The sequence below is a fragment of the Asticcacaulis tiandongensis genome (assembly GCF_006475605.1).
In the GTDB taxonomy this organism is placed as follows: domain Bacteria; phylum Pseudomonadota; class Alphaproteobacteria; order Caulobacterales; family Caulobacteraceae; genus Asticcacaulis; species Asticcacaulis tiandongensis.
Genome location: NZ_SSBC01000010.1, coordinates 1,085,655 through 1,141,842, shown reverse-complemented (window position 1 = coordinate 1,141,842; position 56,188 = coordinate 1,085,655). Strand labels below are relative to the sequence as shown.

Annotated in this window: 56 protein-coding genes and 3 tRNA genes (2 of these 59 only partly in view); 33 read left to right on the top strand and 26 right to left on the bottom strand. The window is 56.8% G+C overall.

All coding sequences use genetic code 11. From position 1 onward, the window contains the following. From E5201_RS09615 to hemC, 9 genes are all read right to left on the bottom strand, one after another. Positions 1 to 1,099, bottom strand: partial view of a glycosyltransferase family 4 protein gene (locus E5201_RS09615; RefSeq protein ID WP_140985808.1) — the 5' portion only. Its footprint begins 143 nt before the window's first position; 1,099 of the gene's 1,242 nt are visible here — the first part of the coding sequence; the start codon lies at positions 1,097 to 1,099; the stop codon falls past the left edge of the window. 24 nt (positions 1,100 to 1,123) lie between these two features. Beyond that, positions 1,124 to 1,351, bottom strand: coding sequence for a hypothetical protein (locus E5201_RS09610; RefSeq protein WP_140985807.1), 228 nt, complete (start codon positions 1,349 to 1,351; stop codon positions 1,124 to 1,126). A gap of 241 nt (positions 1,352 to 1,592) precedes the next feature. Continuing rightward, positions 1,593 to 2,801, bottom strand: a complete 1,209-nt coding sequence (locus tag E5201_RS09605) for an LL-diaminopimelate aminotransferase (RefSeq protein ID WP_140985806.1) — start codon at positions 2,799 to 2,801, stop codon at positions 1,593 to 1,595. Between the two features lie 144 nt (positions 2,802 to 2,945). Continuing rightward, on the bottom strand, positions 2,946 to 4,151 hold the full coding sequence (locus E5201_RS09600) for an MFS transporter (protein WP_140985805.1): 1,206 nt from the start codon (positions 4,149 to 4,151) through the stop codon (positions 2,946 to 2,948). Between the two features lie 277 nt (positions 4,152 to 4,428). Further along, positions 4,429 to 4,504 (bottom strand) — tRNA-Thr (locus E5201_RS09595). A 204-nt stretch (positions 4,505 to 4,708) separates the two neighbouring features. Then, positions 4,709 to 6,283 (bottom strand): heme biosynthesis protein HemY, encoded by a 1,575-nt coding sequence (locus tag E5201_RS09590; RefSeq protein WP_140985804.1) that lies wholly within the window; start codon positions 6,281 to 6,283, stop codon positions 4,709 to 4,711. Further along, positions 6,280 to 7,266 carry a COG4223 family protein gene (locus E5201_RS09585; protein WP_140985803.1) on the bottom strand — a complete coding sequence of 329 codons (987 nt, stop codon included), beginning with the start codon at positions 7,264 to 7,266 and terminating at the stop codon, positions 6,280 to 6,282. Before E5201_RS09585 ends, E5201_RS09590 begins: the two co-directional genes overlap by 4 nt. 36 nt (positions 7,267 to 7,302) lie before the next feature. Further along, positions 7,303 to 8,025 (bottom strand): uroporphyrinogen-III synthase, encoded by a 723-nt coding sequence (locus E5201_RS09580; RefSeq protein ID WP_140985802.1) that lies wholly within the window; start codon positions 8,023 to 8,025, stop codon positions 7,303 to 7,305. Next, on the bottom strand, positions 8,022 to 8,960 hold the full coding sequence (gene hemC / locus E5201_RS09575; protein ID WP_140985801.1) for a hydroxymethylbilane synthase: 939 nt from the start codon (positions 8,958 to 8,960) through the stop codon (positions 8,022 to 8,024). The genes E5201_RS09580 and hemC overlap by 4 nt, the downstream gene beginning before the upstream one ends. A 101-nt stretch (positions 8,961 to 9,061) precedes the next feature. Between hemC and tsaD the strand changes: the two genes are divergently transcribed. The 5 genes from tsaD to E5201_RS09550 all read left to right on the top strand — a co-directional run bounded on the left by tsaD (position 9,062) and on the right by E5201_RS09550 (position 14,388). Continuing rightward, a complete protein-coding gene (gene tsaD / locus E5201_RS09570) occupies positions 9,062 to 10,195 on the top strand; it encodes a tRNA (adenosine(37)-N6)-threonylcarbamoyltransferase complex transferase subunit TsaD (protein ID WP_140985800.1) in 1,134 nt (377 codons plus the stop codon). Positions 10,196 to 10,212: 17 nt separating this feature from the next. Further along, complete coding sequence (locus E5201_RS09565; RefSeq protein ID WP_140986116.1) at positions 10,213 to 11,208, top strand: NAD(P)H-dependent glycerol-3-phosphate dehydrogenase; 996 nt, start codon at positions 10,213 to 10,215, stop codon at positions 11,206 to 11,208. Between the two features lie 141 nt (positions 11,209 to 11,349). Beyond that, positions 11,350 to 13,296 carry an acetate--CoA ligase gene (gene acs, locus E5201_RS09560; protein WP_140985799.1) on the top strand — a complete coding sequence of 649 codons (1,947 nt, stop codon included), beginning with the start codon at positions 11,350 to 11,352 and terminating at the stop codon, positions 13,294 to 13,296. 40 nt (positions 13,297 to 13,336) lie between these two features. Continuing rightward, positions 13,337 to 14,026: an epoxyqueuosine reductase QueH gene (locus tag E5201_RS09555; RefSeq protein ID WP_140985798.1), complete on the top strand. Its 690-nt coding sequence runs from the start codon at positions 13,337 to 13,339 to the stop codon at positions 14,024 to 14,026. 113 nt (positions 14,027 to 14,139) lie between these two features. Beyond that, on the top strand, positions 14,140 to 14,388 hold the full coding sequence (locus tag E5201_RS09550; RefSeq protein WP_140985797.1) for a hypothetical protein: 249 nt from the start codon (positions 14,140 to 14,142) through the stop codon (positions 14,386 to 14,388). A 2-nt stretch (positions 14,389 to 14,390) separates the two neighbouring features. Here the strand turns inward: E5201_RS09550 and E5201_RS09545 are convergent, their stop codons facing one another. From E5201_RS09545 to purB, 4 genes are all read right to left on the bottom strand, one after another. Then, positions 14,391 to 15,215, bottom strand: coding sequence for a peptidase (locus E5201_RS09545; RefSeq protein WP_140985796.1), 825 nt, complete (start codon positions 15,213 to 15,215; stop codon positions 14,391 to 14,393). A 27-nt stretch (positions 15,216 to 15,242) separates the two neighbouring features. Beyond that, a complete protein-coding gene (locus E5201_RS09540) occupies positions 15,243 to 15,704 on the bottom strand; it encodes a DUF350 domain-containing protein (RefSeq protein WP_246050540.1) in 462 nt (153 codons plus the stop codon). A 98-nt stretch (positions 15,705 to 15,802) separates the two neighbouring features. Beyond that, positions 15,803 to 16,507, bottom strand: coding sequence for a 2OG-Fe(II) oxygenase family protein (locus E5201_RS09535; protein ID WP_140985795.1), 705 nt, complete (start codon positions 16,505 to 16,507; stop codon positions 15,803 to 15,805). A gap of 91 nt (positions 16,508 to 16,598) precedes the next feature. Next, positions 16,599 to 17,903, bottom strand: a complete 1,305-nt coding sequence (purB, locus tag E5201_RS09530; protein WP_140985794.1) for an adenylosuccinate lyase — start codon at positions 17,901 to 17,903, stop codon at positions 16,599 to 16,601. Between the two features lie 211 nt (positions 17,904 to 18,114). Here purB and E5201_RS09525 point away from each other — a divergent pair, with 211 nt between their 5' ends. The 3 genes from E5201_RS09525 (at position 18,115) to E5201_RS09515 (ending at position 22,815) form a co-directional block, all read left to right on the top strand. Continuing rightward, positions 18,115 to 19,884 carry a glycoside hydrolase family 9 protein gene (locus tag E5201_RS09525; RefSeq protein WP_246050538.1) on the top strand — a complete coding sequence of 590 codons (1,770 nt, stop codon included), beginning with the start codon at positions 18,115 to 18,117 and terminating at the stop codon, positions 19,882 to 19,884. A gap of 167 nt (positions 19,885 to 20,051) precedes the next feature. Beyond that, complete coding sequence (locus tag E5201_RS09520; protein ID WP_140985792.1) at positions 20,052 to 21,122, top strand: peptidoglycan-binding domain-containing protein; 1,071 nt, start codon at positions 20,052 to 20,054, stop codon at positions 21,120 to 21,122. 112 nt (positions 21,123 to 21,234) lie between these two features. Further along, on the top strand, positions 21,235 to 22,815 hold the full coding sequence (locus E5201_RS09515; protein WP_140985791.1) for a sodium:solute symporter family transporter: 1,581 nt from the start codon (positions 21,235 to 21,237) through the stop codon (positions 22,813 to 22,815). Here the strand turns inward: E5201_RS09515 and E5201_RS09510 are convergent. Both E5201_RS09510 and E5201_RS09505 read right to left on the bottom strand, forming a co-directional pair. Next, entirely contained in the window at positions 22,799 to 24,067 is a 1,269-nt protein-coding gene (locus E5201_RS09510; protein ID WP_140985790.1) for a 3-phosphoshikimate 1-carboxyvinyltransferase, read from the bottom strand. The genes E5201_RS09515 and E5201_RS09510 overlap by 17 nt on opposite strands. Before the next feature lie 82 nt (positions 24,068 to 24,149). Beyond that, positions 24,150 to 26,315 (bottom strand): putative bifunctional diguanylate cyclase/phosphodiesterase, encoded by a 2,166-nt coding sequence (locus E5201_RS09505; RefSeq protein WP_140985789.1) that lies wholly within the window; start codon positions 26,313 to 26,315, stop codon positions 24,150 to 24,152. Positions 26,316 to 26,668: 353 nt separating this feature from the next. On the opposite strand from E5201_RS09505, the gene prfA reads away from it, so the two are divergent. The 5 genes from prfA (at position 26,669) to E5201_RS09480 (ending at position 33,157) form a co-directional block, all read left to right on the top strand. After that, positions 26,669 to 27,742, top strand: a complete 1,074-nt coding sequence (prfA, locus tag E5201_RS09500) for a peptide chain release factor 1 (RefSeq protein WP_140986114.1) — start codon at positions 26,669 to 26,671, stop codon at positions 27,740 to 27,742. A gap of 275 nt (positions 27,743 to 28,017) precedes the next feature. Continuing rightward, positions 28,018 to 29,640 carry a family 43 glycosylhydrolase gene (locus tag E5201_RS09495; protein ID WP_140985788.1) on the top strand — a complete coding sequence of 541 codons (1,623 nt, stop codon included), beginning with the start codon at positions 28,018 to 28,020 and terminating at the stop codon, positions 29,638 to 29,640. Positions 29,641 to 29,705: 65 nt separating this feature from the next. After that, positions 29,706 to 30,167: a preQ(1) synthase gene (queF, locus tag E5201_RS09490; RefSeq protein WP_140985787.1), complete on the top strand. Its 462-nt coding sequence runs from the start codon at positions 29,706 to 29,708 to the stop codon at positions 30,165 to 30,167. Between the two features lie 48 nt (positions 30,168 to 30,215). Further along, positions 30,216 to 32,432: a DNA topoisomerase IV subunit A gene (parC, locus tag E5201_RS09485; RefSeq protein WP_140985786.1), complete on the top strand. Its 2,217-nt coding sequence runs from the start codon at positions 30,216 to 30,218 to the stop codon at positions 32,430 to 32,432. Positions 32,433 to 32,464: 32 nt separating this feature from the next. Continuing rightward, positions 32,465 to 33,157: an exopolysaccharide biosynthesis protein gene (locus E5201_RS09480; protein WP_140985785.1), complete on the top strand. Its 693-nt coding sequence runs from the start codon at positions 32,465 to 32,467 to the stop codon at positions 33,155 to 33,157. Here the strand turns inward: E5201_RS09480 and E5201_RS09475 are convergent. After that, positions 33,154 to 34,071 (bottom strand): DUF4349 domain-containing protein, encoded by a 918-nt coding sequence (locus E5201_RS09475; protein ID WP_140985784.1) that lies wholly within the window; start codon positions 34,069 to 34,071, stop codon positions 33,154 to 33,156. The two genes, E5201_RS09480 and E5201_RS09475, sit on opposite strands and share 4 nt — an antisense overlap. Positions 34,072 to 34,098: 27 nt before the next feature. Beyond that, positions 34,099 to 35,163: an aldo/keto reductase gene (locus E5201_RS09470; protein ID WP_140985783.1), complete on the bottom strand. Its 1,065-nt coding sequence runs from the start codon at positions 35,161 to 35,163 to the stop codon at positions 34,099 to 34,101. A gap of 193 nt (positions 35,164 to 35,356) precedes the next feature. On the opposite strand from E5201_RS09470, the gene E5201_RS09465 reads away from it, so the two are divergent. Beyond that, a complete protein-coding gene (locus E5201_RS09465) occupies positions 35,357 to 35,869 on the top strand; it encodes a hypothetical protein (protein WP_140985782.1) in 513 nt (170 codons plus the stop codon). 24 nt (positions 35,870 to 35,893) lie between these two features. Here E5201_RS09465 and E5201_RS09460 read toward each other — a convergent pair whose 3' ends face one another. Together E5201_RS09460 and E5201_RS09455 are read right to left on the bottom strand one after the other, a co-directional pair. Then, complete coding sequence (locus E5201_RS09460) at positions 35,894 to 36,766, bottom strand: endonuclease/exonuclease/phosphatase family protein (protein WP_140985781.1); 873 nt, start codon at positions 36,764 to 36,766, stop codon at positions 35,894 to 35,896. Between the two features lie 51 nt (positions 36,767 to 36,817). After that, complete coding sequence (locus E5201_RS09455; RefSeq protein ID WP_140985780.1) at positions 36,818 to 37,135, bottom strand: heavy metal-binding domain-containing protein; 318 nt, start codon at positions 37,133 to 37,135, stop codon at positions 36,818 to 36,820. Between the two features lie 83 nt (positions 37,136 to 37,218). Here E5201_RS09455 and E5201_RS09450 point away from each other — a divergent pair, with 83 nt between their 5' ends. From E5201_RS09450 to E5201_RS14790, 6 genes are all read left to right on the top strand, one after another. Then, positions 37,219 to 37,701, top strand: coding sequence for a DUF4112 domain-containing protein (locus E5201_RS09450; protein WP_140985779.1), 483 nt, complete (start codon positions 37,219 to 37,221; stop codon positions 37,699 to 37,701). Positions 37,702 to 37,770: 69 nt separating this feature from the next. Further along, entirely contained in the window at positions 37,771 to 39,411 is a 1,641-nt protein-coding gene (locus tag E5201_RS09445; protein WP_140985778.1) for a DUF2793 domain-containing protein, read from the top strand. Positions 39,412 to 39,415: 4 nt separating this feature from the next. Beyond that, positions 39,416 to 39,634 carry a DUF7940 domain-containing protein gene (locus E5201_RS09440; RefSeq protein WP_140985777.1) on the top strand — a complete coding sequence of 73 codons (219 nt, stop codon included), beginning with the start codon at positions 39,416 to 39,418 and terminating at the stop codon, positions 39,632 to 39,634. Then, complete coding sequence (locus E5201_RS09435; protein WP_140985776.1) at positions 39,621 to 40,073, top strand: D-Ala-D-Ala carboxypeptidase family metallohydrolase; 453 nt, start codon at positions 39,621 to 39,623, stop codon at positions 40,071 to 40,073. Before E5201_RS09440 ends, E5201_RS09435 begins: the two co-directional genes overlap by 14 nt. Beyond that, positions 40,070 to 40,408 (top strand): hypothetical protein, encoded by a 339-nt coding sequence (locus E5201_RS09430; protein WP_140985775.1) that lies wholly within the window; start codon positions 40,070 to 40,072, stop codon positions 40,406 to 40,408. The genes E5201_RS09435 and E5201_RS09430 overlap by 4 nt, the downstream gene beginning before the upstream one ends. Further along, a complete protein-coding gene (locus tag E5201_RS14790) occupies positions 40,395 to 40,544 on the top strand; it encodes a hypothetical protein (RefSeq protein WP_181404583.1) in 150 nt (49 codons plus the stop codon). The genes E5201_RS09430 and E5201_RS14790 overlap by 14 nt, the downstream gene beginning before the upstream one ends. Here the strand turns inward: E5201_RS14790 and E5201_RS09425 are convergent. After that, the gene (locus tag E5201_RS09425) at positions 40,528 to 41,013 is read right to left on the bottom strand and encodes a pyridoxamine 5'-phosphate oxidase family protein (protein WP_140985774.1); all 486 of its coding nucleotides are present in this window, start codon (positions 41,011 to 41,013) and stop codon (positions 40,528 to 40,530) included. The two genes, E5201_RS14790 and E5201_RS09425, sit on opposite strands and share 17 nt — an antisense overlap. 288 nt (positions 41,014 to 41,301) lie before the next feature. On the opposite strand from E5201_RS09425, the gene E5201_RS09420 reads away from it, so the two are divergent. After that, a complete protein-coding gene (locus E5201_RS09420) occupies positions 41,302 to 42,144 on the top strand; it encodes an MCP four helix bundle domain-containing protein (protein WP_140985773.1) in 843 nt (280 codons plus the stop codon). A gap of 26 nt (positions 42,145 to 42,170) precedes the next feature. Here the strand turns inward: E5201_RS09420 and E5201_RS09415 are convergent, their stop codons facing one another. Next, complete coding sequence (locus E5201_RS09415; RefSeq protein WP_140985772.1) at positions 42,171 to 43,154, bottom strand: glycoside hydrolase family 43 protein; 984 nt, start codon at positions 43,152 to 43,154, stop codon at positions 42,171 to 42,173. A gap of 170 nt (positions 43,155 to 43,324) precedes the next feature. Next, positions 43,325 to 43,399 (bottom strand) — tRNA-Thr (locus E5201_RS09410). A gap of 138 nt (positions 43,400 to 43,537) precedes the next feature. Between E5201_RS09410 and E5201_RS14785 the strand changes: the two genes are divergently transcribed. The 4 genes from E5201_RS14785 to E5201_RS09395 all read left to right on the top strand — a co-directional run bounded on the left by E5201_RS14785 (position 43,538) and on the right by E5201_RS09395 (position 45,995). Further along, a complete protein-coding gene (locus E5201_RS14785; protein ID WP_181404582.1) occupies positions 43,538 to 43,696 on the top strand; it encodes a hypothetical protein in 159 nt (52 codons plus the stop codon). An 86-nt stretch (positions 43,697 to 43,782) separates the two neighbouring features. Further along, positions 43,783 to 45,084: a UDP-N-acetylglucosamine 1-carboxyvinyltransferase gene (murA, locus tag E5201_RS09405; RefSeq protein ID WP_140985771.1), complete on the top strand. Its 1,302-nt coding sequence runs from the start codon at positions 43,783 to 43,785 to the stop codon at positions 45,082 to 45,084. Positions 45,085 to 45,086: 2 nt separating this feature from the next. Beyond that, the gene (locus tag E5201_RS09400; RefSeq protein WP_246050536.1) at positions 45,087 to 45,539 is read left to right on the top strand and encodes a DUF2948 family protein; all 453 of its coding nucleotides are present in this window, start codon (positions 45,087 to 45,089) and stop codon (positions 45,537 to 45,539) included. Further along, positions 45,540 to 45,995 carry a UPF0262 family protein gene (locus tag E5201_RS09395; RefSeq protein WP_140985769.1) on the top strand — a complete coding sequence of 152 codons (456 nt, stop codon included), beginning with the start codon at positions 45,540 to 45,542 and terminating at the stop codon, positions 45,993 to 45,995. 275 nt (positions 45,996 to 46,270) lie between these two features. On the opposite strand, the gene E5201_RS09390 is transcribed toward E5201_RS09395, so the two are convergent. Then, entirely contained in the window at positions 46,271 to 47,008 is a 738-nt protein-coding gene (locus E5201_RS09390) for a hypothetical protein (RefSeq protein WP_140985768.1), read from the bottom strand. Positions 47,009 to 47,561: 553 nt separating this feature from the next. Between E5201_RS09390 and E5201_RS09385 the strand changes: the two genes are divergently transcribed. The 7 genes from E5201_RS09385 (at position 47,562) to E5201_RS09355 (ending at position 52,658) form a co-directional block, all read left to right on the top strand. Further along, entirely contained in the window at positions 47,562 to 48,089 is a 528-nt protein-coding gene (locus E5201_RS09385) for a porin family protein (RefSeq protein WP_140985767.1), read from the top strand. A gap of 181 nt (positions 48,090 to 48,270) precedes the next feature. Continuing rightward, positions 48,271 to 48,489 (top strand): translation initiation factor IF-1, encoded by a 219-nt coding sequence (gene infA, locus E5201_RS09380; RefSeq protein ID WP_140985766.1) that lies wholly within the window; start codon positions 48,271 to 48,273, stop codon positions 48,487 to 48,489. Positions 48,490 to 48,504: 15 nt separating this feature from the next. Then, the gene (locus E5201_RS09375; protein ID WP_140985765.1) at positions 48,505 to 49,083 is read left to right on the top strand and encodes a Maf family nucleotide pyrophosphatase; all 579 of its coding nucleotides are present in this window, start codon (positions 48,505 to 48,507) and stop codon (positions 49,081 to 49,083) included. After that, positions 49,080 to 50,105, top strand: a complete 1,026-nt coding sequence (locus tag E5201_RS09370) for a ribonuclease E/G (RefSeq protein ID WP_140985764.1) — start codon at positions 49,080 to 49,082, stop codon at positions 50,103 to 50,105. Before E5201_RS09375 ends, E5201_RS09370 begins: the two co-directional genes overlap by 4 nt. A 14-nt stretch (positions 50,106 to 50,119) precedes the next feature. Then, on the top strand, positions 50,120 to 50,362 hold the full coding sequence (locus E5201_RS09365) for a DNA gyrase inhibitor YacG (RefSeq protein WP_140985763.1): 243 nt from the start codon (positions 50,120 to 50,122) through the stop codon (positions 50,360 to 50,362). A 117-nt stretch (positions 50,363 to 50,479) separates the two neighbouring features. Beyond that, a tRNA-Phe gene (locus E5201_RS09360) sits at positions 50,480 to 50,555 on the top strand. 213 nt (positions 50,556 to 50,768) lie between these two features. Continuing rightward, on the top strand, positions 50,769 to 52,658 hold the full coding sequence (locus E5201_RS09355; RefSeq protein ID WP_140985762.1) for an ATP-dependent nuclease: 1,890 nt from the start codon (positions 50,769 to 50,771) through the stop codon (positions 52,656 to 52,658). 368 nt (positions 52,659 to 53,026) lie between these two features. On the opposite strand, the gene E5201_RS09350 is transcribed toward E5201_RS09355, so the two are convergent. Beyond that, entirely contained in the window at positions 53,027 to 53,254 is a 228-nt protein-coding gene (locus tag E5201_RS09350; protein WP_140985761.1) for a hypothetical protein, read from the bottom strand. Positions 53,255 to 53,476: 222 nt separating this feature from the next. Between E5201_RS09350 and E5201_RS09345 the strand changes: the two genes are divergently transcribed. Further along, positions 53,477 to 54,868 (top strand): hypothetical protein, encoded by a 1,392-nt coding sequence (locus E5201_RS09345; protein WP_219993582.1) that lies wholly within the window; start codon positions 53,477 to 53,479, stop codon positions 54,866 to 54,868. Here E5201_RS09345 and hisIE read toward each other — a convergent pair whose 3' ends face one another. Both hisIE and hisF read right to left on the bottom strand, forming a co-directional pair. After that, entirely contained in the window at positions 54,869 to 55,516 is a 648-nt protein-coding gene (gene hisIE, locus E5201_RS09340; protein WP_140985759.1) for a bifunctional phosphoribosyl-AMP cyclohydrolase/phosphoribosyl-ATP diphosphatase HisIE, read from the bottom strand. Positions 55,517 to 55,519: 3 nt separating this feature from the next. Continuing rightward, positions 55,520 to 56,188, bottom strand: partial view of an imidazole glycerol phosphate synthase subunit HisF gene (gene hisF / locus E5201_RS09335; RefSeq protein ID WP_140985758.1) — the 3' portion only. 99 nt of this gene lie beyond the right edge of the window; 669 of the gene's 768 nt are visible here — the last part of the coding sequence; its start codon lies off the right edge, out of view; it ends in the stop codon at positions 55,520 to 55,522.

Sequence of the window (56,188 nt, the reverse complement as noted above, 5' to 3'; positions counted from 1 at the left end):
CCTCGTCAGTATCGGCCTCGGCCCAGACCTGATCGGCATCCGGTTTGACCGCGCTATAGGCCCCGTCGGCATCGTCAAGCGGGATCAACTTATAGCGGATCAGCCGCGCATTTTCCGGCGTCATGAAATCTGTATTACCTGACCAGTTTGTGGCCATCACCGGCACGCCTGCCTGCATGGCCTCAGACAGGCTAAGGCCAAAGCCTTCCGAGCGATGCAGGGACACAAGCACGTCAAACGAGGCGGCAAAGCGTCCCATATCGACATCCGACAGGCGCTCGGTAAACAGGCGGATGTCCGGACGCTGACTGGTCAGGGCCTCAAGACGGGTGCGGGTCGCAAGATCGTCGCTGAGGTCCTGCACCTTTAAGGTCAGGCGGCGTTGCGTGCCAGGAACAGGAAAGGCTTTGGTCCATGCCGCAATGACGGCCCAGGGGTTTTTGCGGGCGGCTGAAGATTTGGCGTCAAACAGGCTAAGGATTTCGCAAGTCTCAGGCGACAGGCCAAAGGCTGCGCGATCGGCTTTGACGGGTGGTTGTGGTGCGGGATGCGGCATGACCCGCAGCCGCTCAACACACTGGTCGGCCCCATACGCCACAAAGGCACGCGCCAGCGCATCGCGCACAAAGCGGCTGGGCACCCAGATTTCATGAAAATAGGCGGCCAGCCACACCCAGTATTCCGGAGCCTTGGGGGTTTCCCACGCCCAAAACCCGATGCGATAGCGCTCTGACCATTGATCCGGTGTATGGCTGAGCAGGGCGACCAGCGCTTCTGGGGCATTGGCGTGGATCAGCCACACGCCGCCGTTTTTGCCGGGTAATTGCGCCTTCTGATCCCTGATGTGGCCAAAGCAGGGGCGTATGTCATGCCGGTGAACGGGGTAGCCTGCGGCCTCAAGTGCCTGTGCCGTAAGTTGACCCGCGCGGCCTACACCAATGCTTTCGTTAAAAAAGCCCGAGACGGTAAAAGGGCCGCATTTAGGTTGAGCGGATGTGGCCTTAGTCCAGTGCCTTGCCCGCCATCTGCCGATCAGGCCCAGTGTGCCGTGAATAAGCGGCAGGCGATAACGAAGCGGCAGGGCCTTGATGAGCGACATAAGATCCCTTGTGTCGGGTTGGGCCTAAAGCCCCAGCCAGCGACGACGTTGTGACCAGTAGGACTGAAACTGCTCCGCCAGACCCTGATCCTCAAAGGTCACGACCTTGATGTGCGGGTCGCCCTGAGTGTCAGAATGCATAGAAATGGCGTCGGCATCGTCAACAGCGGCGGCTTCGACAAACTTGAAGAAGGCACCAAAAAAGGCGTCCTGTTCAGAGTCGCTGGTTAGGTCGAACTGCAGACTGACCACGGTTAATCCTTTTTCATCACCAAACTTATGTACAACAGGTCTGGAATGCCTGTTTCAATCGAAACTATTGCGCTGCACAATAAGGCGAGTGAAGCGCATATGAACCTTCGAGTCAAACCATCCTGCAAAAAATCTGCCAGATGGGTGTGTCACATCTTAGTGTGTGGCAAGAAAATGACGGCAAGTCCGTAAACTTGCCGTCATGGTATTAGATATGTAAAATCAATTAATTATAAGCGGTTTAGTCTGCGTCGTCAGCCAGCTTCGCCCCTGCGGTAACCGGTTGCAACAATTTTTTGATATTGCGGGCCGCCTGACGGATGCGATGTTCGTTTTCCACAAGGCCGATACGCACATAGCCTTCGCCGTATTCGCCGAATCCCAGACCGGGTGCAACCGCGACATGGGCTTCTTCGATCAGTAGCTTGGCAAATTCAATAGACCCCAGATGCTGGAACTTGTCCGGGATTTTGGCCCAGGCGAACATTGAGGCCGGGGGCGGCGGAATATCCCAACCGGCACGCTTCATCGAACTGATGAGTACGTCGCGGCGTGACTTATACATGTTGCGGATTTCCTCAACATTATCCTGAGGGCCGTTAAGCGCCGCCGCTGCCGCAACCTGAATCGGAGCAAACCCGCCGTAATCAAGGTAGGATTTGACGCGCGCCAAAGCGGCACAAATTTCCGAATTACCGACGACCATACCCACGCGCCAGCCAGCCATGGCATAGGTTTTTGACAGGGAGTTGATCTCGACCGAACGCTTGATCGCCCCCTCGACCTGAAGGATCGACGGCGGCGGGTTGTTGTCGAAATAGATTTCCGAATAGGCGATGTCCGAAAGCACGATCAGGTCGTGCTTTTCGGCGATGCGGATGACTTCCTTGTAGAAATCAAGATCGACCCATTGCGCCGTTGGGTTGGACGGATAGGAAACGATCAGCACCGAAGGGGTTGGCACCGAATGCTTTACGGCCTTTTCAATACCCGACAGATATTCCTCAGGCGAGAGGGCCGGAACGTGACGGATCACGCCGCCTGCCATCAGGAAACCGAAAGCATGGATCGGATAGGCCGGATTGGGACAGATGACCGTATCGCCCGGCGCGGTAATAGCCATGGCGAGGTTGGCAAAGCCTTCCTTGGACCCAAGGGTTGCGACCACTTCGGTGTCGGGATTGAGCTTCACGCCATAGCGGCGGTCATAATAACCGGCCATGGCCTTACGCAGACCCTGAACGCCCTTGGATACAGAATAGCCGTGGGTCTTGGGCTTTTTGACGGTTTCGACCAACTTATCGACAATGTGCGGTGCGGTCGGCATGTCGGGATTGCCCATACCAAAGTCGATAACGTCGGTGCCCGCCGCTCGCAGTCGTGCCTTTACCTTGTTGACTTCTTCGAAGACATAGGGGGGCAGACGACGAATTCTGTAAAAATCACGCATGGCGAAACCGGTTTATCGGCCTTTCTGATGGGGTCACACAGAGGTCACCATGACCGCTGCGGAATGGCTCATATGGCGCATTGTGAGTCGTTTGTCATCCCACGAACGCAGCCTTATTCGGAAATTTTTGCGTCTTATGGAAAATTATTTCCCTGCGCGGCGGTGGCGAGCTTCAAGCATGGCCATGACCCAGATGGCGAACCCGCCAAGCGTGAGGATAACACCCACCGTGCCTGAGCTTTCATAGCCATAGCCTCTGGTGATGACCAGACCGGCGACAAACGGGCCAAGCGCATTGGCGAAGTTAAAGGCCGAGTGATTAAGTGCCGCCGCAAGGGTCTGAGCCTCACCTGCGACATCCATCAGCCGCGTTTGCAGGATAATCCCAAGCCCGCCCCCACCGCCGATCAGAAACACGACAATGCTGATGAGCCAGACATTGTGGGCGGTAAACGGATAGAGCGCCAGAGTGGCAGCGCTCCACAGCAGGACAAAACCGGCGGCCTTAAGCTGGAATTTGTCCCCAAGCCAGCCGCAGGCCAGCGTGCCCGCCGTCATACCTGCACCGAATATGGCCAGTACAACCGGTACAAAGGCGTCCCTGACCTCAGTGACATAAAGCAGGGTAGAGGCGACATAGGTATAGACGGCGAACATGCCGCCGAAGCCGATCGCGCCGATGCCGAGGATCAGCCACACACGCCCGTTCCTCAGGGCGTCCAGTTCCCGCAAGGGCGTGGCGTCTTTTTGGGCGGCATCATGCGGGGCGTAGCGCCAGATGAGTATCATGGTCAGTACCGACAGGGCCGTGACAAGGCCGAAGCCAGAGCGCCAGCCGACGGCCTGACCGATCCAGTTGGCGGCCGGGACGCCGATAATGGTGGCAATGGTCAGCCCGAGCATGATGCGGGCCACGGCCTGACCGCGTTTGTCCTGAGGCACGACAGCGGCGCCAGCCAGAGCGGCGACCCCGAAATAGGCACCGTGCGGCAGACCGCTCAGGAAACGAAACGCCATCAGCGACACATAATCATGCGCCAGAGCGCTCAGGAGGTGGGCGATGGCAAAGAACAGCATCAGGCCGATCAGCAGATATTTGCGTGAATAGCGTGCGCCCATCACGGCAATTGCCGGTGCCCCCAGCACAACCCCCAGCGCATAGGCGCTGATGACGTGTGAAGCCTTGGACGGATCGATACTCAGATCGTCCGAAAAATAGGGCAGCAGGCTCATGGTGGCGAATTCGGTCGTGCCAATGGCAAAACTGCCCATGGCCAGTGCAAAAAGAACAACGCCGGGACGGACTGTGCCTGAGCGTATCGGTTTCGGTGCGGAACCGGTGACGGTCATAGGGGGAGGGCTTTCTTATTTTTGCAGCCACAGACGTGCCGCACACACAAAATAGATAGCCGGTCTTATAGCCGAGGATTCGTAAGAAAGTGAGGGTGATTGCGCTCACATATTGTTGCGGGGGTGGAGGATGCAGGCTGTCGCGAGCGGAAACTTCCGGGCAGAGCGAGGCAAGCACGACCGTGCGCCGTGCCTTATGGCGCGCCCTCGCTGAGCGGTGAGCCAATAACGCAGGAGACCAGCCTGTGCGGCGAACATAAGCGTGAGCGGAAAATAATGGTGCCGCTTAGGTGACTCGAACACCTGACCCCCTCATTACGAATGAGGTGCTCTACCGGCTGAGCTAAAGCGGCACTTCTAATGGGCATATAAGAAAACGCCCGTCCGGTTCGGAGGGCGTTTCTTTACAGTCTGATTATCGGCTTGCCAAGCGGTTTTTGACTTTATTTCAGACGCGCATCTTGGTCCCAAAAGCGCTCCCCACTTTTTGGGATGCCTGATTTTTTCAGACGCGCATCTTAATCCAAAAAGTGCTTCCCACTTTTTGGGATGCGCTTTTATTTTGCAGGCTTGCGGCGGGCGCGGGGTTTTGGTGCGGGCAAGGTGGAGGCAGCGGCTTCGTCAAGCTCCTGACCGGTGATGGCGGCATCAAAGCCGTCGGCATCTTCGAAGCTCACCGGCGGGTCGTCGGTGGGCACGGCAGCAACGGAGGCATCACGCACAGGCATCTTACGCGGCGCGGATTTGACAAACGGCATGGACGGCACATAGCGTGTCGGCAGATCAGGCACGTCCGCAAGTGTCGCCTCGCCACGCTCAAGGCGCGGATGGGCCAATGTACCGGTTTCGGCATAGGTGGTCACCACCGTCGTCCAGTCCGCAGGGCTGTAGGCAAAGGCCTTACCTTCGGCATCAAGATCAGACCAGTCGGCTTCGGGACGGGCTGCGGCGGCACGCACCACCCAGTCACGCGCCGCATCGGGTTCCCCGCTGGCCAGTGCGGCCTTGGCCATCAGACCGGCCAGACGGCGGGTCAGCTTGTCGTCAGACAGTTCCGGCTCAAGGCGGGCGACGGCCTGTTCGATTTCGGCCTTGTCGTGGCCCAGAACAGCGCGCTCAACCTGCAAAAGCTGGCTCTCGCGGTGAGACGGGTTGCGATCAATTATGCCCTGAAGGCGACGGGCGCGTTCTTTGGGCGTTTCGGCGCTGACAAGATCGCGGTAGGCGAGCCAGATGGCTGGATGCGGGGCGGCAGCATAGGCCGATTCCAGCACGTCTTCGGCGCGGCCCAGCTTTTTGTTGGCCACCAGAAGGCGGGCGGCGAGCACGGCGGCAGGCGTAAACATCGGCTGAAGCTTGGCGGCGCGTACGGCATAATCAAGCGCCTGCTCACGCATTTGCGCCTCATCCGAGGTCTCAAGCTGGGCGGCAGAGGCGGCCATAAGGGCGGCACGGGCGCGTTCGGAAAAGACCGGTGACACCAGTTTGCGCGCCAGAGCCCCTTCGACCAGATCAAGCGCTTCGGCCCATTCACCGGCGACGATGCGGGCTTCAAACAGGGCGTTAAACGCCCACATCGGTGGTTTGGCCTGATTATAGGCCTCAGACGCCAGACGTGTGGCCTCGGTGCGATCACCGGTCGCCAGCGCCAGATGGGTCAGGCCGCGCAGGCCCGCCAGTTTAAGCTCGGGCACGCTCAGCATGGCCTGATAAGCGGCACGGGTGGCGGTTTCGTCTTTGGCGGTTTCGGCGGCCATGGCCCCTAAAATGCGCACCAGAGCGACATTATCATAAAGATCGACGGCCTTCAGCGCTGAGCGGCGGGCTTCGGCACCGTCACCGGATGCCACCGCCAGAAAGCCACGCGTGATGATTTCTTCGCCCTGACGGCGGCGGGTGGCGGCGCGTTTACGCTCGGCCCGCTGCGGCGAGCGTGACAGCCACAGGGCCAGTTGCCAGAAGGCGACGGCGAAAAAGGCCAGCACCCCGATCAGTATGACCACAGCCGAGGCCGAGGTATCAATCCGGTACCCAAGCCACATAAGGCTGGCCTGACCGGCGTCACCGGTGAAACCGATAGCAATGGCGATAAGCGCAATAATGCCTAACAGAATAAGGGCGGTACGGATCACAGGCTGCCCTCCGGTGCCGGTGAGGCATAGGTGTTCGTCGCGTAATTGACCTGACTGAGGCGGCTTAAGGCCTCAACGGCGACGCGGCGGGTCAGCTGATCGACCTGAACGCGTTGTTCGGCGCGGTCGAGCCAGGGCTTGAGGGCGTCCTGCGCGGCAGGCGGCAGGGTTTTCAGATGGGCAATGGCTCCGGGCAGGTCGCCTTCGTCAATGCGGGCCTGCGCATGGATAAGCACGGCTTCGGCACCTTTGGCCGTGGACGGGTCAATGCTGCGGATGGTCAACAGGCGACCGAACAGATTGCCGAGGCGATCGAGAAAGCCGTTCTCAGTTGCCGGTCGCGCGACGGCCTGCGCCCGTGCGGCATAGGCCGGAAACTCAACCGCCAGTGTCACTTCGCTTGTGACGCCTTTCTGCGCCAGAGGCCGCAGAGGCGCAATCAGTGAGGTATCGGTCAGGCTTTTTTCAACGTCGGCCAGTTCGCTCAGGAATGGTTGTGAACTTTTGGCGGCCTGTTGCAGACCCGAAGCGGCGGTGGCAGCGGCAGCGGCCTGAACCATCAGGCGCTGATTGGCCTCAAGGCGGTCAACACGCGCACTCAGGCTGCCGTAGCCAGTATCGGAATAAAGACGCTGGCCAAAGCCTGAGGCGTCACTGCTGGCGACAGGCGGATTGGCCTTAAGGGCGTTCAGTTCGGCCTCAAGACGGGCAATTTGCTCATCACGCGGGTCGGCCTGGGGCTCAGGCGCTGTGGTCTGGGCTTGGGTCTGGGCTTGGGCTGGTGCGCTGACGGCGGCCACATCGGTTTTCGCCCGTTGCTCCTTGAAGACGGCAAAGCTCATAAAGGCAATGCCCAGAAGCACAAACAAAAGCGGGATGGCGACGGCAATCATCAACGGGCCGCGCGCCCATTTTTCCTTTTGCGGGCTATCCGTGTCCGGCAGGCTGGAGAGGGTGAGGTCGTCTTTGGTTTCGTCTGTCATCTGAAGGCGTCTGTCCGTTGAACCCTGCCATGTGGCTTATAAACCGATCCGCTCCAGCATAGAGGTTTCGCTGGGGTGGTCGGCGATATCTATGTGTATGCCCAAGCCTGAAATATTTCCAGTGCTCAAATCAAGCGATCTCTGCAAACCTTTGGCGAAGTTCAGGGCGGCGGCTTCGGAGATGCAGATTACGCGCAGAGTGTTAGAAAGCGGTTTATCCATCAGAGCCTGCCCGATGAGGGTGGCGGCACGGGGCGAGTGGATCAGGACATGGCTGATGTCGCCCAGACGCTGAAGGGCGGTTTCAGGTTGCCGCGCAACCGTGCGGTAAAAGGGGATTTGCATGAAGCGAAAGCCCGCCTCAGCCAGTGCACCGGCAATATCACGGGCAGGGGTTTCTGGCCCCGCATATAGATAATGGCCTGCCGGATTGCCGGTTTTGATAATAAGACGGCTGAGGTCGCCGCCGTCGCCATTGGCATCATGAATATGCTGAAAACCGGCACTGCGGGCAGCTTCTGCCGTGGCCGTGCCGACCGCCCAGACCGTCAGGGCGCGGATCGTGTGTCGGGCGCAAAAGGCCGTAACTCCGTTGGGGCTGGTGAAGATGATGTCGGTGAAATCGGACACATCGACAGCGGCGGCAATTGGTTCGACCACCAGCACCGGGTCGGTCAGGCTGGCATAGCCCCGTGCTTTCAGCTTTTCAGCCGTGGTTTCAGCCGCGGGAAGGGTGCGACTGATCCAGTAAAGCATCATGCCACAATAAGCCGGTCACCGGCTTCTTCACGGATGGAGTGGCCGAGCCTGAGCCCCAGGGCGTGCGCGGTTTGCGGCGTCGGGTTTGCAAGCGTTTCACGGCGTTGCCAGCGCGTCTGACCATCAGCGGTCAGGGCTTCGACAAACAAGGATAAAGTATCGCCGTCGATTTTGGCATAGGCTCCAACCGCCGTACGGCACGACGCCTCAAGCGCTTCTAAGGCGCCACGTTCGGCCAGAATGCGCAGATGGGTTTCGGGGTGGTGCAATTTGCTGATCCAGTCCTGATTGAGGTCTGCGGTACGGCATTGCACGGCCAGAGCGCCCTGACCCGGCGCATTGGGGAACAGGTCAGGGTCGATATAAGAGCGGATACGCTCTTCGAGACCGAGGCGTTTCAAACCCGCCGCCGCCAGCAAAAGGGCGTCGCAGTCACCGGCCTCAAGTTTTTTCAGGCGCGTATCGACATTGCCCCGGATCATCACGACCTCAAGGTCGGGACGAGCCGCCAGAGCCTGTGCCTGACGGCGCATGCTGGCGGTGCCGAGTTTCGCACCCTTCGGCAGGTCCGCAAGGGTTTGATAGTTCACGCTGACAAAGGCGTCACGCGGGTCTTCGCGGACGGGAATGGCGCACAGGCTCAGGCCCGGTACGTCTTCGGCAGGCATGTCCTTGAGCGAATGGACGGCAACATCGACATCGCCGTTCAAAAGGGATTCTTCAATTTCCTTGGTGAACAACTGCTTGCCACCGGCTTCGATCAGGCGGCGATCCTGAATGCGGTCACCCTGTGTGACGATAATTTTCAGGGGCGCGATTTCGTCGGCCCGGACGGGATCATAGCCTAAGGCTGCCGTAATACGCCTCTGGACCCAGCCGCATTGGGTGGTTGCCAGTTTTGAGCCGCGGGTTCCGATTTTAAGCAGGTGTGTCATGAGACTGTTTGTAGTTTTTCGTCAAAAGCCTTGCAAGCCTCTTGACGTGTGACCATTTGACCGTTTGTGTCGCGGCAGTTTTTACGGAGCGTCCCCCACACATGACCCTATGCGTTCTCGGAGTCGAATCAAGCTGTGACGAAACCGCCGTGTCGGTGGTGCGCCGCGACGCTGACGGACGTGTAGAGGTGGTGTCTTCGGTCATCCATTCTCAGGTCGTCAAACATGCGGTCTATGGCGGTGTGGTGCCGGAAATCGCTGCGCGCAGCCATGTGGAGACCATCGATGATCTGGCGCGGCTGGCGCTTGAGCAGGCGGCGAATAAGGGCGTAACCGCAGATGATCTGGATGCCGTGGCCGCGACGTCGGGGCCGGGCCTGATCGGCGGGGTCATGGTGGGCTTGTCATTTGCCAAGGGCTTTGCCTTTGCCCGTAACCTGCCGCTGATCGGTGTCAATCATCTTGAAGGCCATGCCCTTTCCGTGCGGCTGACCGAAGATGTGGCCTTTCCGTTTTTACTGTTGCTGGTGTCAGGTGGCCATTGTCAGTTGCTGGCTGTGCGCGGTGTCGGGGATTACCAACGCCTCGGGACGACCATAGATGATGCCGCCGGTGAGGCTTTCGACAAGATCGCCAAGACGCTGGGGCTGGGCTATCCGGGAGGACCGGCCCTTGAGCGTGAGGCCGTGACCGGAGATGCCACGCGATTTGAACTGCCGCGTGCGCTTCTCGGCCGTAAGGATTGTGATTTTTCGTTTTCGGGTCTGAAAACCGCTGCGGCCAGGGTGGCGATGGAGCAAGTGAAGACGCCTCAGGATCGGGCCGATCTCTGCGCTTCGGTACAGGCGGCGATCACGCGCCAGTTGTCCGAGCGCTCGGAGCGGGCGATGAAGCTGTTCAAGGACATGACCGGTGCGGAACGGCCTGCCTTTGTTGTGGCCGGTGGTGTCGCGGCCAATAAGACGGTTCGGGCGCGGTTAACCCAATTGGCCGAGGCCAATGGATTCCGCTTTGTTGCCCCGCCGCTTGAATGGTGCACGGACAATGCCGCGATGATTGCGCTGGCGGGGCTTGAGCGCTTTGCGCTGTTGCGTGAAGAAGCCGGTTTCAATGCGGCGGATTTTCGCAAGGAGTCGTTGAAAACCGTGGCCCGTCCGCGTTGGCCCCTTGACGAGGACAGGGCGATCAGCGCACCCATACATAAAAAGTCAGGACGTAAGGGGGCCAAGGCGTGAGCCGGTTCAAATCTGCCATACCATTTTTATCGGTCGGGGTTATTGGTGCAGGCGCATGGGGCACGGCTCTGGCGCAGGTGGCGGCGCGGGCCGGTCGTGAGGTATTGCTTCAGGCACGTGAGCCTGAAGTGGTTGAAAGCATCAACCGCGATCACCTGAACAGCCTTTATTTACCCGATGTGCCGCTTGAGGCTGCCGTGAAGGCGACGGCGGACGTCGCAGACCTGAAGGACTGTGACCTGATCCTTGCGGTGCCGCCCGCCCAACATATGCGTGCGACGCTTACCGCCTTCAAACCCTATCTGCGTGAGGGCGTGCCGGTAGTGCTCTGTGCCAAGGGCATTGAACGCGGCACGGACGACCTGATGAACGAGGTCATGGCCGAAATCCTGCCGGGTGTGCCGTCTGCGGTGCTGTCGGGGCCAAGCTTTGCCGCCGAAGTGGCGCGGAACCTGCCGACCGCAGTGACGCTGGCCTGTCATGAGCCTGACCTCGGGGCGCGCATTTCGACCACACTGGCTACGGCGACCTTCCGGCCCTATCTGATTGATGACATGACCGGTGCCGAGGCCGGTGGCGCGCTGAAAAACGTGTTGGCCATTGCCTGCGGCATCAGCGAAGGCAAGGGACTGGGGCGCAGCGCTCATGCCGCCCTGATTACACGCGGCTTTGCCGAGATGGTGCGTTTTGCTGAGGCGTTGGGGGCAAAGTCCGAAACCTTGTCGGGGCTGTGCGGGCTTGGGGATCTGGTGCTGACCTGTTCATCGCCACAGTCGCGTAACATGTCAGTCGGCCTGGCGCTCGGTCGCGGTCTGACGCTGGCTCAGGCGCTTGAGGGCAAGATTTCCGTGGCCGAAGGGGTCGAATCGGCACCGGCAGTGCGCCACTTAGGGGAGCGATTGGGAGTTGACCTGCCGATCTGTAATGCCGTGGCCGCTATTCTGGCCGGTGAGGTCAGTGTCGATAAGGCGATCGGTGAACTGATGACGCGTCCGCTCAAGACCGAGCGCTAATTTACCTACTGTGATCACATTTTGCTGAACGGTGCGTTTTAAATATAATATTTGCAATTGGTCCTATCGACTTTGGTTGCGTCAGGGGCGTATGCTGGTCTCAAATTTTTAATAATAAAAACTTTGAGGACGCCCGCTACTATGACTGATGCCACGCTTTATCCCGTGCCAGCACACTATCCCCGTGAGAACAGCCTGACAAAATCGGGCCTTCAGGCGCAGCATGATTTGCTGAAAACGGATCCTGATGCCCATTGGCGAAATATCGGGAATTTGCTCGATTGGACATTACCATTTACCCAGACTAAGGACGTCTCGTTTAACCGCGATGATTTCCGCATCCGCTGGTTTGCCGATGGGACACTGAATGTCACCGTCAACTGTATTGACCGGCATCTGCCGCAACGGGCCGATCAGGTTGCCTTTATCTTTGAGGGCGATGATCCGTCGGTGTCCTATAATGTCACCTATACCCAGCTATCGCGTGAGGTAAACCGTCGCGCCAATCTGCTGAAAAAATATGGCGTTAAAAAAGGGGATCGCGTCACCATCTATCTGCCTATGGTGCCGGAGGCGGCCTATTTCATGCTGGCCTGCGCGCGCATCGGGGCGGTGCATTCCGTGGTGTTTGGCGGTTTCTCGCCCGACAGTCTGGCGGGACGCATACTTGATTGTAAGTCTGAATATCTGATCACCACCTGCGAAGGTGTGCGCGGTGGCAAGAAAATTCCACTTAAAATGAATGCCGATCTGGCGTTGTTGCAGTGCCCCGATGTCAAGACGGTGTTTGTTACCTCTAAGGATCGCAAGTTCCTGACGCATGGCGGGCGCGACATCTCGATCTATGATGAGGTCGAGGCCATGAGCGACGTCTGCGAACCGGAAGTGATGAACGCCGAAGACCCGCTGTTTATCCTCTATACCTCAGGTTCTACGGGTAAGCCGAAGGGCGTTTTGCATACGACCGGCGGTTATCTGGCGTGGGCGACCTATACGTTTAAAACCGTGTTTGATTACCATGAGGGCGACATCTATTGGTGTACCGCCGATGTCGGCTGGGTCACAGGCCATTCCTATGTAGTCTATGGGCCTCTGGCGGCGGGGGCGACCTCGCTGATCTTTGAAGGCGTACCGAACTATCCGACCGTCAGCCGTTTCTGGGAGGTGATCGACAAGCATAAGGTCACGACCTTCTACACGGCCCCAACCGCTATCCGTGCCCTGATGCGCGAAGGTGAAGAGCCCGTGACAAAGACCTCACGGTCCTCGCTTCGCCTGTTGGGCAGTGTCGGGGAACCGATCAACCCCGAAGCGTGGAACTGGTATCACCGCGTGGTCGGTAACGGCAATTGCCCGATCGTCGATACCTGGTGGCAGACCGAAACCGGCGGGCATCTGATTACGCCGGTGCCGGCCGCCGTTGATCTTAAGCCCGGTTCGGCAAGCCTGCCGCTTCCCGGGGTTGTGGCCGTTCTGGTTGATGCCGAGGGCAAGGAACTTGAGGGGGCCGTTGAGGGCAATCTCTGTATTGCCGATTCATGGCCCGGTCAGATGCGCTCGATCTATGGCGATCATCCGCGTTTCATTGAGACCTATTTCTCGACCTATCCGGGCAAATATTTCACCGGTGACGGGGCACGGCGTGACGAAGACGGCTACTTCTGGATCACCGGACGTGTGGATGACGTGCTGAATGTCTCCGGTCACCGTCTGGGAACGGCCGAGGTAGAAAGTTCTCTGGTCGCGCATCCTGATGTCGCCGAAGCCGCCGTGGTTGGCTATCCGCACGATATCAAGGGGCAGGGCATCTATTGCTTTGTTACGCTGGTTAAGGGTGTACAGGGCACAGAAGAATTGAAAAAAGCCTTGCGTGACCATGTGCGCCGTGACATCGGGCCGATTGCTTCACCGGACGTGCTTCAGTGGGCGCCGGGTCTGCCGAAAACGCGTTCAGGCAAGATCATGCGGCGTATCCTGCGTAAGATTGCCGAAGGACAGCCGGAAGCGCTGGGAGATATCTCTACCCTTGCCGATCCGTCGGTGGTCGCTGATCTTGTTGAAGGGGCGGGCCTTAAGGTAACTGTCTGATTGTTGATCAGGGGCGCGGGTCATGATATGGACGCGCCCCATGAGCAAGCCACAGAATGACAATCCTCCGACCGAATTTCAGCGCCCTGTCCTGACGCCGCCGAATGGTGAGACAAAGGTGCTGCTGCATTCGTGTTGTGCACCCTGTTCGGGTGAGGTCATGGAGGCCATGCTGGCGTCTGGTGTCGAATACACCATCTTTTTCTATAATCCGAACATCCATCCTGAGCGTGAATATCTGCTGCGTAAGGACGAGAATATACGCTTTGCCGAAAAGCATGGCGTGCCGTTCATCGATGCTGATTACGACACCGACAACTGGTTCGAGCGTGCCAAGGGCATGGAGTGGGAACCGGAGCGGGGCATCCGCTGCACCATGTGCTTTGACATGCGCTTTGAACGTACCGCCCTTTATGCACACGAGCACGGCTTTCCGGTGATGACCAGTTCGCTGGGGATTTCGCGCTGGAAGGACATGAAGCAGATCAACGGCAGCGGCGAGCGCGCCGTAGCCCCTTATGAGGGCTTAAGTTACTGGGATTACAACTGGCGCAAGGGCGGCGGTTCCGCGCGTATGATCGAGATTTCCAAGCGCGAGGAATTCTACCAGCAGGAATATTGCGGCTGTGTCTATAGTTTGCGCGACACCAACCGCCACCGCCGCAACACGGGTCGTAAGGCGATTGAGATCGGCGTGCAGTATTACAACGCCGACACCAAAGGCGAATAGCAGGGCATCAGGCTTCCGACCTTCCTAGGCGGCTTTTATAAATCCCTGCCTCTGTGCGGACAGGCTTTTTATATTTCAGGGATTAAACTCCTTATTTAATAAGGAGGTATGTCATGTCTACAAAAAATCCCGCTGATCGTACGCCTGCGGATGTTGCCGAGCACGTCGGAAAAAAGGTCTTTACCCCCGGAGAGCTCAATCAGGCCGGTGAAGACAAGGAATATTTTCCGCCGGAAAAGGGCCATGAATATGATGTGCCTGAGGATGCCAATGACAACAGCCTGACGCCGGACGTACAGGTGGCCCCTGGTAACAAGATCAAGGTCATTGATAAGGATACGACCGATAAGAAGCCTGAATAATCTCAGGTTTTGATGCAGCCGACCTGCACGACGCGGTATTCGCGACGCAGCGTATCGGAGACGGTGCCGTAATTACGGCGTGTCAACAAATTCTCAGGCCCCGTTTCCTGTGGCCTTGATGACGCAGTTGTAAGCGTCGTTAGGGTTTGTGGGGTCGAGGAATAGATACGCCCGCGACGCGGCTTTGTCTTTATGGTGATGCCCACAACCTCACTTTGGGCATTAAGGGTCGGCCCGCCCAGAAGCTGATTGAGACTGCCCGGAATGTTCTGTGTGCGACCGGCAACGGCCCAGGCCATAACCGTTTCAGGGCCTTCAAAGCGGCGGCGGCTTTTGAGACGGGTTTCCCCAATCAGTCGTGCGGTCGCTTCGCCGATATGTCCCTGAGGGAAGCCCGGCATAAAGCCGCGCATGCCCGGCTTAAGTGAATTGGGGGCGGCCATAGGTAAGGGCCTGCCACCGCCACCCGTCACTGCCAGCACGTAGTTTTCAAGGCCGTCAATCTGGCGGGTGGTAAAGGGCACCCCCAGATTGCCCCCGACATTGATAAAGGGATGGGCGCAATCCTTAAGGCTTTCGCGCGCCACCACCCATTCGCCGTCCTTTGAAACGGAAAAGGCCGTGCCGCGCTTTTCCTGCTTGTCCATCAAAGGCAGGGTGATGATTTCACTTGGACTGAAAGGGGTGAAGGTGGCAAACAACGCCATTTCACCGGGGCCGGGCGGTGGTGGCGCCTCGGGGGCTACGGAGTTTTCTGCCCAGTGTCCCGTGATGCCGATAATCAGAGCCAGCGCCGCACCATAGATGATCCAGTCGGGAACTTTCATCGCCTGATCCCCCCCCTGAAGCCTGTTCTAAATTGACACGGCCGCGGCAAGCACCAGTGCCGCCGATAGCTTGGCCGCCACCAGAAGCACGGCGGCAGAGACTTCGCCTTCATTGATGCGCGCGGGTAAACCTGTGAGCAGAAAGTCCACCAGCCTGAAGACAAACAGTTGCAGCAGAATGGTCGCCCCACCCCAGATAACGACTTCCCGCAGGGAGGTGGAGGCTGCCAGCGAGGCTGCCAGAGGAATGGCCAGACCGAAAATAACGCCACCATAGGCTACGGCGGCAGCAGAATTGCCTTCGCGTATCTGGCCAATTTCCTTATAGGGCGTGAGGATGGAATAGATAAAGGCACCGACCACCAGCATCACAAGCGTGACGCCCGCATGCAGCAGAGTGACCGGAAAGCCATTGGCAAAGGCCTGCACTTCGGGGCGCAAAACCTCAGGCGTCAGGAAATCGAGTGTCAGAAAATCAGGTATAACCACCGTGAATGCCCCCGCTGTTTGCCTGTCCCGTCAGGCCGCTGCACATTGGCTTAAGCGGACTGCAAGATCAAGACCATAAGCGCGGGGCGTCAGGGCCCTCAGGCAAAGCGTCCGGTAATGGCAAAGCGCGGGCCACCGGCATAGGCGGCCAGAGAGGCAATCGAGCGCGGCTGGTCCCCGGCATAGAGCGACAAATCGTTCAGGCGCGGCATGATCCCGCCCTCAAGGTCCCCCGAGGGCGAATGGAACAGAATCTGCCCGCCCCAGTCCGAGCGCCAGTCATGGGTGAAGTTCCATTCAAAGCTTAAGGCCGCGTCCTTGTCGGTGTGCATGGTGAAAAAATCACCGGGACGATAGGCCGTAGCCGTCAGGGTCTGAAGCTTAAGGTCTGACAGGCCGGTGACGGACTGACAGAAAGCGGCAAAATCCGGCGACCAGACAAGTTGTGCCAGACGGTAGAGCGGATGATCCTCGCCCAGATTGCGCAGGGCGGCTTCGGAGGTCAGATCATATCCGAGATGCAGAAACGACAGGCCGGTTTGCGCCCGTTCAGCGGCGGCGGACAGGCGATCCTGAATTTCGGAGGGGTTAAGTTCCTCAAGTTCGGTGCGCGAGATAATATCCGGCGTACCCTCGGCGCTCATCAGGTGCAGTTCCCACAGGGTCTGCTGCTCAAGCGCGATATGTACCGCATGGGCATCATCGGGCGACAGCGCGCCTTCGAGGCGCACACGGCCTTTTTTGGCGAAACGATCGCTAAAGCCGTCAAAGTCAAAGGCGTCTGAGAGCAGGGTGAGGGACATGGGAAACCTTTACAATACAGAACCCCCACCACCGCATCTTGCCTGCGGCTCGTGCGGTCCCCCTCCCCATCAGAGATGGGGAGGTATGGGTTTATTCGCCGAAGACGCGGGCGAAGATCGTGTCGACGTGTTTGGTGTGGTAGCCAAGGTCGAAGAAGGGCTCCAGTTCCTCACGCGTGAAGAATTTCGAGACGTCCTCGTCGGCACTCAGGAAATCGAGGAAGTTGCCTTCGCCGCGCCAGACGCGCATGGCGTTACGCTGAACCGCCGAATAGCTGTCTTCGCGGCTCATGCCCTTTTGCGTCAGCGCCAGAAGCACGCGCTGCGAGTGCACCAGACCGCCGAGACGGTCGAGGTTCTTTTGCATGTTTTCTGGATAGATCAAAAGGTTCTCAATCACACCGGCCAGACGACGCAGGGCGAAATCCAGATGCACGCAGGCGTCAGGGGCAATGCCGCGTTCAACGGACGAATGGCTGATGTCGCGTTCGTGCCACAGGGCAACGTTTTCCATGGCAGGCACCACAGCCGAACGCACCAGACGCGCCAGACCCGTCAGGTTTTCCGTCAGGATCGGGTTACGCTTGTGCGGCATGGCCGATGAGCCTTTCTGGCCCTTCGAGAAGAATTCTTCGGCCTCAAGCACTTCGGTACGTTGCAGGTGACGGATTTCGACGGCCAGACGCTCAATGCTAGAGGCAACCACACCCAGAGCCGCGAAGAAAGCCGCGTGTCGGTCGCGCGGGATGACCTGAGTGGAGACCGGCTCGACCTGAAGGCCCATCTGCTCGGCGACATAGGCTTCAACTTCGGGCGAGACATTGGCGAAGGTGCCAACCGCACCGGAAATGGCGCAGGTCGAAATTTCTTCGCGGGCGATCTCAAGGCGTTTTTTGGCACGAACAAACTCGGCGTAGTAACCGGCCAGTTTCAGACCAAAGGTCACCGGCTCAGCGTGGATGCCATGCGAACGACCGACGCAGGGGGTGAACTTGTGTTCAAGCGCACGCTTTTTGATGGCTGCCAGCAGGGCATCTACGCCCTCGATCAGAAGGTCAGACGACCGCTGAAGCTGAACGGCAAAACAGGTGTCAAGCACGTCCGATGAGGTCATGCCCTGATGCAGGAAACGGGCTTCGGGGCCGACGATTTCAGACACATGCGTCAGGAAGGCGATGACGTCGTGTTTTACGGTGCGTTCGATCTCGTCAATGCGGTCAGCGTCAAAGGCGGCGTCTTTGCCCTTGGCCCACAGGGTTTCAGCCGCTTCAACCGGAATAACCCCAAGCTCGGCCATCTTGGTGGCGGCATGGGCTTCGATCTCGAACCAGATCTTGTACTTGGTTGACGGGTCCCAGATAGCGGCGGCCTCGGTGCGGGAATAACGGGGGATCATGGGAACCTCAGAGGGAGAATGACGGGAAATTACCCTGCTGATTAGAAACATACCCCCCAATGTCAAGACTTAATGTGCAGGCCACAGGTTTCGTCTGGCCTAAAACGCCGCTTCCTGATAGCGTTGTCATAAGTAAAAAATACAGGGAAAAGAAGTGATGACGCGTTGGGGAACGACGATAACCAGCCTTATGGCCGCGGGAACATGCCTTTTGGCTTTTGCCGCGCAGGCTGAGGTTACGGCCATTCAATTGAATCAAACCGGCTTTACAGCGAACTCAGGTAAGATTGCGATTGTCGTGACTGATCGCGAACAGCCCATCCACTGGCGCATCCTGAGCGCTAATGGCATTGAAGTGGCGTCGGGTCAGACCACGCCTTTTGGCGATAATGCCGGATCGAAACAGCGGGTACATCAGGCGGATTTTTCCCGCTTCAGGGCGCCGGGGCAGGGCTACGTCCTGACAGTCAACGGTACCCAAAGCCAGCCGTTTGATATCGGACGGGTCTATGAGCCGCTAAAATATGATGCGCTGGCGTTTTTTTATCATCAGCGTTCCGGCGTGCCGATTGAGGCGCAATATGTCGGCGAAAAATGGGCGCGACCCATAGCTCACGAAAAGGAAATCGTCACCTGCTGGGGGCCAAAGGATCATCGCGGCAATGAGTGGGGTGGATGTCCCTATGAGCTTGATGCCTCCCGCGGCTGGTATGATGCGGGTGATCACGGCAAATATGTCGTCAATTCCGGCATATCGGTGTGGACGCTGCTGAATATATATGAATACGGGCTGGCGAACGGGTTCGCCGACGGCAAGGTGAAAATCCCTGAAGCCGGTAACGGCGTCAATGATCTGCTCGATGAGGCACGGTTCAATCTTGATTTTATGCTGGGCATGCAGGTGCCCGACGGCCAGAACCTGACCCTGCCGCTCGGCAATCAGCGCGAAAACCTGACGGCACTTAAGTTCACAAAGGTTGATGCGTCGGGCATGGCGCACCATAAGTTACATGACGAAAACTGGACGGCCGTGCCGACTCCGCCACATCTGGATACGGAAAAGCGCGGTCTGTCCTATCCGTCCACGGCGGCGACGCTTAATCTGGCGGCCACCGCAGCCCAGTGTGCGCGTCTGTTCAAGGGTTTGGACGATGACTATGCCGCCAAATGCCTGACGGCTGCCCGACGCGCCTATGAAGCGGCCTTACGCGTACCGGACGCCTATGCCATTGATGTGCTGGCCGGTGGGGGCGGCGGCTATGGCGATTACGAACTGAGCGATGAATTCTACTGGGCGGCGGCAGAACTTTATCTGACCACCGGCGAAGAGACCTATCTTGAGGCGCTGAAAGCGTCACCGCATTATCTGTCGGTCGCTGATTTCAACTGGGGCAATGTGCCCACTTTGGGTACGATTTCTCTGGCGTTATCGGCACCGGATGAACTGAAACAGGCGGCGCGGGCGGCCATTGTCAGCCGTGCCAGAGCCCTGAAGGCGGAAACGGCCACGCAAGGCTATGCTGTGCCGTTTGATCGTGCCTATCGCTGGGGCTCAACAGCCGATTTCATGAACCGCGCGATTATTCTGGCGCTTGGGGCGGATTTCGCCGATCGCCACGGGCCGCAATATGCGCCCGAAGTGGTCAATCTGACCGACTATGTGCTGGGGCGTAATCCGCTGGGGTTCTCGTTTGTGTCGGGTTATGGCGAAAAGGCCATGCTGCACCCCCATCACCGTTTCTGGACAAATGACGGGACATTGCCGTCGCCACCGCCGGGCGTGATCGCCGGTGGGGCCAACCAGAGGCCGTCAGAAGTTGACCCGGAGGCGCTGAGGCGGCTTGAAGGCTGTCATGTTCAGACCTGCTATATTGATCATGTCAGTTCCTATTCGACCAACGAAGTAACAATTAACTGGAATGCGCCTCTGGTCTGGGTGGCAAGCTGGCTTGATGCGCGTGACGCAGGCTCTGGACGGTAAAATAAGGCCGTAATAAGGTTAATTTACGCGAAACACGCGAGTAGGCTTGTTGCAAGGGTTAATGAAGCGTTAAAATCATCAGCATTGAGCCAGAGTCGCTTTTAAAGGTGCGATGACTGGCAAAGGGATATTCAACGCCGCCAGAAGTCATATTCTGAGGTGCGGCAATGGTGATAAGGAAGACGCTGGTGCGTAACTATACTCTAAAGGCAGGCCTCTCGCTGGTGGCGGCAAGCGCCCTCATGCTGACAAGCGGCGCGGTAGCGGCACACGGCCATAAGCCGGTCGTTAAACGGACAAATCAGGTGCAAACCGAAAACCTGCCGGAACTCCGCCCCTATGACGAAGGGACGTCGGTGGTGGCGGATTCTCTGGGTGAACTGCCTGAGGATCTGCGGGCCATTGCCCGTCCGGGGCAATGCTATGCGCGGCTCCTTAAATCGCCGAAATTTGAAACCTACAGTGAGCAGATTCTCGTGGCCGAAGCCCGTACCGAACGGCGCACTGTGCCTGCGGTGACCCGCAGGGTCACGGAAGCGCAGGTCGTTGAGGAAGCCAGCTCTTACGAAGAGCGCGTACCGGCTGAATACGAAGTGCGTCATGAGCATGTTATGGTGCGTGAACCCTCAAGGCAGTGGGAAACCACACGTGGCTACGCCACGGGTGCAGCGCTGGTGACACCGCATGAGCATCGTCCGGTGCGCTACCGGGCGGATGGCACCTTAAACTGGCCTGGCAAGCATGAGGTCATGGTGCCGACCTCTTATGAAACCACCCAGTACCTGCATCAGGGCAGTGCCCAGACCATCTACTGCCTGACCGAAACACCCGGCGAATACAAGAAGGTTAAACGCAAGGTTCAGATCAGTCCTGAAACCGTGCGCCGCGTCGAAGTGCCCGCCAGAGTGCGTCATGTCGAACGCACCGTTATCGACCAGCCTGAGCGCGTCGTCGAAGAACATATTCCGGCCATCTATGATAATGTCGAACGCACCCGCGTGGTAAGGGAGCCTGAGCCGGTATGGCGTGAAGTCTTGTGTGAGCGTAACGCCTCACCGGAAACCATTCGCGCCCTGCAATATGCGCTTCAGCGGCGTGGCTATAATCCGGGCCCGATCGACGGACGTCTGGGGTCACAGACCGTCTCGGCTGTACAGAAGTTTCAGGCCGACAATGGTCTGGCGCAGGGACAGGTGTCACTTGAGGCCGTCGAGGCCTTAGGGGTACGGGTGCGCTAAGCGGGAAGACTTAAAAGCCAGGATCGGGAGGCCGCAGGACTATCTGTTCTGCGGCCTCTTTTCAAATCAGGGCGCGGCTGTCACTGTCTGAAAAAAACAGACAGGGGCGGACATGGCTGGGTTTGCAGGTTTCGATCTGGCGGTGGCGGCACTCTATGTGGTGGCGCTGGCGCTTTTGGGCGTATTGAGTCGCCTGAAAATCAGAACGCTTAATCAGCAATTTTTAGGTGCCCGGCAGGCGCGCTGGCCGATGGTCGGTTTTGCCCTGTTTGCCGCCACCATTTCCTCAACGGCATTGGTGGGCGTAAGTGGATCGGCCTATGCGCACGGTTTGAGTGTCTATAACTATGACTGGGTGGCGACCTTTGTGCTGGTGGCCTTTTGCGCCGTGGTGCTGCCGACCTATCTGGCGTCGGGGGTGTTTACCGTCCCTGAGTTCCTTGAAAAACGCTATGGCCGTTTTACCCGAACCTATGTCTCGGGACTGGCGATCGTGCTGTTTGTATTGGTGGACACAGTCGGGGCGTTATTCGCCGGAAGTGTGTTGTTCAAGCTGTTGTTTCCGGCCCTGACCCTGTGGCAGGTCAGTGCGTTATTATCCCTCTGTGCGGCGGGTTTCCTGCTGATTGGCGGCTTACGCGCGGTGATGATTACCGACACGGTTCAGGCCCTGATCCTGATCGGCTCATGCATGGTCTTGTCATTCTCAGCCCTGTCTCTGGTCGGGGGCTGGGAGGCGCTGACGGCACAGATTGATCCGGCAAAGCTGAGACTGGTCAGGCCCGCCGATGATGCCGTCCTGCCGTGGACAGGCCTGATATCGGGCCTGCCCCTGATCGGGTTTTATTTCTGGTGCACCAATCAATACATGGTTCAGAAGGTGCTGGCGGCGAAATCTCTAGATCACGGGCGCTGGGGCAGTCTGTTTGCCGGTGGCCTTAAGCTGTCGACCCTGTTTCTGTTGATTGTGCCTGCCCTGTGTGCGCTGGTGATCCTGCCGGGGCTTGAGCGGCCCGAAAGCGTGTTCTGGGCGATGATTGTCAAACTCTTGCCAACGGGACTGATCGGGCTGGTAATCGGGGCCTTTATCGTATCTCTGATGTCGTCATTGGCGGCGACTTATAATGCGGCGGCGACACTGGTGACGCTTGATTTCATCAAACGCTACCGACCGCACACCTCAGAGCGCTGGCTGCTGAATGCCGGGCGCGTAGCCATTTTATCGGTTATGGGCATATCCATGCTGTGGTTGCCGGTGATGAGCCGGATACAGGATACTTTGTGGGAATATCTACAGGCTATGTTGTCCTATGCCGTACCGCCGGTCGCTGCCCTGTTTCTGCTGGGGATTTTCTGGAAACGCGCCAATGCTTTTGGGGCAGGGTGCGGGCTTGTGATCGGAACGGCCTTAAGTATCGGGCTGTTTCTGGGGGGCGAAATATTCGACCTTATCCCGCTGCATTTCCTTGAGGCGGCCTTCGTCATTTTCGCCGCCAGCGCCCTGAGCATCGTCGCCGGAAGCCACCTGCGTCCGGCACCGGACTGGAACGACATATCCGGCCTGATGTTCATGCGCGCGGTGTGGCAACGCGAAACGGCACAGCTACGCACTGTGCCGATCTATAAGAACTATCGTTATCTGTCGCTGGGGCTTCTGGCGCTGACGCTTGTGGTCGTCAGTCCGTTCCTTTGAAGCTTACCCCTAAAGACGACAGGACGTTCCAGTATTCAGGGAAGGTCTTGCTGACGCAGGCGGGATTATCGATGACAATGCCGTGGATCATCAGGCCCGCCAGCGCAAAGCTCATGGCGATGCGGTGGTCGTTAAAGGTATCAATCACCGCCGGCAGGGTCTGCCCCTTAAGCGCCGGATCGCTGTGTACGATCAGATCGTCACCATCTTCGTGCGCCAGCCCTTCGAGGATGCGGTTCAGGCCCTGAGACAGGGCGGCGGTGCGGTCGCATTCCTTGACGCGTAAGTTAGCGATGCCGACAAAGCGGACAGGATTATTATTAAACGCCGCCAGTACCGCCAGTGTCGGTATCGAATCCTGAATTTGCGAGCCGTCGATGACCGCAGGCATATTCGGGAAGGCGCGGATCAGGTCACGTGAAGCGGCATCCGGCTGGGTGAGGGCCGAGGTGTCCATCTGATAGGTGATGTCACCGCCGGTCAGAACCTCAGCGGCCCACAGATAGGTACAGGCCGAGGCGTCGGGTTCCACATCATAGGTGGCGGCGCTGTAGCCGGTCGGCTCGACGCGCCACACGCCCTCAGACGGGGTGGAAACCTGCGCACCAAAGGCCTGCATGGCCCCGAGCGTCAGATCGATATAGCCACGTGCGCCAATGCCCGTCCCTTTCAGACGCACCTCAACCGGATGGGTGCCACAGGCGGCCAGAATCAGCAGCGCCGAAACATACTGACTGGAGAGATTGGCATCGACCTCAACGACCTGACCATCGAAGCGGCCGGTACCCTTAACCGTGACCGGCGGGCAGCCTGTCGGGGCGGAAACGTCAATCCCAAGGCTTTGCAAGGCTTTGACCAGCGGCAGGATTGGGCGTTTGCGCATATGCTCATCGCCATCGACCACGACTTCGCCATCGGCCAGGACGACAGCGGCTGTCAGAAAGCGGGTGGCGGTGCCGGCATTGCCGAGGAACAGCGGTTTATCGGGTGCCTTAAGCTTGCCAGAAGCGCGGACCATCAGGGTTGTGGCGTCGTGATTGGTGATTTCCACGCCCATTTCCCGCAGGGCAGCGGCCATATACAGGGTGTCGTCGCTGGAAAGCACACCGTTGAGGCGGCTTTCGCCTGCCGCCAGCGCGGCGATCAGCAGGGCGCGGTTGGTCAGGGATTTTGATCCGGGCAGAATGACCTGCCCTGTGAGCGGACCGGACACCGGATTGATTTCGAGTTGCGGATAATCGTTGATATGCACCGGACAGACCTCTGAGTGTTTGTCCGATGACTTAGTGTGCTGACTGTCAAAGGTCAATTGCCGTGGGGCTAACCGCCGCGTATTAGCGCATACGCACAATGCCGTGGGTGATGGCGGCTTTTTCAATCTGGCCAAACATCAACTCATCAATACCGTCGGCATCAACGGGGCGTGAGAACAGATAACCCTGCATCAACGGACAACCTGCCTGACGCAGGATATTGCGCTGGCCGCGGGTTTCGACGCCTTCGGCCAGGATGCCGAGATTAAGGGCCTTGGCCAGACGGATAATGGCGCGAATAACGGCCTCGGCATCGGGGTCAATCCCCAGATTGGCGACAAAAGACCGGTCAATCTTGATCTTGTCCACCGGATAGCGGTTAAGATAACTCAGAGACGAATACCCCGTGCCGAAATCATCCAGTGCAATCGAGAAGCCCATCTGACGCAGTTCGCGCAAGGTCTGCTGCGTATTCTGGTCGTCGTTAAGCAGGACGCCTTCGGTGATTTCGATTTCAATGGACTGTGCCTGCACGCCGGTGCTCGCCAGAAGGCCGGAAATGCGCGACAGGAAGCGGCTTGACCGGAGCTGGGTCGCAGACACATTGACCGCGACCTTAAGGCCGGGCCAGCGCTTTGAGTCAATCATGGCGCGGTGCATGATCAGGGCACCCAGTTCGTTCATCAGGCCGCATTCCTCGGCCAGAGGAATGAAATAGGCCGGTGAGATCGGCCCGCGCTCAGGATGCGACCAGCGCGCCAGAGCCTCAACACCGATAATGCGGCCAAAATGATCCATTTGCGGCTGATAAACGACCTCAATGGATTCGCTTAGGATCGCTTCGCGTAAACCGGCTTCCAGCAGTTTGCGCAGCTTTATGGTCGCGTCCATCTCGACTTCAAAGAAGGCATATTGCGACCGGCCCTGTTCCTTGGCGCGATAAAGGGCCAGATCGGCCTGACGCAAGGCTTCGGCGGCTTCGATATCGGCATCCTGCAAAAGGGTGACACCGATGGAACACGAGGAATAGACCTGCCCGCTCTCTAGAAGGACATTACCGCTTAAGGATTCAAGTATACGTTTGGACAGGGCGGCGGCACTGTGGGGGTTCGTGTCGGTCTGGACGATGACAAATTCATCGCCGCCCAAACGGGCCAGTGTGTCGCCCGCACGGATCATACCGGAAATTTTGGTAGCGCTGTAGCGGATCAGTTCGTCACCGGCGGTGTGCCCTAAGGTGTCATTGACATCTTTGAAGCGATCAAGGCCGATACAATGCACGGCGACATAGCCGCCCTGACGGCGAATGCGCTCAAGTGCCTGCGTCAGGCGATCGGTAAACAGGCTGCGATTGGGCAGGCCGGTCAGGGCGTCGTGCATGGCCATATGCTTGGCACGCGCTTCTGAGGCAATAAGATTGCGTGCGGTTTTCTGGGTTTCATGCAGCAAATAGAGGGCCACAGCCCCAAGGCCCATGGCAATCAGTAATACCGGCCCGATAGCGCGCATGAACAGGGCGTGACCCGCACGTTGCGGCACCCATGTCAGTTCGACAATCGTACGGCCCTGATCATCGTAAAAGGCGGCGCGCGCATCATCAGGGGCAATGATCTGTCCCGGGCGGACGATATGAATGGACGACAGCATATATTGCTGGGCCAGAGTCTTAAGTTCCAGACCGGTAATCTCGGTGGCGGCAATCACGATAGACGGTTGGGGAAGGGCCGACTGTTCGGTAAAGTCCGTCACCGGTGAGCGTACCGGATTGCCTGCGACCATATAGAGGCGACCGTCAATGGTAGCCAGCTGGCCGGAGAGCGACGGATCGTTTAAGGGGCGCAGATGGCTATCCTGAGTGCTTAAGGCCCGAATGCGATTGTGCAGCTTCTCGACATGCGGCCGGAAGGTTTCAAACTGACCGGGATCGGTTTCTCCCTTAATGCCGTAAGCAAAGATGGGCACGCCCGACGCATCAGTGATAAACGACCAGTCATAATTCAGCGTATTTATGTAATGCTCCCCAAAGCGGGTGCGTATCCAGTCCATGTCGCCGGCATTCAGTCGTTTGACGGCTTCTTCGGAGAAGGTGGTCGGGGCCATCCGACGGGTATTTTCTTTTATCAGATGCTCAATGCCAATGCGCACCAGATTTTCTTCGCGAACCCGCCCGGCCTGATCGGTCTGCAGAGCCCAGACCCACAGTATGCCAATCAAAGCACAGACGACCATGACGACAATTGTCGCCATGGGGGCAAGCAGCTTTAATTCACTCAAATCTCGTTTCACGAACGCTCCGAACTGGGCGGACTACGGGGAATATGTTTAAGTGAATAACCTAAATGTCTTAAGGTAACGCAAATAAAAATGCTTTTAGTTTTAAGGGTTTATTAGTGATTTCAACCGGGTGAATTTCCGCCCTTTCTCCAAGGGAATCAAGCTCTACGTGCGATATCCGTAAGCTGGTCCTGCGGCGCGAGCGGTTGGTCGGGGCAACTTTCAATTCCTGGCTCAGCACCGATTTTGGCGAAAAGCGCTTCACAGTTCAGGCATTGCGTTTTAGAAGGCCGTGACATTTTGATTTCTCAGGATTTGCACGGTTGATACATCTGCCACAGGCCAAGCTCGATCAGGTCGTTGACCGTTTCCGCATGATTGAGGCGCGCATGGAAAGCGCGACCGAAGGCGCGGAGATTGTGCGCCTGTCCAAAGAACATGCCGAACTGAAGCCGGTGGTGGATGCGGTGACCCATTTGCTTAAGGCGCGCTCACAGGGGCCTGAGCTTGAGGAACTGATGGCGCTTAATGATCCGGAACTGTCGCCTCTGGCCGCTGAAGAATTGCAGGCGCTGAAAGAAAGCCTGCCGGAACTTGAACATGGTGTGGCGCTGCTGCTCGCGCCTAAGGACAAGGACGAAAACGCCTCGGCCATTCTCGAAATCCGCGCCGGTACGGGCGGTGACGAGGCCGCTATTTTCGCCGGCGACCTGTTTCGCATGTATAGCCGCTATGCCGCCGGTCAGGGCTGGCGCGTGGAAGTCGACAGCATTTCCGAGGGTGATGCCGGTGGCTACAAGGAAATCATCGCCTCGGTGACCGGCGAAGGCGTGTTCGGGCGTCTCAAGTTTGAATCGGGCGTGCATCGCGTGCAGCGGGTGCCCGCAACCGAAGCCGGTGGTCGCATCCATACCTCGGCGGCGACCGTGGCCGTGCTGCCCGAAGCTGAAGATGTCGAAATCGAAATCCGCGATCAGGATATCCGCATCGATACCTATCGCTCATCGGGAGCCGGTGGTCAGCACGTCAACAAAACCGACTCGGCGGTGCGTATTACCCACATGCCGACCGGTATTGTCGTGACCTCTTCAGAAAAGTCCCAGCACCAGAACCGCGCCATTGCCATGCGTAACCTTAAGGCGCGGCTGTATGACCAGCAGCGTCAGGCGCTGGATGATGCGCGCTCCGATGCCCGTAAGTCGCAGGTCGGCTCCGGTGACCGAAGTGAACGTATCCGCACCTATAACTACCCTCAGGGGCGCGTGTCCGATCACCGTATCAACCTGACGCTCTATAATCTGTCGCTGTTTATGGAAGGCGATATGAACCAGATGATCAATGCCCTGATCGCCGATGATCAGGCCGCACGTCTGGCCATGCTCGCCGAAGAAATGGGCTAGGCGAAGAAGTGGGATAGTCCGAGCAACTTACGGCAGGGCAGCGGTTATCTCCTCCCTATGCGTCAGCATGGGGAGGTGGATCGTCGCAAAGCGACGAGACGGAGGGGTATCTTTTTTGGGTTGCAGCCAGAAAACCCTCCCGTCACTTTGCTCACGCAAAGCGCCACCCTCCCGCAAGCAGGAGGGAGAAGAATTGACTCCACACGGTTCTGAGGGATTGCAAAATTCGTCATACAAGTTATGTTTCCTGTGTGAAAATGAAACAGGGAACGGATATGACTGAAACCAGCCGCCGCAATGCGTTGAAATGGGCAGGCCTCGGGGCTTTTATGACCTCGGTGCCTGTGGCCGCACGGGCCGAAGCCGCCTGCGAAAGCCCGCCCGCTATTGACTGGGCCAAAGGCATCGAAGGTCAGCGCAAGGGCGACCTTGGGGACGGCACCTTCCTTAATCCGATACTGGCGGGCGATCACCCCGATCCGACCATCCTTAAGGATGGTGACGACTATTACATGACCTTCTCGACTTTTGAGGCCTATCCGGGGCTGATTATCTGGCACTCAAAAGACCTGATTAACTGGCACCCGCTGACGGCGGCTCTGACGAAAAACATCGGCTCGGTCTGGGCGCCGGAACTGATCAAGCACAAAGAGCGGTTTTATCTCTATATCCCGACCAAGAAAACATCGGCCCCCGACAGCCGCACCACTTCGTGGGTCATCTGGGCCGATAATATCACGGGGCCCTGGTCCGAACCGATCGACCTTGATCTGCCCGATCATATCGATCCCGGCCATGCGGTCGGAGAGGATGGCTCACGCTGGCTGTTCCTGTCAGCAGGGGACCGCATCCGGCTTTCGGACGACGGTCTTAAGACGGTTGGAGAAATCGAACATGTCTACGACGGCTGGCGCTATCCGGAGGACTGGGATGTCGAAAGCTATTCTCAGGAAGGGCCGAAGATCACCCGCCATGGCGATTATTTTTACGTCATTACGGCGGTTGGCGGGACGGCGGGGCCGCCAACGGGACACATGGTCATTGTCGCGCGGTCAAAATCCATCAATGGCCCGTGGGAAAACCATCCGCGTAATCCGGTGGTGCGCACCGAGTCTTTAAGCGAAAAGTGGTGGTCGCGCGGCCACGCCACGCTGGTCGAAGGCCCGAAAGGGGACTGGTGGACGGTTTATCACGGCTATGAAAACGGCTTCTGGACACTGGGGCGTCAGGCTTTGCTGGCACCGGTAAGGTGGGAAAACGGCTGGCCGGAATTTGACGGCGGCGACCTGTCGAAACCGATCCCAAAGCCTGCGGGCGGCAAACCGCATGGTGGCAAGCTGGCGCATGGCTATGCCCTGTCGGATGATTTCCGTGAGGATAAATACGGCATCCAGTGGAACTTCTTTAATCCCGCCCCCGACGAAGGCAAGCGCCTGCAACCTAAAGACGGCGTCCTGCATCTGAAGGCGACCGGTGAGGCCCCGAGTACATCTTCGCCTCTGGTCTGTGTGGTCGGCGATCAGGCCTATGAGTTTGAGATGGAGGTCGAAATCGACGAAGGCGCGCGTGCCGGATTGTTACTGTTCTATGATCAGCAGCTCTATTGCGGGCTTGGGTTTGATGCCAACACCTTTATCACCCACCAATATGGCATAGAACGCGGCAGGCCGGCCAATCCGCATGGGCGGCGCATGTTCATGCGCGTGCGCAATGACCGCCACATCATCAGCTTCCATACATCAAGCGATGGCCAGAACTGGAAACGCTTTGATCGCGGCATGGAAGTGTCAGGTTACCATCACAATGTGCGCGGTGGCTTTCTGATGCTCAAGCCCGGTTTCTATGCGTCAGGCAAGGGCGAAGCGCGTTTCCGCAACTTTGTTTATCGCGCCCTGTAGCAACAGAGGTGGATCAGGATCAAAAGCGGTGTATATGACGACAAAAGCCAGACGAGATGAGTGCCATGTCCCATTACACCGATAACCTGACCCAGCTTGGCGGGCAGACCGTTGCCGCCGATACGCCTGAGACGGCGGTGCTTGAGCGTGTGCCTAATCCGCACGCAGACATTGACTATGTGGCGCGGTTCACGGCCCCTGAGTTCACCTCGCTCTGTCCGGTCACCGGACAGCCGGATTTCGCGCACATAGTTATCGACTATGTGCCGGATCAGTATCTGGTGGAATCGAAGTCGCTCAAGCTGTTTCTGACGTCTTTCCGTAATCATGGGGCCTTCCATGAGGACTGCACCATCTATATCGCCAAGCGTTTACGTGACCTCCTTGAGCCACGCTGGTTGCGCATCGGCGGCTTCTGGTATCCGCGTGGCGGCATCCCGATCGATGTCTTCTGGCAGACCGGTGAGCCGCCGAAGGGCACACTGGTGCCGGACTTTGGCGTAGCCACCTATCGCGGGCGTGGTTAAGCCGCCAAAGCGCTTGTCTTAGGCGCGGCCACGCCGTAAACCTGAGGCATGAACGATATTGTGATTCCCGAAGAAGGCGGCCGTATTCTCAGCGAGCCTATGAATGAGGCCCTGTCACGGCGCTATCTGGCCTATGCCCTGTCGACCATCATGCACCGGGCTTTACCCGACGTGCGCGATGGCCTTAAGCCCGTTCACCGGCGGGTGCTCTATGCCATGCATAATATGCGCCTCAATCCGCAGGCAGCGGCGCGTAAGTGTGCCAAGGTCGTCGGTGAGGTCATGGGTAACTTCCACCCGCACGGCGATCAGTCGATCTATGACGCGCTGGTGCGGATGGCGCAGTGGTTCGCCCAGCGTTACCCCATGGTCGATGGGCAGGGAAACTTTGGTAATATCGACGGCGATAGCGCGGCGGCCATGCGCTATACCGAATGCAAGATGACGGCAGCGGCCATGCTGCTGCTTGAAGGAATTGACGAAAACGCCGTTGATTTCCGCGCCACCTATGACGGTCAGGATGAAGAACCGGTGGTTTTGCCGGCGGCGTTTCCGAACCTGCTGGCCAATGGCGCGACGGGGATTGCGGTCGGTATGGCGACCTCCATTCCACCGCATAATGTCGCGGAACTGATTGACGCCTGTAAGCTTCTGATCGCTGAGCCGAATACCGATACGGCGGGTCTGATGGCGGTTATTCCGGGACCGGATTTCCCGACGGGCGGGGTCTGTATCGACCGCCGTGAAGCCATCCATGAAGCCTATGAAACCGGTCGCGGTTCGGTGCGGGTGCGCGCCCAGTATGAAATCGAAGACGCCGGACGTGGTCAGTGGCGCATCGTCGTCACGGAAATTCCGTATCAGGTTCAGAAGTCACGCCTCATTGAACAACTGGCTGACCTGATCGAGGCCAAGAAAGCGCCGCTTCTGGGGGATGTGCGCGATGAATCGGCTGAGGATGTGCGGCTGATCCTTGAGCCAAAAACGAAAAATATCGAACCCGAAGTGCTGATGGAGAGCCTGTTCCGTATTTCCGATCTGGAAACACGCTTTGCCTTCAACATGAACGTGCTGGACAAGACCGGCACGCCGAAGGTGATGGGCCTTAAGACCATCCTCAACCACTTCCTTGACCACCGCCGTGAAGTGCTGATCCGTCAGTCGCAATGGCGGCTTGAACGCATCGAAAAGCGCTTGCACGTCCTCGAAGGCCTGATGATCGCCTTCCTCAATCTCGATGAGGTGATCCGCATCATCCGTGAGGACGAAACGCCGCGTCAGACCCTTATGGCGCGTTTCAACCTGACGGAACCGCAAGTTGACTACATCCTCGATACCCGCCTGCGTCAGTTGGCGCGGCTTGAGGAAATGGCCATTCAGGGCGAGCACGACAAACTGGCGAAAGAACGCGACGGTCTGCTGGCGCTTTTGGGGTCAGAGAAAAAGCAATGGAAGCGCATTGATGAGCAACTGACTGATGTGCGTAAGCAGCTTCTGTCGGCGCGACGCACGCGCTTTGCCGAGGCCCCGCAGGGCATCGAAGTGGCGGCGATAGAATCCTACCTGCCCAAGGAAGCCCTGACGGTTATCCTGTCGGAACGCGGCTGGATACGTGCGACCAAGGGTAAGGTCGATGATCCGTCAGAACTCAAGTTCAAGGAAGGCGATGAGCTTGGCTTCCTTGTGCCGGGCTTTAATACTGACAAGCTGTTGATCCTCACCTCTGATGGGCGTTTCTTTACGGTGTCCTGTGACAAGCTGCCGTCGGCACGCGGGCATGGCGAGCCGCTCAGGCTGATGCTTGAGATGGAAGAATCCGCCACCATCGTTTCGGTATTTATGTATACCCCTGAAGCCAAACGTCTGATGGTGTCGAAGAACGGCTATGGCTTCGTGATGAACGAAGAAGATGCGGTCGGCAACAAAAAGGCTGGTAAGCAGACGCTGAATGTCGGCACAGAAACCGAAGCTTTTGCGGCCTTGCCGATTATCGGCGACAAGGTGATGATCCTTGGGGAAAATAACAAGCTTTTGATCTATCCGGTATCGGAACTGCCGGAAATGGGCCGGGGTAAGGGCGTCAAGCTTCAGGGCTATAAGGACGGCGGCGTAAAGGACATCGCTGTCTTTAATTCGGCTGAGCCGGTTTACTGGTACGATGGCTCGGGCAAGGCGCGCGAATTCAAGGATTATTCCGAATATGAAGGCAAGCGCGCCTCGGTCGGACGGATGGCGCCGCGGGGCTTGCGCAAGCTCAGGCCTTAAAAAAGCAAATGCCCGCTTTCAATTTTAAGGAAATGCGGGCATTTAGCGGCCTCAGGTTCCTTAATCAGAAGGCTATACGCGTGATTGACTCCTCCGGTTTTGGCGATACGTCCAAAAAAGTCAGCGATATGCTGAGTGAAACCATTGACCGTATACGGGGGCGGTCGGTGACCTTGCGTGAGCTAATCGCCGCCATTGGTGAGCAGGGGTTGCTGCTTTTGTGCGCGCTTCTGTGTCTGCCGTTTCTTATTCCGGTGTCTATTCCGGGGGTTTCGACTGTCTTTGGCGGCGCTATATTGCTGGTGAGCGTATCCATCACGCTGAACCGTTTGCCGTGGTTGCCGAAGAAGATACTTGACCGCGAAATGGATACCGACAAGCTGATCCCCGCCTTGCAAAAGGGCGTGAAGCTGGTGTCGCGTGTTGATCCCTACGTCAAGCCACGCCTGAGCGGACTTACGCATGGCGGGTTTGTCGCCCGCTTTAACGGCATCATCCTGATCTTTTCCGCGCTGTTGCTGATGGCACCGCTGGGCCCTATCCCGTTTTCAAACACCTTGCCCGGCGTAGCGATCCTGCTTTTGTCCATTGGCATGGTGCAGCGTGACGGCGTGTTTGTCCTGTTGGGATATCTGTTCAACATCGCCACGCTGGTCTATTTCGCCGTTCTGGCCTGGCTGGCTTTTGTCGCCGGTCAGGGCATCAGCTCGCTATTGGGGTCTTAAGAATCTGGGGACCCAGAATCTGGAATCTTAGACACCTTAGGGCGCTTAGCCTTACGCGCCTTTAGCCACTTTCGGCCATACCATATGGCCGGAACGCTCAGCAGAATGAGCGGCAAAAGCACGGCAAACAGTTCAATCAGGAAGCCCAGTGTCCGCATAAAGTGGCCAACGACATTGTTGAGGGCGTTGGTAATCGGACTGAAGCTGGAGGTAGAGGCCGCAACGGCCTCGCTGTGGTAGGACAGGGTGAGATGCACGGTGGCCACGCGCTTTTTCATGACCGCCAGTGCCGATTGTGCGGCATCAATATCGGCCTGAACCTGCGCCAGCTGGGTTTCCGCTTCGATCAGTTCGGATATTTTGCCTGGACGCTGGCGAATAATATCCTGAAGGCGATCGCGCAGGGCCAGCTTGTTTTTGAGGCGCGCTTCGGTATCGACAATATTAAGGCTCAGGTCTTCACTGGTAACACTATGCGACGCCATGCGCCCTTTGGTGTTTTTCAGGTCATCCGCCAGACCTGTCTGAAACTGTTTCAGCCATGCCGGACTGACGCGTAACTCCAGACTGTAATTTGTGTAACGGTCATCCGGGTTTTGCGAAGCAGACGTACTGATGAGCAGGCAGGCATTTGGCCCGGCTTTTTCGCATGCGGTCTGATGCCGGTTCAGAAGGTCAGACAGTGACGCCGAGGGGGCGCTGAAGCCGTAGCTGTAATCATAGGCGATCTGCGGCAGGCTGATGTCCGCAGCCGCGCCCGCTGCTGCCTCACGACCCATGCCGCCTGAGGCATCAGCGGCGATATGGTCGAGTTTACTATCGGCATAGCTCTGGATGCTTTCGGATGCCGGTTGCGAGCAGGCAGCCAGACCAAGCATGGCGCTGGTCAGCAATACGGTTTTAAAATGTGTCATGATTGTTCCCCCGATAGTGTTTCCAGATTAATCCGGAAATACCGGATTTTCAATCAGATCCTGACCGGTGGCCTTGGGCGGCTCATTAAAGATATCGGGCAGGGCCGAACGCGTCAGCCGGTCAAGCAGCGCCAGTTCATCAGCGGTAAAACTGAGGTTTTTCAAAGCCCCCAGACTGTCATCGAGCTGCTCAACCGTACGGGCCCCAATAAGGGTCGAGGTGATGCGCGGATCGCGCAATGTCCAGCTTAGGGCCATTTGCGCCAGTGACTGGCCACGCCCGACGGCCATGTCATTTAACTGGCGAATGAGCTTGAGTTTTTCAGGACTGAGCCCTGCGCGTACCCAGTCAAGCCGTGCCGCGCGCGAGTCTTCGGGGATGTCCCGCAGGTATTTGTCGCTTAAGAAGCCCTGAGACAGGGGGGAAAAAACAATCGCGCCTGCGCCATACTTATCGTTCACGGCCAGCAGTTCAGGCTCGATCCAGCGATCAAGCAGGCTATAGTTAGGCTGATTGATCGTCAGCGGCACGCCTTCGGCCTTGAGGATTTCGGCGGCGGCGCGCGTAAGTTCGGGGCCATAGCTCGAGATGCCGATATAGAGCGCCTTGCCCTGACGATAGAGCTGTACCAGCGCCCCCATGGTCTCCTCAAGCGGCGTATAGGGATCAGGGCGGTGCGAATAAAAGATGTCGACATAGTCAAGCCCCATGCGTTTCAGGCTCTGGTCGCAACTGGCGATCAGATGCTTCCGCGACCCGGTAAACCCGCCATAGGGGCCATCCCACATCTGCCAGCCGGCCTTAGAGGAGATGATCAGTTCATCCCGATAAGCCCTTAGGTCCTCACGCAGAATTCGTCCGAAATTGGTTTCTGCCGAACCGGCAGGCGGTCCGTAATTATTGGCCAGATCGAAGTGGGTGATGCCCCGGTCAAAGGCCCGCCTGAGCAGCGCTCGCTGATTGTCCAGCGGGTCGATATCACCGAAATTGTGCCACAAACCCAATGAGATAGCCGGAAGCTTCAGGCCGGACCGGCCGCAACGACGATAGGGCATGTTGGTGTAACGTGCGGTATCGGGGGTGTAGGTCATGCGGGCCTCCTGTTATTCCGGTTAAATGGCTAAGAGGTTTTGAAGCGAAAGGAAAGCCCAAATCGGACTTTCACTATCACGCGAAATTCAGGTCTTTTTGACGCAGTAGGGGGTGGGCGGCGTAGCCTTGGGGATATAATCGTGTTACCCCTGTGTGCGCTGCAACATTTTTTGTTCAAGATGAGGTGTGATCATGGTGACCATTACGGATAATGAAACACTGAAACTGTCTTTGGCAACGTCCGAAGATATTAGGGAAGCGTCTGAAAAGCTGACGCATTTCTGGATCGGGGCGTTTTCGCCACTGTGGGTGCCGTTCTTTGCCGCCACCAGCTTCGGGCTGGGCAGCTGGGCACTCAGCAGCGCTCTGGCACCGATCAAGCCGAGAAACAATGATGCCTATGGCGCTTTGCCGCGCACCTTTACCGATGCCCTGACGGCGCAATATGGCTGGCTGAAATCCTCTGAGCCTTCGGCGAACATGCTTGAGGAGGCGGCAGAAGCGGTCAATGACGCCGCCAGCACGCAGGCGCGCCACGTCATCGAAAGTCAGGACGCTATTGTCGATGCGGTGCTGACCGATGATTTGCTCGAAAGTCCGGCCATTGACGATCTGAACCGCAAGATCGAGACCACGCGCGCCACTAAGGCCGAAGCGGCCGAAAAGAAGAAGGCCTCACGCCCGAACCGTTCTGAAGGCAAATAGGCCAGCTATTCTGCCGGATCCCAGCTATTCTGCCGGATAGATGTCTACGCGCACCGGCCTGTGGTCAGAGCCATAATAGGGACCTGTCCGGCGATCCTTAAGGCTCAGGCCTGTGGCCGCAAACACATTGTCGATCCCGAGCCGTAAGGGCGCGGGAAGAGCGGCGGGCCATGTACCGCTGCGGGAACCGGCGGGGTTGAAGCCGGTTTGCTGGCTGAACGCCGAAAGGGCCGCTGCGGAAGGCGTTGTATTGAAATCACCGACAAGCACGGTGCGCTCTGAGCTTCCGGCGTTGAAGTCCTGCGCAAGTAATCTAACCTGCTCTGGTTGCGCGTCAGGGGCGGTAAAGGGCCATGGTCGTGTCAGATGCACCACCGCCAGATGCAATGGCCCTGACGGCGCATCAATCGTCGCCGTGGCAGTGCTATAGCCGATATGCTTGGAATCCGTTGCGCTTATAGGGAAGCGTGACAACAGGGTTGTCTGGTGGTGATGCGTCACATAGGGCAAACGCGTTTTAAGGGGCACAATGAGATTGGTTTCCGCCAGTGGCCCGACCTCGACCAGAGCGACGACATCCGGATTCTCGCTCTCGATCCAGGCAATGAGCTTTTCCGGTGTCTGGTTCTTGATCCACAAATTGGCAAAGATCAGCCGCACCGGTTGCGCCGTCAGGTCAGGCTTTGGCTGATACGGAAACATCTGGCCCCAAAGGCTGAAGCCCAGCCCCATCACCGCCACAAGGTTTATGAGGGCCGACAGGCGTTGCTTCAGAAGTATCAGCAGCCCCAGACAGATAATCGCGCCGGTCAGAAGCGGGGCCGAAAATATATCAATCAGATAGGCCTTGGCCTGAGGCAGATTGAGAAGGCACACAACCGAAACGGCCAGCCACAACAAGCTGACAGTAAAGCAGGCCAGAGAAAAAAGACGCTTTATAAACAAGGTTTAGCGTATGACAACAGCCGTGCCGGAGCAGGTGACCATTAACATGGATCCCTGACCGACCGTAGCATAGTCGATGTCGACGGCGACAACGGCATTACCGCCTTTGGAACGGGCCTCGGCCTGCATTTCATCCAGAGCCGCATCACGGGCCTTGCGCAGGACTTCCTCATAGGCTCCCGACCGGCCACCAATGATGTCACGAATACCAGCAAACATATCGCGGAAGATATTGGCCCCTAAAATGGCCTCGCCCGTAACGACGCCCAGATAGGATTCGATGGTCTTACCTTCAACAACGTGGGTGGTGGTGACGAGCATGGGGACCTCAGGGGCTTGGTGGATTGACGGGATGGTACCTGTGCGTCAAGATTACCGGATCAGGGGGGCGCGGAGCAAGTGACATGTTTGTAAGGTCGCAACAGGCGGTTGATAAACTCTACAACTCCGTGGGGCTTGTGAAGCGACTGTCTGATGGTCTGATTAAAATCGGGCCAGTCAATGTCATAGGGCTTGACGGGATTCTGGCGTGGGTGCCGGGACTGCCCCTGGGGGCGATCTATAGCGTCGGTGCCAGCAGCTTTATCATGGTTCAGGCCTTAAGGGCCCGCATCAGCCCCTTTACCTTCCTCAAGACGCTTCTGATCCTGCTGGCCGACAGCGGCATAAGCTCGGTCTCAAGCCTTATCCCCCTGTTGCCCGCGGCGGCGGATACGCTGTTTCAGGGGCATCTCTATGCGTCGCATATCGTGCAGAAAGAGATCGACAAGACCTGGTACATCGATGCCAGCCAACGGGAGGCTTATGACAGCGGCGTGCATCAGCAAAACCTGATGACCCTCAAAACCCTGAAGGGCAAGAAACGGCTGGTTTATCTGGTGCCCTGAAAATATCCTCTCTGGCCTAAACAGGCGGATGCTTCTGGCTGACCCTTCAATCAGCAAAGAGGCCCCTTCGTGTCATTGCAAAATACTCCTCGTCTGGGATTGCCCCTGCTGCAATCAGGCCAGACCGGTGCCTATATCACGCTTAATGAATCCCTCTGGAAGCTTGAGGCGCTGGTGCAGGCCACGGCCTTAAGCCGCAGTGTCACGACCCAGCCGTCTGATCCGCAGGCGGGTGACGCCTATATCCTGCCCGAAGCGGCGACAGGCGCGGTATGGAATGATCATGAGGCCGGTGATTTTCTTATATTCTGGGGCGGGTACTGGAATGTGGTGACGCAAGGCGAAGGCACGATTGTCTATGTCGCCGACGAAGCCACACATCTGGTGCGCAAAGATGCAGGGTGGGGGGCGCTGACGGTTCAGCAGAACCTGCCCAGTGTCGGTATCAGTGCCACGGCGGATGACTATAACCGCCTGTCGGTCAGCAGTCCGGCAGTTCTGTTCAATCATGCCGGAAATGGCATTCAGACCAAACTGAACAAGAACGTAGCAGGCGACACCGCGTCACTCCTTTGGCAGACCGGCTGGAGCGGGCGGGCGGAATTCGGCACTAATGGCAGTGATAACCTGTCACTGAAGGTGTCGCCCGACGGAAACCGCTGGCTGACCGCCTATGAGGTAAACCGATCATCCGGCAGAATCCGGTTTTCACGGCCTGCCTATGTAAAGGCCAATAGTGTCGGACGGCGACATGTCACCCATAATGGCTGGCGGATCAGTTCCAGTGCCGCCAATAATGACTGGCGCGGGCTATGCTGGTCGGCAGAGCTTGGTCTCTTCTGTGCTGTGTCCGCTTCGGGAACGGGCAACCGCGTCATGACCTCTCATAATGGGGTGGACTGGACCACACGCTCAAGTGCGGCTGATAATCAATGGTTTGATCTGTGCTGGGCACCGGAACTGACGCTGTTTTGCTCGGTGGCGCAAACGGGTACCGGCAATCGGGTCATGACGTCCTGGGATGGCGTCAACTGGACGGCCCGCTTAAGTGCGGCTGACATTGAATGGAAGTCTGTGTGCTGGTCGCCGGAACTGTTCCTCTTCTGCGCCGTAGCGTCTTCGGGTACGGGTAATCGTGTCATGACGTCGCCTGACGGTATGAACTGGACACTGCGCGCCACGCCCGCTGACAATAACTGGACCTCGGTATGCTGGGCAGACGATCTGGGACTTTTCTGTGCAGTGGCGGCTACGGGAGCCGCCAATCGTGTCATGACATCTCCTGACGGCGTTAACTGGAGCCTGCGCACCAGCGCGGCGGACAATGAATGGCGCGCCGTTTGCTGGTCAGCAGAACGCAGCCTGTTTTGCGCCGTAGCGTCTTCGGGCACGGGTAATCGTGCCATGACGTCGCCAGATGGTCTGAACTGGACAGCGCGGAATGCCGCCAGCGACACCAATTGGCAGTCGGTGTGTTGGTCTCCGGAACTGGGCCTGTTCACCGCCATATCCACCTCAGGTACCGGCAACCGCCTTATGACTTCGCCGGAAGGAATCTATTGGGCTTCAGGCGGAAGTGCGGCGGACAATGAATGGCAAAAGGTGTGCTGGTCGCCGGAACTCGGGCTTTTTGCGTCTGTAGCCAGAACAGGCACGGGCAATCGCGTGATGACCTCGGTATCGGCCCATAGCTTCCCTTACCGGAGCTGATCGCATGATATGGATAGCGAACTGGCGTCAGGGCTGGCGCTTTATCAGCACGCAGGCCATGGCTCTGTCTCTGGCCATATCGGGGGCATGGCTTTCTGTGCCGGAAAAATTACAGGATCGCCTGCCGGATGGTTTGATTGCGGTCATCCTCATGCCGATATTGATATTGGGCATTATCGGACGCTTTGTCGTGCAAACGGAGGGGCGTCATGTGGAGCGCTGAATTTTTTACGCTTGAAGAAATGACCCGATCGGATACGGCGCGGGCGAGGGGCATTGATAATGTGCCGAAGGGCCAGTTACTGACGCGTCTGAACGCGACCGCAAAACGCATGGACAGCGTCCGCCTTTATCTCGGGCATCCGGTGATCGTCACTTCCGGCTACCGCTCCGCCGCACTCAATCACGCCGTTGGTGGGGCTTCCTCCAGCCATCACGTTCAGGCCTATGCCGTGGATTTCAGGTGCCCGGCCTTTGGTGATCCGGTGCGTATCTGTAGCGCCTTGCGTGACAGCGGCATCCGCTATGACCAACTCATTCAGGAATTTAACCAATGGGTGCATATTTCCTTTGCACCCACTCTGCGCCAGCAAACCCTGACGGCATTCAAGCAGGATGGCAAACACGGAGGCCGTACCGTCTATCGGGCAGGCTTAGGATGATCCGGTTTTACATAGCCGGTGGCGCTCTGGCGCTGGTGACGGGGATGGCGGCGACCCTGTGGGCGCAATCAGAACGCCTTGAGGCCCAAAGGTCTGAAATTGCCGTACTGACCGCGAAGCTTGATGCCGCCGAACGGACAGCGATCATCGACGGGCGCACCCGAACGCTAATCCGTGACATTCATATAAAATCTGATGAGGCCCAAACCCATGTCGAAGCCAGCCCCGACCCTGAGTGTGCGAACCCTGAGCCTGTGCTGGGTGCTTGGCGGGCTGGCCTTGACAGCCTGCGCCAAACCACAGGCGGCGCTCATCATACCAATGGCAACGACTGAACCCTGTCAGTCGCCTGACCCGCAAGGGGTTGCGACCATAAAAGATCTGGCGCTTTTTAGCCTCAAGCAGGAGGAGGCCTTGCTGGCCTGTGAAGCCAAACGCAAGGCCCTTATTGAGGCTATAGCTGTACCTTAGCCACCTTATCCTCATAGTCGCGTTTCGGATCGGCCCCCAGCAGGATTTTGATACCGGCCAGCAGGCTAGAGGCGTCTATCCAGATTTCTGCATCGCTCAGATCAAAGCGCAGCAGGGTGATCTTAGGGTCATCCTTGCCTTCGAACCAGGCCCCGACAAACGGGTTCCACAAACGTTCGATCATATCACGGTCATTATGCACCGTCAGATTGCCATGAAAGGTGGCAAAGACATTATGGCCCTTGGAGGCAAAAGTGGCGCAGGCGGGGGCGTTAGGTATCTGTATACGTCCCAGTTCGGTTTCATTTGAGGTGAAGAGCCAGATTGGCCCTTCTTCAGCTCCGTCTTCAAGCAGGGCGGTCATGGGGCGTGGTTGTGCCACCTGACTCCCTGACAGGCCGAGCATGATGGTCCGGTCAGATTTAAGCGCTTTGAAGAACTTTTCCTTGATGTCGTGTTCGTCCGTCATAGCTGCTTCCTTTAAAAATGAAATGGAGAGCGCACAGTATGGCGGCGGGCTTATAAGCAAAAAATAGGGAGTGGCCTTAAGGTTCTAAAAAACGGCTCTGAGGTTTTGTGGCATTCACAAAAATATTATTTGTCCATGCGCCAGACAGGGGGCCATGCTGTAGCCAATAAAGGTTGCGCTCATACTGGGCGGAAAAGAAACCTACGGGCTGAGGGGCACATTCCAGACAAGGCAATGCCGCTACCTTGCGCCTGCACGAACAGGGCTGGATAGGGAAGGTAGTGGGGCATGACCATCCGTTTGCGTATATTAACCCTGATCGGTGCTATTGCCCTGATTGCGGTAGCCGTGACGGCACTTAGTCTGGTGACATTACGCGACTATGATCGCATGATGGATGACTATGGCCGGGCTTATGAGCACGCCTTTGTTGGTGAAAAACTGAATAATACCGTATCCAAAGTCGTCATGGATTCACGGGGTATTTATCTGTCAGCGAATCCTGCCGAAGCCAACGAATTTGCCAGTCAGCTGGCGGCTGAACTGGATGCCATGCCTGCGCTGCTTCAACGCTGGAACGAGGTTTTACCAGAGGAACATGATGCAGAATTCAGGCAAATAGACGTTGCTGCTACCCGTTTTCTTCATATCCGCCGGGAACTGGTTCAATTGGCTCGCGAAGGCCGGATAGCCGAAGCCAGAGCGCTTGGCGTTCCCAGTCGCAGCGATCGCATTGCCTTTCAGCAAAATATCGCCTCACTGGTGGATAAGGCGCGCGCCGAACTGGACATTGTCAAGCGACAGGCTGACCAGTTCCAGCAGAGGCGGACGAGCGATTTTCTTATTACCGCGGTGGTCAGTATTCTTATTGTACTGGGGGCAGCAATATGGCTGGTGTCGCACTTCATCACCACGCCCCTTCAGAACATCGCCAACGCCATTGTCCGGACAAGTCACGGCGACTATGACGCGCCGCTTAATGAACCTGTCGGTGATGACGAGGTGGCCAGGGTGTGGCGCGCCATATATGTGTTGCGCGAAAAATCGAAAGAGGCCGAACGTCTCGCTGCCGAGCAGGCTGAAGCCAACAGGCTCAAGGAAATGGAACTGCGCCAGATCATGCTCGACTGATGTATTCAGAAACGTCTATATAATCCTCAGTTCGGCGGCACAGAGACGCCGGCCTTTGTCTGCACAATAGGCTTTATGGTGCCGTCGGGATTGTACTCAAGGTACTCAACCCGAACAGCGCGGCGATAGCTGCCGCCCTTCTGGTCGCCAATGGTCAGGCCACCGTCATGATAGAAGAAATAGGACTGGCCTTTGAATTCGATAATAGCCGGATGAATGGTCGTGCTGTTTTCGGCCATTCCGGTCAGCTTGCCGCGATAGGTCCACGGGCCTTCGACAGACGGTGCCGTAGCATAGGAAATGTATTCTCCGACATCGCCCTTATCCCATGAGGCATAGGTCACATAGTAGATATCGCCACGCTTATGTAGCCAGGGGCCTTCGGTATAATGAGGCAACTGAACTTCACGGATGGGCCCGTCCAACTCGATCATGTTGGGCTTGAGCTTGACCAGAAAGGCCTTTTCATTGCCCCACATCATCCATGACGTGCCATCATCATCGGTAAAAACGGTTGGGTCTATATCACTCCAGTCATGACGGGCTTGCGGGGTCATATCATTGGTGATCAGGGCTGTGCCGCGCGCATCGACAAAGGGGCCGGTCGGGCTATCTGATACCGCGACACCAATCGCCATGGCCGTATCGGGCTTATTGTGCTTGGCCGTGGCATAAAAATAGAACTTGCCGTCTTTTTCCACGACCTGAGAGGCATAGGCATCGCTTCTCGCCCATTTGAAATCAGTCGGCTTGAGTACCGTCCCGTGCGCCGTCCAGGTCTTCATATCCGTGGATGAATAGGCCAGCCAATCGGGCATGTTGTAGTACTTGTCGTTAGAAATATCACGGCCAGCATAGAGATAGACGCGGTCTCCAACCACCAGAGCCGCCGGATCAGCGGTAAATACATCGCGGATAATCGGGTTCGATCCCGGCGCATCGCCTTGCGCAAAGGCAGGCTGTGTGGCGATGAGCGCCAGCAAACAGGCGGATAAGCGCAAAGCGATCATGATATACCTCTCCAATACCTGATCATTTGTCTGACTTAATAAGGTGTGCGCGTCAAGGCCCTTACAGGCGCGATAAGGGTATCCCGGTCAGAACGGTCAAATGGAGAGTTGCAGGAAATATGCTGCTGAAATGGCGAAGGCCCGTCTCATGTTTCAGAGACGGGCCTTCGTGGTGCTGCCGGTGAGGATTGAACTCACGACCTCTCCCTTACCAAGGGAGTGCTCTACCACTGAGCCACGGCAGCGTCGGAAATTACCCCGAGGGGTGCGCCTATAGCGAACCCTGCCGAAATCGCAAAGCAAAAAGTGTGGGTTACGCACAATTATCCCTCGCTTTTTGCCGGTTCGGGTCTTAATTCAGGCGAAACACTGGATTTCCGCCCATGAATGACCAAACGAAAATCCCAAAAAAAGCACCTGAGAGCAAGGCGGATCGTGACGCCCGTCTGAATGCGGCCCTGAGGGCGAACCTCATGCGGCGAAAGGCGGCGCAAAAAGCGACGTCAAAGCCGGTCTCCACAACTGAGACCAAAGACGACTGAACAGGCTTTTTACGAAACCATATTGCGTGCGCCGGATTGTGTTGTAGAAGCACAGAGGTATTAGTGCTTTTTAAGATGGCGAATCTATGGATCGTATTGCCCTGACCGGTGGCGTGCCGCTGTATGGAGACATTCCCGTAAGCGGGGCTAAGAACTCAGCCATTAAGCTGATGGCAGCCGCCCTGCTCACCTCTGAGCCGGTAAGACTGACCAATATGCCGCGTCTGGCCGACACACGCCTGCTGGGGCGTCTGCTGGCGCGTTTCGGCTGTCAGATCACCGAGAGCGATGGTCCTGACGGTCAACAAAGCATCCTGCATACGCCGGAAATCACGTCTTCCTTTGCACCCTATGACCTTGTGCGCCAGATGCGCGCCTCGTTCAACGTGCTGGGGCCTTTGCTGGCCCGTACCGGCCATGCCAAGGTGTCCTTGCCCGGCGGCTGCACTATCGGTGCGCGTCCGGTTGATCTGCACCTCAAGGCGCTTGAGGCCTTGGGCGCACATATCGACATGCACGAAGGCTATGTCTTTGCGCAGGCTCCGCGCGGCCTCAAAGGCGCGGAAATCGAGTTTCCGTTTGTCTCGGTTGGTGCGACTGAGCACGCCCTGATGGCTGCCGTTCTGGCGCAAGGCACGACCGTGTTCAAAAACGCCGCCTGTGAGCCGGAAATCGAAGATCTGGCCCTGTGCCTCAATGCGATGGGCGCCAAAGTCTCCGGCGCAGGCACCCCGACCATTACGGTTGAAGGCGTGACCTCGCTGCACGGCACGGACTGGCCGGTGATCTGCGACCGCATCGAAGCGGGCACCTATGCGCTGGCCGCAGCCATGGCGGGCGGCGAAGTGCGCCTGACCAATGTGCGCCCTGACCTGATCGGTATCCTGCTCGATAAGATGCGTGAGGCCGGTTGCGCCATCGAAACCGCAGGCAACACCATCACCATCCGCCGTGATCCGGCACAAAAGCTTAAGGCCGTGGACATTACCACCCGCGTCTATCCGGGCTTTGCTACCGACCTTCAGGCGCAGTTCATGGCCCTGATGACCCTGGCCGAAGGTGAGTGCATCATCCGTGAGACCATCTTTGAAAACCGCTTCATGCACGTGCCCGAACTGAGCCGTCTGGGGGCCAATATTGTGGCCTCGGGCGGTGAGGCGCGCGTCAAGGGCGTCGATGCCCTCAAAGGCGCGCAGGTCATGGCGACCGACCTTCGGGCCTCGGCCTGTCTGGTGATCGCAGGGCTTGCGGCGCAGGGTGAAACCACCATCAACCGCGTTTATCATCTGGATCGCGGCTTTGAGAATCTTGAGGGCAAGCTGTCGGCCTGCGGTGCCGATATCCGCCGCCTCAAGAGCGATGAGCCGGTCATGGAGCTTGAGGAATAGGCGTGTTCGGCTGGTTCAAAAAGCCTGAGAAGCGATTGCGTCTGCTGGTGCAGTCAGAGGCGGATGTCCTGCCGGTGTCCGCCCTGCTGCAGGATGCGGCCCTACGCGGCGAAGACATTGCCTATGACCCCAAGGCGCGCACCCTGACCCTGCGCCTGAACCGCTTTTGCCATGAGCGCGGCGGCAAGGCTTTACGGGTCGTCAGCGCCTTGCAAATCGGTGATGTAACGGCGATCCGGTCACGCGGTTTCAACCTCACTAAGCCGCCTTTGGGGCTGTCGATCCTGAGCCTGTCCGTGACGCCCGCCGAAGCCCCGTCCTGCGTTATCGATGTGGCTTTTGCCGGTAAGGCGCACCCGCAATTGCAGATTGAGGTCGAATGCCTCGACATGGTATTGGTTGATCTGGCGGCGCCGCATCGCGCCCGCTCTGTCCCTCAGCATCCGGAGACCTGAATGCGTCTGGCGCGTATAGAAATTGACCCGCAAAGCCTGTCGGCGCATACGTCTGAAAACGAGCACGAACGTCAGGTAGCGATGTTCGACCTGATCGAACGCAACCATTTCGCCCCCGAAGGCGGCACCTGCGACAGCTATAATCTGCGTCTGGCCTATGAGGACGGGCGACTGGTGTTTGACGTGACCGGCGAAGGCTTTGCCAAAAAGACCATGCTGTCCTTCACCCCCTTGCGTCAGATCATGAAGGACTATGCCCTGATCTGCGAAAGCTATCATGACGCGCTGAAAAACGCGACGGTCGCCCAGATCGAGTCCATCGATATGGGCCGCCGCGGGGTGCATAATGACGGGGCCGAACAGCTGACTGAACGCCTCAAGGGCAAAATCGACATCGACCACGAAACCGCCCGCCGGTTATTCACGCTGGTCTATGCCCTGCATATCCGCAGCTAAGGGCGGAACCAATCCCTTACATCCTCCCCTGTAGCGTAGCGTACGGGGGAGGTGTCAGCGCGAAGTCGCTGACGGACGAGGCATCTCCATCAATAGCGCTTCTCTGATCCGCTAGGTTTCCTGATTGGTCAGCCTAATGGTGGTGCCAAGCAGTTGACTAAGGGCCTTAGAGGTAAAATTAACATCGAAAAATAAACCACACGGCGGTTATTTGAGATGGTCTAAACATTGCGTATCTGGAGTTAAGTAAATATGCGTAAGTTAACACATGTTATTTAAGATATACTTGGGGCTGAATTGCGCTTTATTTTGCCGCGTTTATACTTGGCCTGCATGCTTGTAACCCATTCAACATAATTGCGTCCCATGATATCGCGTTTGGCATTTTCAAATTTTTGAAAATGTTTATCTATATCTCTTTCAAATGCACCATTTCCGGTGACGAGATCATGAATCATTTGCGCCATTATCTCCAGCATCCTGAATTTACATTTTATAGTATGCGCATTTTCATTATTGATTTTCAATCTCATATCTTGAGAAAAATCTGTATTTTTATTGTTTAACGGTTGAACCCATTGGCCATGTGCTAGTTTATTTCGCATTTCAATAATGGGGTTTAATTCATTATCTAAAGCGGCGGTTAAAGCTTGGTAGTATGACCTTGGGGTTAACTGTAACGCCGTATCCAACGGCGCGTTTGGAATTTTGTATCGCTTACGAAATCCTATCTCTATGGCACTTTTCCATGTACCAATTTGAGTTCGACAACTGGTTAGTTGATCTCGTTCAGCACTTGAAAAGCCATTCGGCTCATATAGTAATTTGTTTAGGCGATTTTCAGACCACGCACCAAGCAATAATATGCAAGTTTTTAGTAGGGCGGATGATGTTTGAGTTTCGCCGGATGAAAGACTTGCATTCAATGCGCGCAATAAGTTCCGAAGTGCGTTGGAAACCTCACGTAAATTTTTAACATGAGCTTTATAAAGAGCTTCTTTCGTTGCGGCCATTTTGTTCCCAGTCATCAAAGCACGCCCTGGAGTGTGCTTTGATGACTGGGAATCGAACCCAGCTAGACTCCATAAAGGCGTGTTTCCATTACACTATCATCCTAGGTTGTTTGTTTCACAAAGCGGTGCTTTCGGTCAAGAGCTATATGCTGCCGAATTGTAATTTAAATTTCTTATATCGTTCAACCACATTTGTTTGGGGAGATTCTACGCTATCTTCGATGACGGGTGGATGTTTGTGCTGCAGCACACTAGAATAAGGTGTCTGTTTAAATAACTATGCAAAAATACCACACCACCGTTGTTTCGCCAAAAGTGAACGATCGTTCATTTTGCGTTCATCATCAGGGCGGCTTTGCGGCCAAAACCCCTTAAATTGATGTTTTGCTTATATAATTGCCCTGAAATGGTCTTTTGTCGGGCCTAATCGCGCCCCTTTGCGCCTCTAAATCTGTATGTGTCGCTGAGGTGACTGCGCAAACGCAGCGCGGCCCTCAGAGGCGGTGAGCACTCATCAAAGAGGCCGCCTTTTAAAAGAATTTAGGAGCACATTATGAAGACCATGCTTATTGCCACCGCTGCCGTAGCTGTTGCCGCTTTGGGCGTGCAAGGTGCCGCCGCGCAGTCCCTGACCCAGCCCGAAGTTTATGGTTCGCTGGGTGCAGGTAAAACCAGCAACAACAAGACCGATGCCGATCTTGAATCCCTCAATGGCCGTCTGGGTGCGAAGCTGACGCCGCACTTCGGTGTCGAAGGTGAACTGGCGCTCGGTACGAAATCCGATGTTACGCAATCGGGCAAGTACAAGCTGACCAACCGTAAGGCGGCCTATGCCGTAGGCTATCTGCCGGTAAGCCCGAGCTTTGACCTCATTGGTCGTGTGGGTGTCTCTGACACCAAGCTTAAGAACCATGCCAATACGCCGAACGTAGAGGATGGTCAGGCCTTTGATTATGGCGTGGGTGCGCAGTACCACTTCAACAACGCCTATTCGGTGCGCGGCGACTATACGCGCTCTGAGTTTAAGGAAGGCCACGGCGACGCCGATAACGTAGCCGTCAGCGTCGTCCGCAAGTTCTAATCCGAACTTAAGGCGAATAACCAAGGCCCCGAACCGCTCCAAAGGCACGGTTCGGGGCCTTTTCGTATTTACACCTTTAAAAATCCGGCGATTGGGTATAAAGGGAGCGCCACGGTTTTGTCGGGCGAGCGTCCATGGTGGATTCGCCCGATATTTTATTTCTCTATCCAAGCGGGACCGAATGGCAAAAGAAGAGCTTCTGGAGTTTCCGGGTACGGTGGTTGAATTGCTGCCTAACGCGACCTTTCGCGTAAAGCTGGAAAACGATCACGAAATTATCGCCCACACAGCGGGTAAGATGCGCAAAAATCGCATCCGCGTACTGGCCGGTGACAAGATCATGGTCGAAATGACGCCCTATGACCTGACCAAGGGCCGTATTACCTATCGCTTCAAGTAAGTGAGCGCTGCCTCGATGTCTGCGGCGCCTTTCATTCTGGCCAGCGCCAGCCCGCGTCGCCTCGAGCTTCTGGCGCAGATCGGCCTTAAGGCGGATCAGGTTATAACCTCCGATATTGATGAGACGCCTCTGGACGGAGAAACCCCGCGCCAGCTGGCGGCGCGTCTGGCTGTGGCCAAGGCGCAGGCTGTGGCCGCTCGCTTCGGTGCGCCTGCCTATGTTCTGGCCGCCGATACGGTCGTCAGCATGGGCCGCCGTATCCTGCCCAAGGCCGAAACAGACCGTGAGGTGCGCGATTGCCTTAAGCTGTTGTCCGGCCGCAACCACCGCGTCTTTACCGGCGTGGCGCTGATTTCCCCTGATCGCGTGTCGCAGCGCGTCGTCGAAACCCGCCTGCAATTCAAACGCCTGAGTGACGCCGAAATCGACGCCTATGTGCAAAGCGGCGAAGGTCTGGGCAAGGCCGGTGGCTATGGCATTCAGGGGCGGGCAGGGGCCTTTGTCATCAGCCTGATCGGTTCCTATCCGGCGGTGGTCGGGCTACCCCTCTATGAAACGCGCCAGTTGCTGATCGGCGCGGGCTATCCGGCTTGAAGCTCTGGTACGAACAGCGCTTCGGCTTTGGTCGCGGAGCGGTGTTCCGTAACGGCCAGCCGCATCTCTATCTCGAAGGCCTGATTAACGATCCGTCCCTGACACTCATGGGTGTGCGCTCGGTCGCCCGCCTGACGGCTCGCAGCGGAGGCATTGGCTTCGTTCAGCTTGCCGATGGCCAACAAGCCATGATCGACGCCAAAGCGGATGTCACCGAAGGCAGCTTCCTTGAGGTCGAAATCGTTGCCGAACCACGCGGCGACAAGCTGGCGCGGGCGCGGGTCTTAGGCCCCGCCGATGGCCCTGTGCGCCGTCTGTCAGCGCCTCTGGACATAGTGACCCGCCTCAAGGCGCGGGCCAAGGCCCTGATCGCCTCAGACGACCCTGAGGTCATGACCGGCGAAGACGCCACCGACCATCTCGACACGGCCGAAACGCAGGCGCTGGCCACCGTCATCAGCCTGGGCAACGGCGCGGACATATCCCTTGAGGCGACGCGGGCCTTGGTGGCGCTTGATGTCGATCTCGGCAATGCCGCCGACGGTCTGTCGGGTAACCTCAAAAGTGCCATCCGCAAAACCAATGAGCAGGCGATACATGAGACTGCACGCCTCCTGCGCCTGAGCAATCTCGCAGGATTTGTCGTGGTTGACCTGATCGGGTCGCGCCATGATTTCGACCGTCTGAAAATTCTGGCAATCGAAGCCTTTGGCCCTGAGGCATCGGTGATAAGTCTGGGCGGGCCTAACCGCTTTGGCACGCTGCAACTCAGCCGTCCGTGGGGTGCCGCGCCACACAGGGCGCTTACGTCCACGCCGGTGCGGCAGGCCCGTCGCCTGTTGTGGCGTGCCGCCGCTGAGGCACGAGGCGACGGCGGTGCGATGTTCGCCCTTAATGCCCCGCACCGCGTCCTTGAGGTCGTCGCGCAGGCCCTTAAGGACAGTCAGGACCCCTTATCCCCGCGACTGCACCTAAAGGCCGATGAAACCGCCATAAATGGCGATATTTTGCGCTTAAACTGATTATTGAGGGACCCATGCCCACCCAACGTAAATGCGCCCGCTGTCGCACGCCTTATTTTGTCGCTGACGCCACCCTTCCCAATGCCGCAAAGGATTACACGCCGTTTTGCTCGAAACGCTGCGCCGATATTGACCTCGGGCACTGGCTCAAAGGCGACTATGTCATCGACGGATCGGGCGCTTTGGGCACTGAGGCTGGGGATAACCCCGACTCCGAGGATTTATCCTCATCTTTTCACGACGAAGAGCCACAATAGAGCGATTTTTTGGGTTTTTGCCGGTTTGTGCGCTTGCCAAGCGCGAAACCCTCGCTTATAGACCGGCCTCTCCTGTCGGTGAGAGTTTCCCGACACGGCCCGTACAAACGGTTAAGGGCCTGGATAGCTCAGTTGGTAGAGCAGCGGATTGAAAATCCGCGTGTCGCTGGTTCGATTCCGGCTCCAGGCACCACTTTTTCTTTATATTTTAACGTACTACTGCTTGTACTCACTTCAATCTGCGGTGGCGGCAATAAGATGCATGTAGCGAATGGGTAGCTTGGCCTCAGGAAAGCTACCGCGAGATGGCACTACATACCGTCAACGATGCATAGGTATGTCCCTAAAATCACTAGTTGAAATTCTCGACGCATGTTTTAATCCCGAATAAAGGGAGGCGAGTCGAATGAAATACAAGTCGTTCCAGATCAAAAATTTTAAGGGCATCAAGGACACAACTATCAACTTCGATGGGATTGGCGGTGCTGCCGTTTTTGCGTTAGTGGGATTGAATGAGAGCGGAAAGACGACCGTTTTAGAGGCCATACACAGTTTTTCACCTGACAGTGCAACCAGCGAATTGTTAGGCGGAGAGGAAGGCACGGGCGTGCCATTTAATGATCGGGTGCCCCGACACTTGATATCCACTTTTACTGGCGACGTATCAGTTATTGCAACTCTTTCAGCTTCTGAAGAGGATAAAAAGAATATTGCAAAGAGGCTGCGTGAAAAACATGGCCTTGAAGTGAATATTTCCACAATCCCAGATTTAATAGTTTTTGAAAGAAAACAAAGATTTAAGGATGGGGATTTTCAAAAAAACTTTTTTAATCTGACAATCTCCCCTCAAGTAAAGTCGGGAAGTCAGCGCAAGTGGAGAGATAAAACTTCTGAAGAATATGTATTCATCCGTGATGTCGTTTATTCATTTACGCCGGACATAGCTTATTTTCCCACATTTGTTTTTAATTTTCCAGAAAGAATATTTCTGACGGAACGGGGGGGCGCAATAGACAAATTCTATAGGCGTGTTTTCCAAGATATTCTAGACTTTGATGGTCACGGACACACGATTGAAAAAGATATAGTGCGGCGTGTGAGGGGCGAGGGAATGGTAGTTCCTTGGCATTCATTCTTTTCCACTTGGGTGCAGCATGATGATCGAACGAAAATTCAACATGTAATGGATCGTGCAAGCGCAGCCGTGACTAAATTAGTATTCGGTCGATGGAATAAAATATTTGGCGAAAATACACATGGTAAAGAAGTTGTCATTTCATTTGAAACAATAGAGGGCGAAAAAGAAAATTCCGCAGGTATGAAAGAAAAAACAAATGAGCATGATGTATATATAAAATTTCAAATTAGAGATGGGACGCGTCGATTTAATGTAAATGATAGATCCCTTGGATTTCGATGGTTTTTTGCATTTATGCTATTTACGCAATTTCGTGTATCAAGATCTAGTACTAGGCCTTTATTATTCTTATTTGATGAACCAGCCTCTAATCTTCACTCTGCAGCACAGCAAAAATTGATTGAAAGCTTTCCTGAGGTAGCAAAAGGGGAACATACGTTAGCCTATAGCACGCATAGTCATTACATGATTGAGCCTAAGTGGCTTGAGCAGACTTTCATCGTGACTAACCGCGCCGATGCGCCTCTGTCTTCTGTATTGGACGATATATCTCTTGACGATGAATCTTTGGACATACAGGTTGCCTCTTACCGTTCTTTTGTAAATGCAAACCCCACACAAACTAGCTACTTTCAGCCAATCTTGGATCGGTTGCAGGTGGTTCCTTCTCGCTTTGATATTCAGAGAGCAAGCGTAGTTTTAGAGGGAAAGTCTGATTATTATATACTAAGATACGCGGCTCAGAGATTAGGGAAGAACGAGCTTCCGCTTTTACCAGGTTTGGGGGCCGGCACTTTGGGAGCTTTGGTTGCCCTTCATGTGGGTTGGAATTTGAACTTTCTTTTTATGCTCGACAGTGATCATCAAGGTAAAGTGGAAAAAGGACGCTACATTACAGATTATGGGATGCCAGTTCAGAAGATCGTAACGATTGAGGAACTTGTTCCGGGGCTGAAAATGATTGAAGATTTACTAGATAATGAAGCGAAAGATAACATTCAGAAAGAACTAGGACTTTCCTCCCATCCGAATAAAAATCAAATCCGAAGATTTTTTCAGGAGCGGTTGGCCAGTTCACGGGTTAATCAACTAAGCTCAGGCTTTATTGCTAAAGCGAAGTCTTTACTGGAGGCAATTGAACAGAAGCTGGCCAGCTAGGCCTAGCGTCCGTCAAAAGCAAAACATCTCTGATACGGCGTATGGTTCCCGGCAGGGGCTTTTCGCTAAGGCATAGGCTCCGGGCGGAAAGAAAAACGCCCGGCTATGCTGAGGCGGTTTGATTTAGGTCCGACTCCCCCCTATGTAACCGCAGGGCACCATAGTCTCTGCATCCTGCGCCACCCGGCGCTGGATTTTCAGTGAGACTGCGGTCGCTAGTACTTGTGCGTCACGTCCCAGCCGTCACCTTCTGGCCGCTTGTCTGTGATTGTCCGGTCATTATGGCCTCATCGGCGCTGGTGATGATAATCGGAGCATCGAGCGTTGTGAATGGTCGGCATCACATGCCAGCCGCTGCACAAGAGTCCCTAATACGCCAGAAACTTCATGCTCGGCAAAGCCGTCTGGCTCTGGGCATTGACCGCAGCGGGAACGGCCTCAGGGGCAGGGGATTCTGGCAGGGCGACCATCGCGGTGGCTTCGGGCTTTTTCTCGGCGTGTTTATCATCCGGCTTTTCCGCCGCGCCGAAATGCAGAAACGCTGCCGACAGGACTGCCGCCAGAAAAGAAACCACAATGTCGAGCAGCGAAGACATGAAAAAGACGGTTCCTCCCAGAGCGCCTGCGGTAAACTATGCCTGAATCGAAGTGTGAAGGCAATGGAATCGTGTTATTTTACGGCTATTAAGGTGCAATATAACCACTTTACTCGCTCGTCCCCTGTCAGGCGGGCGAAAGCCGATGACTGTAAAGCGTACCGGACGGTAATAACGGGGGAGGGGGCCATGCGGTATCCTGTAGCAGGTTTACTTATCACGATGCTGGGCGCAACCGCCTGTGGCACAAGCGTTCAGGCGCAGGGCTATGGCGCGCCGCCGAAGCTGGTGCGACCGGCTCAGTTCGGTGAGGCCCGCGAAATTCTGGGGTCAGCGCATCTGATTGCCCAGCCCGTTGCCAACTGCCACCAAAGCCACAGGCCCATTGCCGGTGGCCCATGCCTGCAAACCACTGAGGTCTGGCTGAAAAAAACCGGACAATCGCGTGTGCGGGTCTTAAGCGCGGCCTATCAGGTGGCGGCAGGGGATCGGGTCGGGGCAGGCAACGGCTATGCGCTTTATGAGGTCGCCCTTGAAGACGGCAAGCTGACGGCTGAAGCCTTACCCTACACGTCGGATGTCTTTGTCCCGCGTGGCTGCTACCGGCTGAATGGCGAAGACATCGTTTATCGCATCGAACAGCGCGATGGCGTGGTAGTGGCGCAGGAAAGTCAGACCGTGATGTGCGGCGGTGGACCGGAGCAACCGCGCGGGCCATATATCCCCGTGGGCCAGACCATACCCGCTGCGCCCTCGTCTATTGGTGTAGTGCCGCCCGCCGGAGACAGTTATCGCCGTACCGAATTTATCCGCGTTCAGGGCACCTGGCGCTTTCTGGCCATGCCTGAGGCCGATTGCGACAAGGGCTACATCGTCCGTAAGGTCTATTGTGCCCGCACCGGTATTCAACGCCTTCAGGCGAATGCAGCCGAAAAAGAACTTGATCTGATCGCCGCCGTTCGTCCCGTTGCCGAAGGTGAGTTGTTAAGCGACAAGGACATTGAGCAACTGGTGCTCAAGCGACAATCCAAAGGCTTCAAGGCCGACAAACGCTGGTTCAAAAAATCCCTGCTGACTATCCCCCGCGACTGTGCGGCCTATGGCAATGACGGAGTCTATGTGCGCCGACATGAGGCGGAACTTTATGCGGTCGAAGAGGTTAATGCCCGCTGTGGCGCGCCTCTGGCCCCTGTGCCGGCAGATATTTACGAAGCCTATGCCGAAGTAGCGGTGCCCGTAGCGATGGTTATCCGCGATTGCCCGCCCGCGACGCGTCTATGGGGTGAATACTGCTTCCGTGATGCTATCGATTACATGCAGGCCTATGGTTACAGGGAACAGACCGTTCTGCTGGCCAGCCGCCATGTCTATGACGGCGACTATATGTACACTAATGGCCCCTATGGCTCAGGCTATCAGCGGGTCACGGTGCGCCGCCTTGAGGACGGCAGCTATAAGGCCGACAGCAGCTACAGTTCAAACGAAACCGTCTACCTCAATCGCTGCCAGACCTATTACGGCAATGAGCCTGAGCGCGAAGGTTATGTGGTCTATCGCTACAGGCGGCAGGTCATGGCCGTCGCTTATCAGTGGCAGTCCTGTCCGGTGTACTAACTACCGTCCCGTGTGACGTTCCCGCAGGACAGCCAGAACGGCCTCAAGCGAGGTCTCACGCGCCATCAAAAGCACCGATAGATGATACAACAGGTCAGCCGCCTCGGCATGCAGTTCCTCAAGGTCACCGGCACGACCGGCCAGAGCCGTCTCAAGGCCTTCTTCACCGACCTTTTGCGCGATCTTGGCCACGCCCTTGTGCATCAGACGTGCGGTATAGCTGTCCGCCGGATCGGCCTTGGCCCGTTCAGCGACAACACTGGCCAGTTGCCCGATAAAACCAATGCCCGGCGCGTCTTCGTGGCCAAAGCATGAGGTCGTCTTGGTGTGGCAGGTCGGGCCAACGGGGCGCGCATAGACCAGCAGCGCGTCTTCGTCGCAATCGGTCAGGATACGGTCAAGATTAAGGAAGTCGCCTGAGGTTTCCCCCTTGCGCCAGCGCCCGCCTTTGGAGCGCGAAAAGAAGGTGACCTGCCCCGCACTAAGGGTTTCGGTCAGTGCCGCCTTATCCATATAGCCGAGCATCAGCACCTGAAGCGTATCGGCGTCCTGCACGATGGCGGGGATCAGGCCATCGCCCTTGGTGAAATCCAACGCATCAATATCGGCAAGCGTCAGGGGATTAGGCAGTTTGTGAGCTTCGGGCATGTGTCAGATCCTTACCGGAATACCGGCGGCTTTGAGGTCGCGTTTCAGGTCGGGAATATGGATGATCTTCTTGTGGAAGACGCTGGCGGCCAGTGCGCCTGACACATCTGCCTGTTCAAATACATCCGTGAAATGTTCAGTCGCACCGGCGCCACCTGAGGCCACCAGCGGAATATCGATCAGGTCACGCACCAGACGCAATTGTGTAAGGTCATAGCCTTTGCGCACGCCATCCTGATTCATGCAGTTGAGCACGATCTCACCGGCACCGCGGTCTTTCGCTTCGACGACCCAGTCCAGCGTACGCCGACCGGCAGCGCGAATTTTATCGGGGTCGCCGGAATACTGATGGACGTAGTAATCGTTATCGAGTTCACGACTATCCACACCGACCACCACGCACTGCGAACCGGCCATTTCCGCCAGTTCGTTGATCAGGTCAGGGCGTTCCAGAGCGGGGGAATTGATCGACACCTTGTCGGCACCGGAATCAAGACAGCGCACGGCCTGTTCACCGGAACGGATGCCACCAGCAACGCAGAACGGAATGTCCAGTGCGCGGGCAATATCGCGCACCCAGTTATAGTCGACCGTGCGGCCTTCGGCTGAGGCGGTGATGTCATAGAGCACCAGCTCGTCGGCCCCTTCGTCGCGGTAACGCAGGGCCATATC

What these genes read in the sequence shown, in the direction of transcription:
- E5201_RS09495 (WP_140985788.1), top strand. Translation starts at nt 28,018, where the DNA reads ATGACTGAAACCAGCCGCCGCAATGCGTTGAAATGGGCAGGCCTCGGG.
- hisIE (WP_140985759.1), bottom strand. Translation starts at nt 55,516, where the DNA reads ATGCCCGAAGCTCACAAACTGCCTAATCCCCTGACGCTTGCCGATATT.
- E5201_RS09580 (WP_140985802.1), bottom strand. Translation starts at nt 8,025, where the DNA reads ATGATGCTTTACTGGATCAGTCGCACCCTTCCCGCGGCTGAAACCACG.
- E5201_RS09545 (WP_140985796.1), bottom strand. Translation starts at nt 15,215, where the DNA reads ATGAAAGTTCCCGACTGGATCATCTATGGTGCGGCGCTGGCTCTGATT.
- queF (WP_140985787.1), top strand. Translation starts at nt 29,706, where the DNA reads ATGTCCCATTACACCGATAACCTGACCCAGCTTGGCGGGCAGACCGTT.
- E5201_RS09415 (WP_140985772.1), bottom strand. Translation starts at nt 43,154, where the DNA reads ATGATCGCTTTGCGCTTATCCGCCTGTTTGCTGGCGCTCATCGCCACA.
- E5201_RS09520 (WP_140985792.1), top strand. Translation starts at nt 20,052, where the DNA reads ATGGTGATAAGGAAGACGCTGGTGCGTAACTATACTCTAAAGGCAGGC.
- E5201_RS09375 (WP_140985765.1), top strand. Translation starts at nt 48,505, where the DNA reads ATGTCTGCGGCGCCTTTCATTCTGGCCAGCGCCAGCCCGCGTCGCCTC.
- E5201_RS09505 (WP_140985789.1), bottom strand. Translation starts at nt 26,315, where the DNA reads ATGGCGACAATTGTCGTCATGGTCGTCTGTGCTTTGATTGGCATACTG.
- E5201_RS09390 (WP_140985768.1), bottom strand. Translation starts at nt 47,008, where the DNA reads ATGGCCGCAACGAAAGAAGCTCTTTATAAAGCTCATGTTAAAAATTTA.
- E5201_RS14790 (WP_181404583.1), top strand. Translation starts at nt 40,395, where the DNA reads ATGGCAACGACTGAACCCTGTCAGTCGCCTGACCCGCAAGGGGTTGCG.
- E5201_RS09425 (WP_140985774.1), bottom strand. Translation starts at nt 41,013, where the DNA reads ATGACGGACGAACACGACATCAAGGAAAAGTTCTTCAAAGCGCTTAAA.
- E5201_RS09355 (WP_140985762.1), top strand. Translation starts at nt 50,769, where the DNA reads ATGAAATACAAGTCGTTCCAGATCAAAAATTTTAAGGGCATCAAGGAC.
- E5201_RS09385 (WP_140985767.1), top strand. Translation starts at nt 47,562, where the DNA reads ATGAAGACCATGCTTATTGCCACCGCTGCCGTAGCTGTTGCCGCTTTG.
- E5201_RS09550 (WP_140985797.1), top strand. Translation starts at nt 14,140, where the DNA reads ATGTCTACAAAAAATCCCGCTGATCGTACGCCTGCGGATGTTGCCGAG.
- E5201_RS09465 (WP_140985782.1), top strand. Translation starts at nt 35,357, where the DNA reads ATGGTGACCATTACGGATAATGAAACACTGAAACTGTCTTTGGCAACG.
- infA (WP_140985766.1), top strand. Translation starts at nt 48,271, where the DNA reads ATGGCAAAAGAAGAGCTTCTGGAGTTTCCGGGTACGGTGGTTGAATTG.
- acs (WP_140985799.1), top strand. Translation starts at nt 11,350, where the DNA reads ATGACTGATGCCACGCTTTATCCCGTGCCAGCACACTATCCCCGTGAG.
- E5201_RS09420 (WP_140985773.1), top strand. Translation starts at nt 41,302, where the DNA reads ATGACCATCCGTTTGCGTATATTAACCCTGATCGGTGCTATTGCCCTG.
- E5201_RS09455 (WP_140985780.1), bottom strand. Translation starts at nt 37,135, where the DNA reads ATGCTCGTCACCACCACCCACGTTGTTGAAGGTAAGACCATCGAATCC.
- E5201_RS09470 (WP_140985783.1), bottom strand. Translation starts at nt 35,163, where the DNA reads ATGACCTACACCCCCGATACCGCACGTTACACCAACATGCCCTATCGT.
- hemC (WP_140985801.1), bottom strand. Translation starts at nt 8,960, where the DNA reads ATGACACACCTGCTTAAAATCGGAACCCGCGGCTCAAAACTGGCAACC.
- E5201_RS09605 (WP_140985806.1), bottom strand. Translation starts at nt 2,801, where the DNA reads ATGCGTGATTTTTACAGAATTCGTCGTCTGCCCCCCTATGTCTTCGAA.
- E5201_RS09480 (WP_140985785.1), top strand. Translation starts at nt 32,465, where the DNA reads ATGCGGGCATTTAGCGGCCTCAGGTTCCTTAATCAGAAGGCTATACGC.
- E5201_RS09350 (WP_140985761.1), bottom strand. Translation starts at nt 53,254, where the DNA reads ATGTCTTCGCTGCTCGACATTGTGGTTTCTTTTCTGGCGGCAGTCCTG.
- E5201_RS09365 (WP_140985763.1), top strand. Translation starts at nt 50,120, where the DNA reads ATGCCCACCCAACGTAAATGCGCCCGCTGTCGCACGCCTTATTTTGTC.
- E5201_RS09555 (WP_140985798.1), top strand. Translation starts at nt 13,337, where the DNA reads ATGAGCAAGCCACAGAATGACAATCCTCCGACCGAATTTCAGCGCCCT.
- parC (WP_140985786.1), top strand. Translation starts at nt 30,216, where the DNA reads ATGAACGATATTGTGATTCCCGAAGAAGGCGGCCGTATTCTCAGCGAG.
- E5201_RS09345 (WP_219993582.1), top strand. Translation starts at nt 53,477, where the DNA reads ATGCTGGGCGCAACCGCCTGTGGCACAAGCGTTCAGGCGCAGGGCTAT.
- murA (WP_140985771.1), top strand. Translation starts at nt 43,783, where the DNA reads ATGGATCGTATTGCCCTGACCGGTGGCGTGCCGCTGTATGGAGACATT.
- E5201_RS09515 (WP_140985791.1), top strand. Translation starts at nt 21,235, where the DNA reads ATGGCTGGGTTTGCAGGTTTCGATCTGGCGGTGGCGGCACTCTATGTG.
- E5201_RS09475 (WP_140985784.1), bottom strand. Translation starts at nt 34,071, where the DNA reads ATGACACATTTTAAAACCGTATTGCTGACCAGCGCCATGCTTGGTCTG.
- E5201_RS09435 (WP_140985776.1), top strand. Translation starts at nt 39,621, where the DNA reads ATGTGGAGCGCTGAATTTTTTACGCTTGAAGAAATGACCCGATCGGAT.
- E5201_RS14785 (WP_181404582.1), top strand. Translation starts at nt 43,538, where the DNA reads ATGAATGACCAAACGAAAATCCCAAAAAAAGCACCTGAGAGCAAGGCG.
- E5201_RS09450 (WP_140985779.1), top strand. Translation starts at nt 37,219, where the DNA reads ATGTTTGTAAGGTCGCAACAGGCGGTTGATAAACTCTACAACTCCGTG.
- E5201_RS09600 (WP_140985805.1), bottom strand. Translation starts at nt 4,151, where the DNA reads ATGACCGTCACCGGTTCCGCACCGAAACCGATACGCTCAGGCACAGTC.
- E5201_RS09535 (WP_140985795.1), bottom strand. Translation starts at nt 16,507, where the DNA reads ATGTCCCTCACCCTGCTCTCAGACGCCTTTGACTTTGACGGCTTTAGC.
- E5201_RS09585 (WP_140985803.1), bottom strand. Translation starts at nt 7,266, where the DNA reads ATGACAGACGAAACCAAAGACGACCTCACCCTCTCCAGCCTGCCGGAC.
- purB (WP_140985794.1), bottom strand. Translation starts at nt 17,903, where the DNA reads ATGATCCCCCGTTATTCCCGCACCGAGGCCGCCGCTATCTGGGACCCG.
- E5201_RS09430 (WP_140985775.1), top strand. Translation starts at nt 40,070, where the DNA reads ATGATCCGGTTTTACATAGCCGGTGGCGCTCTGGCGCTGGTGACGGGG.
- tsaD (WP_140985800.1), top strand. Translation starts at nt 9,062, where the DNA reads ATGACCCTATGCGTTCTCGGAGTCGAATCAAGCTGTGACGAAACCGCC.
- E5201_RS09440 (WP_140985777.1), top strand. Translation starts at nt 39,416, where the DNA reads ATGATATGGATAGCGAACTGGCGTCAGGGCTGGCGCTTTATCAGCACG.
- E5201_RS09395 (WP_140985769.1), top strand. Translation starts at nt 45,540, where the DNA reads ATGCGTCTGGCGCGTATAGAAATTGACCCGCAAAGCCTGTCGGCGCAT.